We start from the raw sequence: 55,720 nt of genomic DNA on the forward strand, positions 1-55,720 counted from the left end.
GATCGCCACCAACACCTGCCTCACCGAGCTGAACCACCGCAGCCGCCGGGTGCTGCCCGCCGGGCTCGGGGCGCCGTCGGACGACCCCGGCACGCGCGTCTTCGCGGACGATTCGATCGCGTGGCTCGGGCCGCTGCCCGACGCCGTGCTCGGCGATCCGGAGGAGGTCGTCGTGCGGCGCGAGTCGGTCCGGCTCGCGCTGGTCGCCGCGCTGCAGCACCTGCCGCCCCGGCAGCGCGCGGCCTTCCTGCTGCGCGAAGTCCTGTCGTGGTCGGCCGCCGAAATCGCCGACGTCCTCGGCATCAGCGTGCCGGCGGTGAAGAGCCTCCTGCAGCGGGCCCGCGTCCGGCTCGACGAACTGGACCCGGACACCCGGGTGCCGGAACCGGACGAGCGGGCGCTGCTCGACCGCTACATCGCCGCCTTCGAGGCCGAGGACACCGCGGCGCTGCGCGCGGTGATCCAGGACGACTTCAGCCTCGAAGCCGTGCCGCACCCGGTCTGGTTCCGGGGCGTCGGCGTGTGCCTGCCGTTCCTGGAACGCGCGTTCTCCGCCCCCGGCGGGGCCGCCCGGCTGCTGCCCACTCGCGCGAACGGCCAGCCCGCCGCGGGCAGCTACCGCCTCGACGCATCCGGGGTCCGGCGCGCCGACGGGCTGTGGGTGTTCACGGTGACCGCCGGCCGCTTCTCCCGGGCGGTCAAGTTCCACGACCCGGCGCTCGTCACGGCGGCCGGGCTGCCTGCTTTGCTCCGGTGAGCGAGCCGCTAACCGGCCTTGCGCGCCTTGAGCCGCCGGACCACGAACAGTCCGATGGCGACGGTGACGGCCGCCAGGACGGCGTACTGGAAGAACCCGGCGTACCGCTCGACCAGCGGCCAGTTCTCGCCGAGCAGGTAGCCCGCGACGACGAAGGCGGTGTTCCAGATCAGGCTGCCCGCGGTGGTGAAGAGGAGAAACCGCCCGAACGGCATCCGTTCGACCCCGGCCGGAACGGAGACGAGGCTGCGGAAGACCGGGATCATCCGGCCGAAGAAGACCGCTTTGCCGCCGTGCCGGGCGAACCAGGCCGAAGTGCGGTCGAAGTCGGCGGTCCCGAGAAGCGGAATCCGGCCGGCCAGCCGGCGCATCCGGTCGTGCCCCAGCAGCGCGCCGGCGAGGTAGACGACCACGGCGCCGGCCACCGAGCCGCGCGTGGTCCAGAACAGGGCGGCACCGAGGCCGAACGTCCCGCGCCCGGCGGCGAACCCGGCGAGCGGGAGCACCAGTTCACTCGGCATCGGCGGGAAGAGGTTGTCGAGCCCGACGACCAGAGCGGCGCCGGGCCCGCCGAGGGACTCCATGAGCCCGACGGCCCACCCGGCCACCCCGGTGAGTTCCCCGGGTGACGCAATGGAGACGGTCATGAGGTCCTTCGCTGTGAGTGGTCTGCCGCGGCTCTCGTGAGTGAGAAACAGTGTTCTAACCCTGTTTCTCACTCACGAGGGGGCGGCGGCGGGTGACGGGGGAGTGGTCAGCCGGCGCAGGCCTGGGTCAGGGCCGTCACGTGGTCGGCCTTCTTCTTCAGCCAGTCCGCCGGCGTCTGCACCAGGTCGTCGACCGTCGTCTCGCGCAACGTCTTCGCCAGGCCGTTGATCGCGTCGGCCGCCGTGGTGTTCGCGGCTTTCGAGGCCAGGCCGGTCAGCTCGTCCGCGGCCGCGTGGGCCTTGTCGGCGGCCGCCTGCGGGTTGGTCAGGTCCGGGTTCGCCGTGGCGATCCGGACCGCGTCCGCGCAGACCGCGGCCGTCGAGGCGGCGTTGCTTACCTGCCCCGCCGTCTCGGCCACCCCGCAGCCGGTGAGGGCCAGCACGAGGCCTCCGGCGACGATCGTCGTTGTCAGGCGCATGGTCATTCCTTCCGGGAGACAGCCGAGGTGCGGAGCAGGCTGGCGGTGACCGCGGTCGCGAGGATCGCGCCGACCACGCCGAGGGAAAGGGCCGTCGGGATCTTCCAGACGTCCAGCAGCAGCATCTTCACGCCGACCCAGACCAGCACCGCGGCCAGGCCGAGCTTGAGGTAGACGAACCGGTGCATCAGGTCGGCGAGCAGGAAGTACATCGCCCGCAGGCCCAGGATCGCGAACGCGTTCGACGTGAACACGAGGAACGGCTCCTGCGTGACCGCGAAGATCGCCGGGATGGAGTCGACGGCGAACACGACGTCGGAGACCTCGATCAGCACGAGGACGGTGAGCAGCGGCGTGGCCACCCGGCGGCCGGCTTCGCGCACGAAGAACTTCTTGCCGTGGAACCGGTCGGTGGCCGGGACGAGCCGTCGGAACACCCGCAGCACCGCGTTGTTCTCGTAGTCGACGGTCTCGTCCCGGTGCAGCGCCATCCGGATCCCGGTGAGGACCAGGAAAGCGCCGAACACGTAGAGGATCCACGCGAAGCTCGCGATCAGGACCGAGCCCGCGGCGATGAACACCGCCCGGAACACCAGCGCGCCGAGCACGCCGTAGAACAGGACGCGGTGCTGGTACTCGCGGGGGACCGCGAAGTAGCCGAAGATGATCGCGAAGACGAAGACGTTGTCGACCGCGAGGGATTTCTCGATGACGTAGCCGGCGAAGTACTGGCCCGCGAACTCGGCGCCCCAGACCCACCAGATGACGGCGCCGAAGGCGAGCCCGAGCGCAACCCACACCGCGGACCATGCGAGGGCTTCGCGGACGCCGACGACGTGCGCCCGCCGGTGGGCGAGCAGGTCGACGGCGAGCATGAGCAGGATCACGCCGAGCACGGCGGCCCAGGCCCAGATCGGGACGGTCACGACAGACTCCTCTGGTTCGGTGGCGAACCAGAGGTCTCCCCGATCACCCGTAGGTGACGCCGGCACCGGGCTGCACGGGCAGCCGGACTGACGATGCCGGACCGGGCGGGTACTCCCCTCCGTGCCTCCAGAATGACGAACTGCACTTCGTCTGTCAAGTTCGGACGTCTACTGTGGCCGGTATGGCTTCGTGGACGTTCCTCAGCAACCACGCGCACGTTCTGCTCTGCGTGGCCGCGGATCCGGACCGGACGCTGCACGACATCGCCGAGCGGGTCGGGATCACCGAGCGCGGCGTGCAGCTCATCCTCGCCGACCTGATCGCCGAGGGCTACCTGGAGCGCGAGCGCGTCGGGCGGCGCAACCACTACAAGATCCACCCGGAAGGCCGGCTCCGGCACCCGCTGGAGGCGCACCACCGGGTGGCCGACCTGGTCGCCGCGCTCGGGGTGGAACCCGCGACCCCGGCCTGAAACCCGGTCCGGGCCTCAGGTCGCCGCGGACACCAGCCAGGCCGCGGCGTCGCCGGGCACGGCGCCGCGGGCGGGTCCGGTGCTGCCGAGCACGTCCTCTCCCCACTCCGCCGGCGGGGTGAACACCGAGGTCCCGGTGTTGACCACGCACACCAGTGCCCCGCGCCGGAACGCGAGGACGGCGTCCGCGCCGGTCTCCAGCCACTCCACCGGGCCCGGCGCGCCGAGCCCCAGCTCGCGGCGCGCCCGGATCGCGCGCCGGTACAGCTGCAGCGTCGACGTGCCGTCCTTCTCCTGGAGGTCGACCGCGTACCGGGCGAACCACTCCGGCTGCGGCAGCCACGGCACGCCCGTGCCGAACCCGAAGGCCGGCCCGTCCGCGGTCCACGGCAGCGGGACGCGGCAGCCGTCGCGACCCTTCTCGAGGCCGCCGGTCCGGTGGAACACGGGGTCCTGGCGGGCCTCGTCCGGGAGGTCCTGGACCTCCGGCAGGCCGAGTTCCTCGCCCTGGTACAGGAACACCGAGCCCGGCAACGCCAGCACCAGGAGCAGCGCCGCGCGGGCCCGCCGGTCGCCGAGTTCCGCGTCGACTTCGCCGCGGGGACGCATCAACGCCGCGAAGGCGTCGTTGCTCGCCGGGGCCGGTTCGGGGCGGACGATGCCGTAGCGCGTGACCGCCCGGTGGACGTCGTGGTTGGCCAGCGTCCACGCCGCCGGGGCGCCGTGGACCCGGGTGCGGGCGGTGGCCCGCTCGATCGCCCCGCGCAGGGCGCCCGCCTGCCACGGCTGCACCAGCAGGTCGAACGAGAACGCCTGGTGCAGCTCATCCGGGCGGAGGTAGCCGTCCAGGTCGGCCGGGTCCGGGACCCAGACCTCGCCGACCAGCAGCAGGTCGCGATCCGGGCCGTAGCCGTCGGCGAGGGAGCGCCAGCGGCGGAAGATGTCGTGCACCTCCGGCCGGTTCCAGCTGTAGGCGTTGTAGCTGCCGTCGGCCGGGTCCCAGTCGCGCAGGGCCGCGTCCTTGATCAGCCCGTGGCAGACGTCGATGCGGAAGCCGTCCACGCCGCGGTCGAACCAGAACCGCAGGACGTCGTCGAAGTAGGCCAGGACTTCCGGGTTGCGCCAGTCGAAGTCCGGCTGCTCGCGGGTGAACAGGTGCAGGTACCACTGCCCGGGCGTGCCGTCGGGTTCGGTGACCCGGGTCCACGCCGGCCCGCCGAAGACCGACTGCCAGTTGTTGGGCGGCTCGTCGCCCCGGCCGTCGCGGAAGACGAACCGCGCGCGCTCGGGCGAGCCGGGGGCGGCGGCCAGGGCGGCGGCGAACCACGGGTGCCGCTCCGAGCAGTGGTTGGGCACCAGGTCCATGAGGATCCGCAGGCCGCGGGCGTGCGCCTCGGCGACAAGGCGGTCGAACGTCTCGAGGGTGCCGTAGTCGGGGTTGACGCCGTGGTAGCCGGCGATGTCGTAGCCGTGGTCGGCCTGCGGTGACGGGTAGCAGGGGTTGAGCCAGATCGCGTCGGCGCCGAGCCCGGCGATGTGGCCGAGCCGCTCGATCACCCCGCCGAGGTCACCGATGCCGTCGCCGTCGCTGTCGGCGAAGGAGCGGACGTAGAGCTGGTAGACCACCGCGTCGTCCCAGAACGAGCGCGGGCGGGGTGAAGTGGAAGACACTCCCGGATCTTCGCACGCGCGGGTGGTTGACTGGGGGCATGCCGGTCGCTGTGCACGAGGTCGAGGTCTTCGAGAGCGCCAGGGCGAGGCTGGAGGCCATCGCCTACCGCCTGCTCGGCTCGGCCAGTGATGCCGAGGACGCGGTGCAGGACACCTTCCTGCGCTGGCAGTCCGCCGACCACGAGCTCATCGAGACGCCCGAGGCGTGGCTGACCAAGGTGCTCACCAACCTCTGCCTCAACCGGCTCACCTCGGCGCGGGCCCGGCGGGAGACCTATGTGGGCCAGTGGCTTCCGGAACCGGTCTTCGCCGGGGACCGGATGCTCGGCCCGTCCGACACGGCCGAGCAGCGGGAGTCGGTCTCGATCGCGATGCTCACGCTGATGGAACGGCTGACCGCCCGGGAACGGGTCGTCTACGTGCTGCGCGAGGCGTTCGGCTACTCGCACGGCGAGATCGCCGAGGTGCTCGACCTCACCGAGGCGAACTGCCAGCAGATCCACCGGCGGGCCAAGCAGCACCTGGCCGCCGACCGGCGCCGGGTCGAGGTCGACGCGGCGGCGGCCCGCCGGATCGTCGAGGAGTTCCTCGCCGCGGCGCTCAGCGGCCGGACCGACTCGCTGGTGAAGCTGCTGGCCGAGGACGTCGTCAGCATCGGCGACGGTGGTGGCGCGGTCTTCTCGGTGCCGCGGCCGATCACCGGTGCCCTGCGGGTGGCGCGGTTCTTGCGGACGCTGTTCACGCCGAGCGAGGCCAAGTGGGAGATGATCGGCGGCCGCCCCGACCTCTACGCCACGGTCGCCAACGGCGTTCCGGCGCTGGTCATGGTGGTCGGCGAGCGGGTCGCCGGCGTCTTCGCCCTCGACGTGACCGCCGACGGGATCGCGGGCGTGCACGCCCAGGCGAACCCCGCCAAGCTGGCCCGCGCGACGAGCCGGTGGGACGCCTCCGAGCACGGGGAACCGCTCGCCGGCACCTGGTGACCCAGCTCACAGCGCACTCCTGTCAGGTTTCGCGCCGCCGTCCGGTTCAAGGGGCACAGACCGAACCGGACAGGAGGCCAACCATGAAGCACCGCATCGTCGTTCTCGGGGCCGGGTACGCCGGAGCCAACGCCGCCGGGCGCCTCGCCAAGCGGCTGCACCGCGCCGACACCGAGATCACCCTCGTCAACGCCGACCCCGAGTTCGTCGAGCGCGTCCGCATGCACCAGCTGGCGACCGGCCAGGACCTGAAGCCCCGCCTGCTGACCGACGTCTTCGAGGGCACCGGCGTCCGGGTGCGGATCGGGCAGGTCACCGCCGTCGACGCCGAGCGCAGGATCGTCGCCCTCGCCGACGGCGACCGGATCGCCTACGACACGCTCGTCTACGCCCTCGGCAGCACGGCCGCCGCCGTGCCGGAGCACGCCCACAGCGTCGCGGGGAAGGCGTCCGCGCTGCGGTTGCGCGACCGGCTGGCCGACCTCGGCGCGGGCGGAACCGTGCTCGTCGTCGGGGGCGGCCTCACCGGCATCGAAGCCGCGACGGAGATCGCGGAAGCCCGGCCGGACCTCGAGGTCGCCCTCGCCGCCCGCGGGGGCCTCGGCGACTGGCTGAGCGAGAAGGGCCGCGACCACCTGCGGACGGCGTTCGACCGGCTCGGCATCACCGTGCACGAGAACACGGCCGTCACGAGCGTCGAGCCGGCCGCCGCGACCACCGCCGACGGCCGCACGCTCCCGGCGCAGGTGACCGTCTGGACGGCGGGGTTCGCCGTCCACCCGCTCGCCGCGGCCACCACCCTGACGGTCGCCGAGACGGGGCAGATCGTCGTCGACGAAACGATGCGGTCGGTGTCGCACCCGGACGTCTACGCCGTCGGCGATGCCGCGTACGCCCGGGGCGGGCAGGGCACGCTGCTGCGGATGTCCTGCGCTTCGGGGATTCCGTCGGCGCAGCTGGCGGCCGACGTCATCGCCGCCCGCCTGACCGGACGCCCGGTGCCCGAGAACAAGATCGGCTACTCGATCCAGTGCGTGAGCCTCGGCCGCCACGACGGGGTCATCCAGCAGGTGACGCCGGACGACCAGGTCAAGCCCTCCGCGATGACCGGGAAGACGGCCGCCCGGATCAAGGAACTGGTTTGCCGGTCGGCGGCCTGGAGCGTCGCGCACCCGACGATGCTCATGCCGTCGCGCCGCCGGCACACCGTCCCCGCCGGGGAACCGGTCGCGACGGCCGCCTGACCTCGTGAGTGGTAAGGCGGGTTCTAACCCGCCTTACCACTCACGAGGCACCTGCGGGAGGGTCCTCGGGAGGGGACGCGGGCAGGGAGACTTGCGCGGAGAGGCCGTCCGGCCAGGTCAGGGTGGCGTGGCGGCCGTCCGCGGCGATCGCCAGCGACGGATCGGCCTCTTCCGGGCCACCGCGATCCAGGACCACCACGGCGGCGTACACGGCTCCTGGCTGCGGCGGCGCCTCGACGTACGGGGTCGCGGTCCACTCGCCCAGGGGAGAGACGCCGGACTCGGCCACCACGTCCGCGGTGGTGAAACCACGCAGACTGCGCAGTGCCGAACGAAGCTCGGGGACCTCGGCCGTGGCCGACACCGCCGAACCCGGATTCCCCGTCGGCTCGGCGCAGGTGCGGGTCACCGGCCGGGTCTCACCCGCGACCGGCCACCCGCTCAGCCGCAACGCAGTGAATGACTCATTCCTTGCGTCCGACGCCAGGAATGAGTCATTCACTGCGTTCGGGGGCGTGCGGGCCGGATCGTCCAGGCGGGCGAGCCGCACCTCGACTCCGTTCCGCACCACGGACACGACGGTCAGCACCGGCCCTGCCACCACCGGGCCGCTGCGGCCGGAGCCGTGGTCGGGGGAGTCGTCGGCGGACGTGTCCACCCAGCGAACCCGGCCCTGGGACGCGGCCGCGAGCACCCCGCCCGGCAGCTGGATCGCGTAGCACGTCGAAAATCCCGACCGGTGGCTCGGCCGCCCGTCCGCGTCGAGGAGGTACACCGCGTTGTCCGGCAAGGAACCGAGCGGGGGCATCGTGGCCGTCGAGTACCCGAGCCGGGCGTAGAGCGGGGCGTCGGACCGCGGGTCGCCGGGGCGCGCGTGGTCCGTGCCGTGGTTGACCACCAGCGCGATGCCGTCGCGACGCCGTCCCGAAACCAGCCAGCCGGGCGCGGCGACGACGCGAGCGACGTCCCCGGTCTCGATCGGCAGCGGTTCCTCGACGTCCGTCCACACGGGATGGCCGGCGGGCAGCGCGAGACCCAGCAGGCCTTTCGCCGCCCAGTACGGCGACCCCGGTCCGGAGTACGCCTGGCGCATCGCGGGCCACGCGTGGTGCCAGCCGAGGGTGAGCAGGTCGCCGGACGCGCCGAAGTGCCGGACCATCCCGCCCGCCACCCGGCGCGTCAGGCCGGGGGAGAGGTGCGAGGTCCCGGTGAGCGCGCCGGCCCAGAACGGTGCCGCGGCCGCGAAGCGGTAGACCAGGCTGCGGCCCTGCCGCAGCGGCGAGCCGTCGCTGCCCACCAGCCGTACGGCGTCGTCGAGGTAGGCACGCAGGTCCGCGCCCCACCGGTGCCGGAGCGAGCCGGGGCACAGGGTGCCGGTGACGTCGAAGAAATGCGTCCACAGCAACGGGTACAGGTGCAGGGCCCAGCCCGTGTAGTGGTCGTAGGCGCGCTCGGCGCCGTCGCTGAGCCAGCCGCCCGGCCGCCGCAGCGACGCGTGCACGGCGAGGTCCTCCTCGACGTCGGCCGCCGACCACGGGCCGCCCGCCTCGCGCAGGAACGATTCCACGACGATCCGGAACCACACCCAGTTGATCGGCGGGTAGGGCTGCCCGATCACCGTCGCGAGCCAGGCGACGACCCGCTCGCGGACGGCGTCGTCCAGGCGGTCCCACAGCCACGGCCGGGTCAGCTGGAGCACCAGCGCGATCGACGCGGCCTCCACTTTGGACTGGCCCAGCTCGTCGGGCCGCGGCCACGCCTCGGGCGAGGCCGGATCGGTGCCGGCGGCCAGTCCGCGCGCGTAGTGCTCCAGCACCCCGCCCGGATCCGCGCCGCCCTCCCCGGCGACGCGGAAGCCGGCGATCAGGAACGTCCGGGCGAAGCCTTCCAGGCCGTCCGAGACGCGGCCGTTGCGGCTGGCCGGGCCGGGCAGGTCGATCCGGGCGCCCGCCGGGGACCGGTACTTCCCGGCCGCCGCGAGCAGCCGGTCCGCGTACGCCGCCCAATGCCCGCGGGTCCAGCCGGTGTACGGCGACAGCTGCCGGTCCTCGACGGCGGTCATGCCTGCACGGCCAGGGAATGCCGGGTCACCGGGGCCCGGGGCGGCAGGCCGGCGGCGTACCGTTCGAGTTCGCCGAGCGCCTCGGCGCTCATCCGGCGGGTCTCCGAACCCAGCGACCCCGCGATGTGCGGCGTCAGCACCACGTTGGGCAGGTCGTAGAGCGGGGAGCCGGCCGGCAACGGCTCCGGTTCGGTGACGTCGAGGACGGCGTGCAGGCCGTCGGCGGCGCAGGCCAGTTCGAGCGCCGCGGTGTCGACGAGCGCGCCCCGCGCGGTGTTGATCAGCACCGCGCCGGGCGGCAGGGCCGCCAGCTCGGCCGCACCGATCATGTGCCGCGTTTCCGGCAGCGACGGCGCGTGCAGGCTCAGCACGTCCGCTTGGGGCAGGGCTTCGGCCAGCGAAGCGGGCTCGGCGCCGGCCGCCCGGATCTCGCCCGGGTCGGCCACCGGGTCGACGACGAGCACCCGGGCCAGGTCCAGCAGCCGCAGCAGCGCGGCGACCCGCCGTCCGACGCGGGAGAAACCGACCAGCACCACCGTCCGGTCGCGGCCGGACAGCTCGCCCCGCTGCTCGCGGTAGCCCCAGTCCTCCCGGGACAGCCGGGCGTCGGCGGCCAGGAACGGCACCTTCTTGAACGCCCACAGGATCGCGCCCAGGGTGTACTGGGCGACCGGCTCGGCGTTGGCGTCGGCGGCCGTGGTGACCAGCAGGCCGCGGTCGAACACCGCCGCGCCGACGTGGTCGCGGACGCTGCCGGCCGCGTGCAGCACGGCCCGCAGGTGCGGCGCGGCCCGCAGGACCGCGTCGTCGAGCGGGGGACAGCCCCACGACGTGATCAGCACCTCCACCTCCGCCAGCCGCGCGCGCACCGGATCCGAGGCCAGCTCGTCGGTGCACAGCGGCTCGCCCAGCCGGGCCGTGGCGCGCAACCGGGCCAGTTCGGCGGGTCCGAACTGCAGCTCCATCGTGTCCCGCGCCATCACCAGCAGAGTCTCCGGGCGGCGCGTCACTTGACGCTGCCCGCCGCCAGCCCGGACCGCCATTGCCGGTGCAGCAGCACGAACGCGACGACCAGCGGCAGCACGGCCAGCAGGGAGCCGGTGATGACGAGCGGGTTGTACTGCGGGAACTGGGTCACGCGCGTGCTCCACTGGTACAGGCCGAGGCTCATCGGGAACAGCTTCGGATCGGTCAGCATCACCAACGGCAGGAAGAAGTTGTTCCAGATCCCGACGAACTGGAACAGGAAGACGGTCACCAGGCCGGGCCGCATCATCGGCAGCGCGATGGTGAAGAACGTCCGCAGCTCGCCTGCCCCGTCGGTCCGGGCGGCTTCGAGCACCTCGCCGGGCACCGCGGCCTCGGCGTAGACGCGGGCCAGGTAGACGCCGAAGGGGTTGGTGAGCAACGGGATGAACACTGCCCAGAACGTGCCGACCACCTCCAGCTGCGACGCCAGCAGGTACAGCGGCAGGGCCAGCGCGGTGGTCGGCACGAGGACCCCGGCCAGCGTCACCGCGAACAGCGCGCGGCGGCCCGGGAAGTCGAGCTTCGCGATCGCGTACCCGCAGGCGGCGCAGATCAGCGAGCCGAGCACCGCGCCGAGGCCGGCGTAGAGCAGCGAGTTGCGGATCCAGGCGAGGAAGACCCCGCCGTCCTGGCTGAACAGCGCGCTGAGGTTGGCGCCGAGGTTGAACTGTCCGAATTCGAACGCGCCGGTGGTGGAGAAGTCGCCGACGGACTTGGTGGCCGAGGTGACCAGCCAGACCAGCGGCAGCACCGCGTACAGCGCGGCGAGCACCAGCAGAACGTGGACGACCGTTCGAGACGTCCACCGTGAACCGGCAGAGGACAAGGCAGTCACCGGGACCTCCGGTTGGACAGGCGCATGACGAGGGCCGAGAGCAGGGCGGACACGAGGGCCAGCAACACCGACGCGGCGGCGGCGCGGCCGTAGTCGTTGGCGATGAACGCGGCTTCGTACACGTAGAGGCTCGGGGACCAGGTGCTCGTCACCGAGCCCGTGAACCCGCGCAGCACCAGGGGTTCGGTGAACAGCTGCAGCGACCCGATGATCGTGAACACCAGAGCGACGAACATGGTCGGCCGGATCATCGGGACCTTCACCGACCACGCCGTCCGGAAGCCCCCGGCGCCGTCGGTGCGGGCCGCTTCCAGCACGTCACGCGGGACGGCCTGCAGCGCGGTGTAGAAGATGATCATGTTGTAGCCGACCCACTGCCAGGTCGCGATGTTCACGATCGAGGGCAGGATGCCGGTCTTGCCCAGCGGGTCGAACGGCAGGAACGCGGTCAGCCCCGAATTGGGGCTGTAGAGGTAGGCCCAGATGAGCCCGGTGATCACCGTCGGCACCGCGTAGGGCAGGAACACCGACAGGGACCACAGGCGCTTGAGCCGCACGACGGCGGAGTCGATCAGCAGCGCCAGCACCAGGGCCAGGCCGAGCATGATCGGGATGTGCACCAGGACGAACAGCGCGACGTTGCCGAGGCCGGTGTGGAAGGCGCTGTCGGTGAGCACGTCGACGTAGTTGCCCAGCGCCACGAACGCCTGCGCCGGACCGGAGAAACCCAGGCCGGACAGGCGATCGGTGAACAGGCTGAGGTAGAGCGCGTACCCGATGGGCACGAGCACGGTGGCGGTCAGCAGGATCGCGAACGGACCGGCCAGCACGAGGCCGGCGCGCCCGCGGCCGCGCCGGCTCGGCGCCGGGGCACCGGAGCGGGCCGGCGCCGGCACGCGCGCGGCGCGTTCAGGAGTGAGGACGGTCATCAGGCTTTCCCTTCCAGCACGGTCAATCCCCGCTCCCGCAGCGCGGCGACGGCGTCGCCCTGCGTCTGGCGGACGGCGGCGGCCAGGGTCGTCCCGCCCGTCTTCACCCCGCTCATGCGGTCGACGACGGTGGAGAAGATCCGCAGGGCGTTGGGGCCCCACGTCCAGTCCGGCACGCGGCGGGCGGCCTCGTCGAGCACGTCGTACACCGGGTCGCCGAGGAAGTACCCGCCCTTGTACGCCTTCCGGGCGACGTCCCGGCTCGGCAGGTAGCCCGGGAAGGGGGTGGTGAAGGTGGTGCCGATCTTCGCGACCGCCGGGTCGGTGCTCAGCCAGCGCAGGAACTTCACGGCGGCCTCGGGCACCTTGCTTTCGGCGGAGACGGCGAACGCGCTGCCGCCCTGCACGCCGTTGGCGGGGGTGCCGTCCCACGTCGGCATCGTGGTGACCGCCCACCGGTCCTTGTCCTTGGGGATCGACTTCACCAGGGAGCCGACGCTCCAGGACGCGCCGAGCAGGCCCCACAGCCGCCCGGTGTGCATCGCCCCGATCCAGTCCTGGTCACCGGTCGGGGCGGTGGCGACCAGGCCGTCGCGGATCATGCCCTGCCAGTAGTCGGCGGTGCGCAAGGTTCCTTCGCCGCTGATGTCCACCCGCCACGAGCCGCCGTCGACGCGCCACCAGGGATCGCCCGCCTGCCAGCACATCCCGGCGAAGAACGAGCCGTCGTTGAGCGGGAACGTCGTCACCCGCGCGGCCGGGTCGGCCCGCTTCACCGCCTGCGCGGCGGCGCGGAACTCGTCCCACGTGCGCGGCACCGCGATGCCGTGGGAGTCGAAGAGGTCCTTGCGGTAGTAGAGGACCATCGGGGCGAGGTCCATCGGGACCGCCCAGGTGCGGCCGCCGGGCCGCACGCCCTGCCAGGCGGCGGGGGAGTAGCCGTGCTCGAGGTCCGCGAGGTCGCCGGTGAGGTCCCGCAGCCCGCCCGTGGTGAGCAGCTGCGGCAGGCCCTGGTACTCCGCGTGCAGGATGTCCGGGGCGTTGTGGGCGCGCAGGGCGTTGGTCTGCTGGGCGTAACCGCCCTTGAGGCCGGACGCGATCACGTTGAGCTCCACCGCGATGTCCGGGTGGGCGGCGTTGAACGCGGCGACGTACTTGTCCATGCCGGTGAGCCACGACCAGAGGGTCACCCGGGTGGCGCCGGACGCGGTGGTCGTCGACGCGCAGCCGCCGAGCAGCCCGCCGGCCGCGAGCCCGGCCGAGGCGGACAGGAAGGTCCTGCGGGTGAACCCCTGAAGCTTCATTGCTCCTCCGTCGAAGTGATGGCTGTCACTGTCGGCGTGTGCCATAGTGCGAGTCAACAATTCGGGTCAGAACCGATCACAACCGATCAGAATCGAAAGGGCGGCAATGAGGCTGCTCCCCGACGTGCGCGACCGGACGGTCTGGGACGCCGTGGACGGCGAGCCGATCCTCGCCGAAGCCGAGGCCGTGCTCGCGCGTCCGGCCCCGGTCCTGACCGCGACGGCGTGGGCCAGGACGTTCCGCGACGGCGTCCGGACCGACTACGAAGACGCGGCGCGCGCGTTGCGCGAACGCGTGACGCTGCTGGTGCTGGCCGCGGTGCTCACCGGCGAGGCGCCGCCGGGGCCGGTGCCGTTCCTGGACGGCGCCGTCGACGGCCTGGTCGCCCTCGCCGAGACGACCACCTGGTGCTGGGCGCCCCACGACCGGCACGCGGCCGCGCGCGGCGAAGTGCTGGCCGACCCCGGCGACCCCTTCCTCGACCTGGGCGCGGCCGAGGTCGCGTCCCTGTTCGCCTGGGCCGACCACGTCCTGGGCCCGCACCTCGACCTCCGCGCCCCCGGGTTGCGCAGACGTTTGCGGCGCGAGGCCGACGTCCGCGTCCTGACGCCGTTCGAGCGCGTCCGCGACTGGCACTGGCTCGGCCTCGACGGCGACGCGCACAACTGGAACCCGTGGATCCACAACGCCGTCCTCACCGCCGCGCTCCTGCTCGTGCCCGACGGCGAGCGCCGCCGTCGGCTGGTGCGGCTGGTGGCCGAAGGGCTCGGGCACTACGTCGCGGTCCTGCCCGACGACGGCGGCATCGACGAGGGCGTCGCCTACTGGTGGCACGGCGCCTGCCGCCTGCTGGAGTGCCTCGACCTGCTCGGCGGCGCGGAGGATCTTCCCGTGGTGGCCGAGCTGATCCGCTTCCCGCACCGGATGCACCTGGGCGGCGACGCCTACGTCAACGCCGGGGACGCCCCGGCCCGCCTGCCGCCGGCCCAGCCGTGGCACGTGCTGCACCGGTGGGGCGCGCGGCTCGGCGACGACGAGGTCCGGGCGCACGCGCTGAGCCGGGCGCGCGCGAGCGGGCGGCCGGTGTGGCCGCAAGCCGGGCTCGGCCGGGCCCTGGCCGCACTGGCCGACCCGGGCTGGCGCACGGCGTGGGCGGGGGAGCCGGAAGGCAACTGGCTGGCGCGCGAGGAATGGCTGCCGCGGGTGCAGGTGCTCGTGGCCCGGGAGAGGGCGGGTTCGCCGCGCGGGCTGACCGTGGCGGTCAAGGCCGGGCACAACGGTGAGCGGCACAACCACCTCGACGTCGGGTCCTACTGGGTGGCGGCCGACGGCGTGCCGGTGGTGGTCGACGCCGGCCAGCCGACCTACACCGCGGCCAGCTTCGGGCCGGACCGGTACCGGGCCTGGCCGGTGCGCAGCGAGTGGCACAACGTCCCGGAGCCGGGCGTCACGCAGCAACCCGGGGAAGCCTTCGGGGCGCGGGACGTCCGGGTCGAATTCTCGGAGTCCGAAGCCGTGCTGTCCGCGGACCTCGGCGGGGCCTACCCGGGGGTGCCGCGCTGGATCCGTTCGGTGCGGCTGGTCCGGGACACGCCCGCGCACGTCCTCGTGGAGGACGACGACAGCGGGCGGCCCGTGCGGCTGCGGCACGTCCTCGCCGGGGACGTCGAACTGGGGGAGGGCGAAGCGTTCGTGTCCCGGGACGGCCGGCGGGTGCTGCGGCTGAGCTGGGATTCCCGGGCGACCACCGCGGAGTTCGAGCGGCGGCCGCTGGACGACCCGCTGCTGCGGGCCTCCTGGGGGCCGCACCTCGGCCGGCTCACGCTGCTGGTGCGCGAGGGCCCGGCGCGGGTCCGGCTGGAGCAGGTCCGATGATGCTCGCTTCCGAACGGCACCAGCTGATCCTTTCGCTGGTGCGCGAACACGGCGCGATCCGGCTCACCGAGCTGGTGGACCGGCTGGGCGTCACCGCGGTCACCGTGCGGCGGGACGTCACCGAGCTCGCCGACCGCGGGCTGCTGACGCGCGTGCACGGCGGCGTCACGCTGACCCGGCCCCGCGGCGGTCACCCCGAGCCCGGGCGCGCCGTCTCGGCGTTCGGCCCGGCCGCGCACGGCGCGCTGGTCGGCATGGTCGCGCCGTCGGTCGAGTACTACTGGCCGACGGTGGTCCAAGGGGCGCAGTCCGCCGTGGCCGCCACCGGCGGCAGGCTCGTCCTGCGCGCGTCGAGCTACGACGCGGCCGAAGACCGCCGTCAGATCACCAAGCTCCTCGAACGCGGCGTGCAGACGCTGCTGGTCGCCCCGGCCACCCGCGGGCGCGGTGCGCTGGACCTGCTGCGCTGGCTGGGTTCGCTGAGCGTGCCGGTGGTGCTCGTCGAACGCCTGCCGCCGCCGGAGCTGCCGACCCTGGCCCTGGACGCCGCCACCACGGCGCACGCGCTCGGCGCGGGACTGGCCGTCCGGCACCTGGTTTCCCTCGGCCACCGCGGGGTCGGGCTGGTCACCTCGCGCTCCAGCCCGCACAGCCCCGCCGTGCGCACCGGCTGGCGCGAGACGATCGCGTCGCTGGGCCTGGACGCCGGTGCGGCACTGGACCTCGACGTCCCGGCCTACGGTTCCCGCGGCTGGGCGGAGGAGTACGACACGCTGCTGGACCGCTGCCGCCGGGCCGGCGTCCGCGCGCTGCTGGTGCACGCCGACCGCGAGGCCATCGGCCTGATCGAACGGGCCCGCGACGGCGGTGTCGCGGTGCCCGGCGAGCTGGCGGTGGTCTCCTACGACGACGAGGTCGCGGCGGCGTCCGACCCGCCGCTGACCGCGGTGTGCCCGCAGAAGCACCGGCTCGGCGCGGTGGCCGCCGAGCTCGCGCTGGCCCGGCTCGCCGACACGACCGAGCGGCCCGTGCACCGCCTCCAGCTCTGGCCGACGCTCGTGGTGCGCGAATCCTGCGGGAGCACACCGGAATCCCGGCTTGCGTGAAATCGTCGAATTCGCTGGCGGGTTACGGCAGAAGATATCCGTTCAGGAATTGATTGAGCGGATGCGCGGAAAAGCGCCCCAAGGCGGCCTTGGTTGCGTCTCACGCACCGAAGGCCGCCTTGGGGCGCTTGGGACCTCAGGAAGCCGTGAGGCGGCGCAGGGCCGCGTGGGTCGTCACCGCCGTGCCGAGGGCGACCACGAGGACCGTGCCCGTCACCAGGACGCGGGTGCGGGACCGCGCGGCCCGGGTCGGGATCGCCGCGAGGGGACGGGAAACCGCGAGGCCGGTGAGGATCCGCTCGGCCTCGGCCATCGACGGCCGGGCCACCGGTTCCGGGCACAGGAGATCCAGCAGCGCGTCGAGGACCGGTCCGCGGGTCTGCGGCGGGACGGCCGTGCCCGGCAGCCGCCCTTCGAGGGCGAAATACAGGGTGGCGCCCAGGGAATAGACGTCCGAGGGACGGCCCGGGCCCGCCCCGGCGGCCACCTCCGGGGCGGGGAACCCGCCGCCATCCAGCCCGAAGCCGGTGATCTTGGCCGTTCCGTCCGCGGTGACCAGCACCTTGTCCGGGCCGAAGCCGCGGTGGAGGATGCCTTCGGCGTGCGCGGCCGCCAGCGCCGACGCCAGCTGGGCGCCGAGTGCCGCGACGCGGTCCGGGGGAAGGCTCCCGCGCCGGTCGACCAGGTCGGCCAGGGTGCCGGCCGGCAGGTCCTCCGTCACCGCGTACGGCGTCAGGTCGTGCTCGAAGACGTCGTGCACGACGAGGACGTGGGGGTGGTGCAACCGGACGGCCACCCGGGCGTCGCGGATCGCCTTGGCCCGGACCCGGTCGGAATGGGCCGCGTCGAACGGGCAGCCCGGCGGCAGCTGTTCGACGACGACGAACCGGTCCAGCAATTCGTCCTTGGCCCGCCACGCCGTGCCGCCGGGACGGTGGCCCGTGGGTTCGAGCAGCCGGTACCGCCCGGCCAGTGCCCCTTTTTTCGCTGCCACCCGAATCCCCTGTCGACGTCGACGGCCCCTCGAACGGAAATACGGCCGCCACGCGATCCGGGTTCGGTTTCCGCGCCGATGGTCCGGGAATTTTCACCTCTCGCGCAACGTCGCCCCTTCGCGGACGGCGGGGGCGACCGCGGTGCTTTCCCCGGCGACGAACGCGGGGGACACCGCGTCGGGATCGGCGGCCGGTTCGCCGTCGAGCTGGCCCACCGCCCGCCGGACGGACAGAACCCCCAGTTCGGCGGCCGGGATCACCACCGCGGTGGGCCGGATCCGCTGCTGGCCCGCCACGGTGTCCGAGCAGACCGCGACGACGGAAACGTCGCCGGGGACCTGCCGCCCGCGTTGCCGGAGGGTGCCCATGACCAGCGGCAGCGCCGCTTCGTCGTGGACGACCAGCGCGGTCGGGCCGCCGTCGGCGAGCAGCTCGTCGAGGCTGCGGGCGACGTACTGTGCGGTCGGCGCGCAGGTCCGGGAAATCGCTTTCACGCCGCGCTCCCCGGCGGTCGCGCCGAAGCTGTCCACGAAACCCGCCAGGTACCGCAGCCGCGCGCCGGGCGGCGTGTCCGGCGGCGTGAGGTGGGCGACCGACCGGTGGCCGAGATCGGCGAGGTGGGTGAGGCAGGCCCGGCCGGCCGGCGCGAAGTCGAGCGTCACCGACGCCAGTCCGCGGTGCTCGCCCGGCGCGCCGACCAGCACCGCCGGGCGGCCGGAGGCCAGCAGCACGGGCACGCGCGGGTCGTCGGTCCCGGCGTCCAGCACGATCACCGCGTCGGCCAGTGCGGCCGACGTCACCCGGTGCAGCCCCGCGGTGCCTTCGTCGTCGGTGACCAGCAGCAGGTCGAAGCCGAGTTCGCGGGCCGCGCCCGCGGCCGCGGAGAAGAACTCCATCTCCATGCCCAGCTGCCGGTCGCCCAGCGGCGGCACCGCCACCGCGAGGACACCGGCGCGGGGCGACGGCGAGCCGCCGCGGCGCCGGTAGCCGAGGGCGCGGATGGTTTCCTCGACCCGGCGCCGGGTGGCGGGGGAGATCGTCCGCTTGCCGGTGATCACGTAGGACACCGTGCTCGCCGAGACACCGGCCGCGTTCGCCACGTCGGTGATCGTCACCGCGGCGCGGCTGCCACCGGCCGGCCCGTCCGCCACGTCGCGGAAATTCGTCATCTTGTGAGGACTTTCTCGAGAACCATTGTCCGATCCGTTGTCCGGCCGGAAGTTAGCGCTAACAGGAAGGAGCGGATGCTGACCATAATGCCGGTCAACGCCGCTGGTCAAGCCACCTTCGTCGGTTGATCGAAAATGTTCGGGGCGCCGATTATTCCCCGGGCAGGCAGTCGGTCACCGGCATCCCGCGGCTGCCGCCGCGGGCCAGGGCGATGAAGCCGAAGGTGGTCGATTCGCCCGGCTTCAGCGCCGCATTCCACTCGGCGTTCGCGATCACCGCGGTGGCGCCGGTCCGCATCAGCCTGCCGTTCCAGAGGTCGTCGATGCTCGTCCCGGCCGGGGTGGCCCATTTGACCGTCCACCCGGTGACCGCGGCGCGCCCGCTGTTGCGGACGGTCACCAGCCCCTTGAAGCCGCCGTTCCACGATTCCACCACCTGGTAGCGCGCGGCGCAGGCGGGCGGGCCGGTGGTCCGGGACGTGAGCGGCCCCGGGACGGCGGTCGAGGGCGTCGTGGAAGGCGCCGAAGCGAGCTGGGCGGCGGCACTCGCCGGCTCCCGGCCCGGCGGGATCGCCGTCGCCGCCACGACGGCGGCCGCCGTCAGCGCCAGCGCCGTCCCCGCGAAGGCCAGCCGAGAGCGGCGACGACGGCGGACCGGGGCGGGAGCGTTCTCCGCTGGGGCGGCCACCGAGACCACACCGGGTGCGGTGGCGCGGGTCAGCAGCCGCGCCGCCCCGGCCATCGCCGGACGGGCGGCCGGATCCCGGTGGAGCAGCCGGAGGACGGCGTCGGTGACCGGGCCGCTGGTGGCGGGCGGGGTGATGGCGCCGGCGCCGACACGCTTGAGCAGGGCCAGCTGGTTTTCGTCGGTGCCGAACGGTGGCCGCCCTTCGAGCGCGGTGTAGAGCGTCGCGCCGAGCGAGTACACGTCGGACGGGAAACCGGGTTCTTCGCCGTCCGCGACTTCCGGGGCGAGGTAGGCCGGCGTGCCGACGACCAGCCCGCGGCCGGTGGCGGTGCCCTCGCCGCGCGCGTGGGCCACGCCGAAGTCGGTGATCTTCGCGGTGCCGTCGGTGGTGACCAGCACGTTGTTGGGGCTGATGTCGCGGTGCACCACGCCTTCCGCGTGCGCCGCGGCCAGCGCGGAGGCGAGCTGCGCGCCCAGTTCGGCCACGTACTCCGGCACCAGCGGGCCCTGCTCCTCCAGCAGGTCGGTCAGCGTGCGGGACGGCAGGTACTCCATCGTGATGTAGGCCGCGGCGCCCTGTTCGACGACGTCGTACACGACGACCGCGTGCGGGTGGCGCAGCCGGGCGGTGACCCGGGCCTCCCGGATCGTCCGCTCGCGCGTGCGCTCGGCGGCCGCCGGATCCGCGGGGGAGTCGGGGAACAGCTGCTTGATCGCGACCAGGCGGTCGAGCCGCTCGTCCTTCGCCCGCCACACGGTTCCCATCGCGCCGTGACCCGCCCGGCCGAGCACCCGGTACCGGCCGGCGATCACTGCCCCTTCGCGCACGGGCACGCTCCCCTCTGTCGTCTCCGTCATCAGGGGACACGGCCGGTTCCGGTGCGCAGTTCGCCCCGTCGGCCCAATTCACTCACCTGGGTGGGGGCAGAAAAAAGCGTTCGACGTATTCGTTCCGGATGCCGGAAACGGCATCGGCCGCTACGGAAGAAATGGCGATCCGGTTGTGACGGAACGATAACGGTGTCAGTTCGACCGGCAGTCGAGGACCGGAACGGCCGGATGGCCGGACGTGACGTCCTGGTTGAGCCCGAACGAAGCCGAGCCGTCCGGCTCGACGAGGGCGTTCCAGCCCGCGTCGGTGACGGTCACCGCCGAGCCGACCTGGCTCAGGGTGCCGTTCCAGAGGTCCCGGATGCCGGCCCCGCCGGGCTGCACCCAGGTCACCGTCCAGCCGGTGAGCCGCCTCGGCCGGTCGTTGTGCACGGTCACCTGCACCTGGGAACCGCCCGGCCAGGCGTTCGTGATCTCGTAGCGCGCGGTGCACCCGGCGGTGGCCCCGAGCGGTTCGGGTGGTGCGGGCAGCGTGGAGCGCCGCGCCGATCCGTCGGACACGCGAGCCGACGCCGGCGCGGGTGCCGTGGTGGTGCTGCTGACCGTGTGCGAAGCGGTGATCGTCGTGGGCGGGTGCTCGACGGGGACCGCGGTGGTGGCCGCCGGCCGGTCGGCGAGGGCGAGACCGGCCGCCACGCTCACCGACGTCAGGCACGCGGCGGCCCCGATCACGGCGACCCGGCGGAGCCGGGACCGGCGGGGTGCCCCGGCCGTGGCGGGCCTGCCCACGGTGGCCAGCAGGTCCACCGCCTCCTGCATCGACGGACGCGCGGCGGGATCGCGTTCGAGCATCCGCATCAGCACGGGGGTCAGCGGGCCGCCGTGGCCCGGCGGGGTGAGCTGGTTTTCGGTGATCCGCCGCAGCAGCGTGATCGGGTCGTCGCTGGTGCCGAACGGCGGCGTTCCCTCCAGGGCGGTGTAGAGCGTGGCGCCGAGCGAATAGACGTCGGAGGGCAGGCCCGCTTCACCGCCCCGCGCGACTTCCGGAGCCAGGTAGGGGAGCGTGCCCACGACGACACCGTCGTCGGCGGCCGGGTGCTCGCCGAGCGCGCGGGACACGCCGAAGTCGGTGATCAGGGCGGTGCCGTCGTCGGCGACGAGCACGTTGTTGGGCGTGACGTCCCGGTGCAGGATCCAGTCGCCGTGCGCGGCGGCCAGCGCCGCGCCGATCTGCCGCCCGAGCCGCAGCACGTCGCACCGCGGCAGCGGCCCGCGCTCGACGAGCAGCTCGGTCAGCGACCGCGCGGGCACGTACTCCATGACCAGGTACATCGAGCCGGCGTCCTCGAACACGTCGTAGACCGCGACGGCGTGCGGGTGCCGCAGCCGCGAGGCCAGCCGCGCCTCCCGGATCGCCCGCTCGCAGACGTCGCCGCCGGTGCCCGGCTCGTGCAGGAACTGCTTGACGGCCACGACGCGGTCCAGCCGCTCGTCCTTGGCGCGCCACACCAGGCTCATCGCGCCGCGGCCGACGTGCCCCAGCAGCCGGTACCGCCCGTTGACGAGCTGTTCCTCGAAAGCCACCCACACCCCTGCGCCGGTCGACGAAACGATGCACTTTTTAGCAGAAGACGGGCGTTCGGTGGGGGTTCGGGACCGACTGGGTCTCCGACCGTTATCCGGATCACGCCGGCCCATTCCGGCAATTCGCCGCGGCGGAGTCCATTCGACGAATTCGGCCTCGGTGCGGAAGTCCCGGCCGCGGCGGCGTACGGTGGAGATCGCGGTTCAACCGGCAGCCGCCCACCAGCTCCCCCCTGCGTGTCCGTTCCCGTGGGTGGGCCGGGAGGCGGGGGTCGCCTTCCGGCCGTCCTTCGTTTCGAGGAGGCCTGTGTGCTCGACCAGATCGCCGCTCCGCAGTTCCGCGTCGACGTCCCGTCCGCGATGACGTGCACGGTGACCGCCACCGCGGAGGCGACGATCGTCGCGATCCGCGGCGAGATCGACCTGCCGGTGCTCGACCGGCTCCGCACGCGGCTCGGTGACGAGCTCGACCTCGCCCCGCGCGCGCTGGTCCTCGACCTGTCCGGGGTGTCCTTCTGCGGCGCGGGCGGGATCACGGAGCTGCTGGTGGCGGCCTCGGAGGCGCACGTGAGCGGCGTGCCGTTCGCGATCGCGGCGGCCGGCCGGGCGGTGCTGCGGCCGGTCCGGGTGCTGGGCCTGGAGCGGGCGCTGCCGATCCACGGGAGTGTCGGCGCGGCGCTGGACTGGCTGGCCGTGCTGCCCCGGCTGCGGGGGACCGGGCGGGGCTGACCCGCCGCCGTCAAGACCGGTTCGCGCGCTCCCGCTGGGGCACGACGACGTACTTGGGGTCCTTTGTGGACTCGACACCCGCTTCGAACACCCCGAACCGCTGCAGCGCGCTCCCGGCGAACAGCGCCGCCCCGGCCGCCACCGAGACCGCGCGGCTGCGGTGGCCGGCCAGCGCGCCGAGCAGGCCCGCCGCCGTCAGGCGTTCCGACCACCTGCGCAGCCGGTGCGCCTTGCCCGTCGTGTACGCCTCCGCCGTGAGGCCGAGCCGCCGCTCCAGCACCTTCGACGCCACCAGCTCCGTCGCCGCGCCGAAGACCGCCAGCGCCCGCGCCGGGCCCGCCTCCTCGACCGGGACCAGCGCCATCGCGAAGCCGCCGGAACTCGCCGCCGCCGAGCCGGTGAACACGAACGGCAGCTCGGCGTGGGCCTCGTGCCAGGCCGGGACCGCCGTCTGGGAGAGCAGCACGGCCGTGTAGGACGCGACGGCCGGGGCGACGACCGCCGACGACAGCCCGGCGGGCCGCGCGGCGGCGCTGACGATCTTCCCCGGCAGGCGGCGGCGCAGCCCGGCGGGCAGCACCTCGGCCGCCGCGGCCACCCCCATCCCGGGGCCGAACGCGGTCAGGATCCAGGTGCCCACGCTCATCGGCGACGTCGGTTTCGCGACGCGCAGCATGTGGTGGAAGCGTTCCGGCCGCCCGAGGTCGGCGACCAGCAGGTAGACACTGGCCAGCAGCGCCGCGAGCGAACCTGTGCGCCCGGCCCGGCGCAGCGACGGCCGCCCGGTCAGATCGGCCCCGGCGGCCAGCAGCGAGGTACCCGCGGCGAGCCCGCCGGTGAACAGGTACGCCGGTACTTTCCACTCCCACACGGGCGGCTTGAGCACCGGCCGCCCGTAGTACGACCGGAACTCGGCGCGGGGCACCATCAGCTCTTCCCCGGACCCACCCCGCTTGCGGCGCCGGCCCGGCCAGCGCGCCCGGGTGTCGGCGGCGCCGGCATCGCTGCGTGGTTCGCGGAGGAGGGGATCTTCGCTCATCGGCGGGGTGCTCCGATCGCGGTGGTGGCGGTTTGGGATTCGCGCGAGGTCACCGACGCCTCTTTCCGGATGCGGCGGGCGGCAGCTCTTTCCCGGCGGCCGGAGGCCCGCGGTGTGCCGCGGGGTTCGCGCGGGATCATCGGCGCCACCGGTCGAGCGATCTGGCGGCGGGCGGCAGCTCTTTCCGCGGGGCCGGAGGCCTGCGGTGTGCTGCGGGGTTCGCGCGGGATCATCGGCGCCGCCGACCGAGCGATGTGGCGGCGGGTGACAGCTCTTCCCCGGTGCCGGTGGCCTGCGGTGTGCTGCGTGGCGCGTGGGAGGTCACCGGCGCCGCCGTCCGAACGAGGCGACCGCCGCGGCGAGCAGGGCCGAGGCCGCCATTCCGGCGTACTTCCACATCGCGGGCAGCTCGCGGGTCGGCACCACCGGATCCGGCGGCAGCCCGTAGACCTCGGGTTCGTCCAGCAGAAGGAAGAACGCGCCGCCGCCGCCGACGCCGTCTTCCGGGTCGTGGCCGTAGAGCCGCGCTTCGGGCATGCCTCGCGAGTGGAGTTCCTCGACCCGGCGCGCGGCCCGCTCCCGCAGCTCGTCGAGTTCGCCGAACTGGATGGAGTCGGTCGGGCAGGCCTTGGCGCACGCCGGTTCGAGGCCGTCGTGGAGCCGGTCGTAGCAGAGCGTGCACTTCTGCGCCCGGCCGTCGCCCGGACGGCGGCCGATGACGCCGTACGGGCAGCCCGAAACGCAGTACCCGCAGCCGTTGCAGATGTCCTGCTGCACCACCACCGTGCCGAACTCGGTGCGGAACAGCGCGCCGGTCGGGCAGACGTCGAGGCAGCCGGCGTGGGTGCAGTGCTTGCACACGTCCGAGGCCATCAGCCACCGGAAGTCCGTCCGGCCCTCGGTCCCGGTCTTCGCGCCCGGCAGGTCGAACGAGGGCATGCCCAGGTCTTCGGGCTCCCGCGCCGGCCGTGGCTGCTCGACGAAGGCCACGTGCCGCCACGAGTCCGCGCCGAGGGACCCGGTGTTGTCGAACGACATCCCGAGCAGGTCGAGCCCGTCTTCGGGGACGTCGTTCCACTCCTTGCAGGCGACTTCGCAGGCCTTGCAGCCGATGCACACCGACGTGTCGGTGAAGAACCCGACGCGCGGCGGGTGCCCGGTGTGCCCGGCCTCGCCGGCGACGTCCGGCAGCGGCCCGGAGAGCCGGTTCTCGGTCGTCATCGTCGGTCCTCCGTCTCGTGGCCCGGCTCGACGTGCTCGGTGTCGAGCGCGGTGGCGACCCGGGTACCCGTTTCCGGCGTGATGCCCGCCCGCGCGCGGTACTCCGCGAGCAGGGCGAGCAGCTCGGCGCCGCGCGGCCGCCGTCCGGGCCGGACGTCGCAGGTGGCGACCTTGCTCTCCTGGATGAAGACGTTCGGGTCCAGCACCACGCCGAACAGGTCGTTCACGACGTCGCGCGACACGAGTCCCGAGCTGCCCCAGTGGTAGGGCATCCACACCTGGTGCACGACCCGGTCCTGCACCCGCAGCGGCGCCATCCGGTCGGTCACGAACACCCGCGCCTCCACGGCCGCCCGCGCCGTGACGACGTGCGCCCAGTCCAGGTGCGCGAGCCCGCGCAGCTTCGCGAGCTCGGGGGAGACCTCGACGAACAGGTCCGGCTGCAGCTCCGACAGGTACGGCAGCGTCCGGCTCATCCCGCCCGCGGTGTGGTGCTCGGTCAGCCGCGCGGCGGTGAACACGAACGGGAACACCTCGCCGCCGGACTCGGGCGGCGACGGATGCGACGGGTTGTCGCGACGGCCGTAGACCTTCCGCGCCGGATTGCCCTGCTGGGCGTAGAAGGGGTTCCGGAACGGCGATTCGTGCGGTTCGTAGTGCGCCGGCAGCGGGCCGTCGGCCAGCCCGGTGGGCGCGAACAGCCAGGCCTTGCCGTCCGCCTGCATGATGAACGGGTCGTCGCCGCGCAGCGCGGCCGGGCCGACGGCGTCCGGCGGCGGGACGTGGTCCGGCGGCTTGGTCTTCTCGAAGTCCGGGACGTCGTGACCGGTCCATTCGCCGGCGTCGGCGTCCCACCACACGAGGGCCTTGCGCTCGCTCCACGGGCGCCCGGCCGGGTCGGCGGACGCGCGGTTGTAGAGCACCCGCCGGTTCAGCGGCCACACCCAGCCCCATTCGCGGGCGTACAGGTCCTGCTCGAAGCGGGACTTGCGGCGCGCGGCCTGGTTGACGCCGTCGGCGTAGACGCCGCTGTAGATCCAGCAGCCGCAGGAGGTGCTGCCGTCGGCCTTGAGCTCGAGGTAGCCGCCGACCTCCTTGCCGGTGGTGAGGTCCTGGCCGCTGATCCGCCGCAGCACGTCCTCGGCGGACGGTTCGCCGCCGTGCACCTCGTAGTCCCAGGCGAGGTCGAGCACCGGCCGGTCGCGCTCGTCTGCCGAGCCGGCCAGCCGCTCCCGGACGAGCCGGCCCAGGTGGTAGAAGAACCACAGCTCCGAGCGCTGGTCCGCGGCCGGTTCGACGGCCTTTTCGCGCCACTGCAGCATGCGCTGGGTCTGGGTGAACGTGCCTTCCTTCTCGACGTGCGAGGCGGCCGGGAAGAAGAAGACCTCGGTGCGGCACTGCTCCGGCACGATCTCGCCGGTCTCGATCTCCGGCGCGTCCTTCCAGAAGGTGGCGCTTTCGATCATCGTCAGGTCCCGGACGACGAGCCAGTCGAGGTTGGCCATGCCGAGCCGCTGCAGCCGGCCGTGCGCCGACCCGACGGCCGGGTTCTGCCCGAGCAGGAAGTAGCCGGAGACCTTGCCCTCGACCATGTCCATGACCGTGCGGTAGGTGCCGTGGTCGCCGTTGATCCGCGGCAGGTAGTCGAAGCAGAAGTCGTTTTCGGCGGTAGCCTTTTCGCCCCAATACTCCTTCAGCAGCGACACGGTGTAGGCGTCGGCGTTGCGCCAGAAGCCCTTCTGCTTGTCGCCGCGGACGTCGTCCAGGTAGTCGGCCAGCGTGGCCTGCTCGGGCGTCGGCATCGGCAGGTAGCCGGGCAGCAGGTTGAACAGCGTCGGGATGTCGGTCGAGCCCTGGATGCTGGCGTGCCCGCGCAGCGCGAACACGCCGCCGCCGGGCCGTCCGATGTTGCCGAGCAGCAGCTGGATGATCGAGCCGGCGCGGATGTACTGGGCGCCGACGCTGTGCTGGGTCCAGCCGACGCTGTAGACGAGCGCGGCGGTGCGTTCCCGGCCGGAGTTGCGGGTCCAGGCGTCACAGACCCGCTGGAAGAGCTCCTTCGGCGTCCCGCAGGTGGCTTCGACCATCTCGGGGGTGTAGCGGGCGAAGTGGCGCTTGAGGATCTGGAACACGCAGCGGGGGTGCTGCAGCGTCGGATCGGCGGCGATCTCGTCGCTGCCGCCTTCGAGCACCGGGCCGCCCGAGCCGTGCTGGTCGGACGCCGAGGTCTCCTTGCCGTGCGCGGTGTCCCGCGGCGGCACGTTCTCGTAGTGCCAGGTCGAGGGGTCGTAGGCGGCCTTGGCCTCGTCATAGCCGCTGAACAGGCCGTCGAGGTCCTCGGTGTCGCGGAAGTCCTCGTGCACCAGGAAGGAGGCGTTGGTGTAGGCGACCACGTACTCGCGGAAGTCCAGGTCGTTGCTCAGGATGTGGTTGATCACCCCGCCCAGGAACGCGATGTCCGTGCCGGCCCGCAGCGGGACGTGGGCGTCGGCGAGCGCGCTCGTGCGGGTGAAGCGCGGGTCGATGTGGAACACCTCGGCGCCGCGGGCCTTCGCCTCCATCACCCACTGGAACCCGACCGGGTGCGCCTCGGCCATGTTCGAGCCCATGATGACGACGCAGTCGGCGTTCTGCAGGTCCTGCTGGTAGTCCGTCGCGCCACCGCGACCGAAGGAGGTCCCCAGACCGGGAACCGTGGCGGAGTGTCAAATCCGGGCCTGGTTTTCGATCTGGATCGCGCCCAGCGCGGTGAAGAGCTTCTTGATCAGGTAGTTCTCTTCGTTGTCCAGGGTGGCGCCGCCGAGGCTGGCCAGCCCCATGGTGCGGCGTAGCGGCTTGCCGTGGTCGTCGGCGTCCTGCCAGCCCTTCCGGCGGGCGTCGAGCACGCGGTCGGCGACCATGTCCATGGCGGTGCCGAGGTCGAGTTCGGTCCACTCGGTGGCGTAGGGCGCGCGGTAGCGGACCTTCTGTTCGCGTTGCGGGCCGGTGACCAGCTGCTTGCTGGCCGAGCCCTTGGGGCAGAGCCGGCCGCGCGAGATGGGGCTGTGCGGGTCGCCCTCGATCTGGACGACCTTTTCGTCCTTGACGAAGACCTGCTGCCCGCAGCCGACGGCGCAATAGGGGCAAATCGACTTGGCCACCCGGTCGGCGCTCGCGGTGCGGGGGGCGAGGGACTCGGAGTGCGGGGACTCGGCGGCCTTGCCCCGGCCGAGCGGGTCGGAGCCGGTGAGCTGGCGGTAGACGGGCCAGGACTCGAGCCACTTCCGTGGTCCCATGGCACCTCCCGCTCCTGTCACGCCCGGCTACCCGTGGCCTCCCGAGCCTAAACCGGTCCGGCGGGTCCGGCGCCTTGAATGACTCATTCCTGGCGTCCGACGCCAGGAATGAGTCATTCACTGCAATTGCCGGGGGTCGGCGGGTCAGGTGGAGAACGGCGAAGAGGCCCCCTCGGCGCGGGTGCGGCCCCGGCGGCCCGCGGCGGCGAGCGGCTGGGCGATGTCCTCCAGGGACTTGCCCTCCGCGTCCACCGCCAGGAACCGGGCCACCAGGCCGCCCGCGATCATCACCGCCGCGCCCAGCAGGTAGCCGATGAACAGCCGGACCGGGTGCTCGCCGGTGCCGATCAAGGCGCCGTAGATCACCGGGCCCAGCGCCCCGAAGCACTGCGCGATGGCGAAGAACACCGCGATCGCCTTGGCCCGCACCTCGAGGGGGAAGATCTCGCTCACCGTCAGGTAGCCCGCGCTCGCGCCGGCGGAGGCGAAGAAGAAGATCACGCACCACGCGATCGTCTGCGTGATCGCGTTGAGCGCACCCGCGTAGAACAGCACCGCGGTGATCGCCAGCAGCACCCCGGACACGACGTACGTCCCGGAGATCATCTTGCGCCGTCCGAGGGTGTCGAACAGGTGGCCGAGCGCGAACGGGCCGACCAGGTTGCCCACCGCGAACGCGATCAGGTAGATCGGCGTCGCCTCGGAGGAGACCCCGTAGAACTTGCCGAGCACCAGCGTGTAGGTGAAGAAGATCGCGTTGTACAGGAACGACTGGCTGATCATCAGCGACGCACCCAGCACGGCCCTCGACGGGTACTCGCGGAACAGCACCCTGGCCAGGGCCACGTACCCGATCCGCTCGGCCGGGGTCACCTCGATCGCCTTCTTCTCGTCGACCGGCGGCAGGCTGCGGCCGCCGTGCTCGACCTCTTCCTCGATCTGCTTGATCGACTCCTCGGCCGCGTCGGCCTTGCCGTGCATGATCTGCCACCGCGGGCTCTCCGGCAGGTGCCGCCGCACGAGCAGGATCACCAGCCCCAGCACCGGCCCGATGAGGAAGCCCAGCCGCCAGCCCAGGGACAGGTCCACGTGGTTGAGCAGGATGTACGTCCCGATCGTGCCCAGCACCGCGCCGGCCCAGTAGGTGCCGTTGACGGCGATGTCCACCCGGCCCCGGTACCGCGCCGGGATCAGCTCGTCGATCGCCGAGTTGATGGCCGCGTACTCGCCGCCGATGCCCATGCCGGCGACGAACCTCGTCGCGTAGAGGAAAACGACCCAGCCCGCGCCGTTGCCGAGGGTGAGCGCGGTCAGGCCGCTGCCCACCAGGTAGACGGCCAGCGTCAGCATGAACAGGTTCCGCCGGCCGAGCTTGTCGGAGAGGCTGCCGAAGAACAGCGCCCCGACCACCTCGCCGGCGAGGTAGATCGTCGCCAGGAGCCCGACGGCCGCCGACGACATGTGCAGCGTCTCCGGCTTGGTGAGGGTGTCGGCGACCGCGCTGGCCACCGTGATCTCCAGGCCGTCGAGGATCCAGGCCACCCCGAGGGCGACCACCATCCGGGTGTGGAACGGGGACCAGGGCAACCGGTCGATGCGTGCCGGGATGAGCGTGCGCACCCCGGTGGACGCCGGATCGGGTGTTGCCGCCATGACAACCTCCTTGAGAGCAGATCGCCTCGCGTGACTTCCCCCGGCTTCCCCCGGCGAAACACGATCGGGTCGACTCCCTTGGTCACGGCTTGTGATCATCCGAATACCGTCACTAGCCTGGTGCGCGAGCGGGTCGTGCAGGAGCCGCAGTGCTGGTTCGTGCCGGTCCGTTCCGAAGATGGGGTGTTTCGCGTGGCGTCCTCCGCTTTCCCGGCCGGGCGGTTGCGGGTCACGTGCTCGCGCGAGGAGCCGGTGCTCCTGGCGTTGAGCGGTGAGCTGGACGCCGGCACGGTCCTCGTCCTCGTGGGCGCGGTGGCCGCCGCGCTGGCCGGCCGCCCGGAACCCCGGGTGATCGTGCTGGACCTCGGAAACCTGCACTTCCTCGGCGCGGCAGGGGTTCGCGTGCTGAACGCGATGACCGACCACGCGGCCGCCCAGGACGCCCGGCTCCGCATCGTCACCGGCGGCAACCCGGTGGTGGCCCGCGCACTGCGGCTGACCGGAGCGGCCCGGGTGCTCGACGTCTACCCGGACCGCGACGCCGCGCTGAACGCCGGCGACGGCCGCGAGTTCCTCCGGCTGACCGCCCGGATGTGGAACGCCTGACCGTCCACATCGGACGGCGAGGGAGCATCAGCCGGTCACGGCACTGTTGACCGCGCCGAAGTCGAGACCGCCCTCCAACGTGGTGTAGGTGCCGCGCTCGAGCAGTTCGGCCGCGGCGCGCCGGGCGACGCCGTAGGCGGCCTGTGCGATCGCCGTGCCGACGCTGATCCGGCGGACGCCGACCGCGGCCAGCTCCGCGACGGCCGGTGCGCCCGGCCACACCATGACGTTGACCGGCAGCGGGCTCTCCTGCACAAGGGTCTTGAGCGTGTCCAGGTCGACCAGGCCAGGCACGAAGAGGCTGTCCGCGCCCGCGGCGGCGTACGCGCCCGCGCGGGTCAGGACGTCGTCCAGCCGGCCCTCGGGCGCGCCGATGCCGAACAGGTAGACGTCGGTGCGGATGTTGATCCACAGCTCGGGCAGGCCGGCCGCCGTCGCCGCTTCGCGGGCCGCGCCGATCCGCGCGCCCTGTGCCGGGGCGTCGTGAAGCGGGCCGCCGGGGGAGGTCGAGTCCTCCAGATTGATCCCGACCGCGCCGGCCTCGACGACCGCTCGCACGGTGGCCGCGACGTCGTCGTAGCCGCCCTCGATGTCGGCGGTCACCGGGACGTCGACGACCCGCACGATCCGCGCCACTTGGGCGGCCATCTCCTCGCGTGTCAGGCCGTGCCCGTCGGGGCGTCCCGCGGACCAGGCGACCCCGCCGCTGGTGGTGGCGATCGCCGGAGCGCCGGCCCGCGCGATGAGGGCGGCGCTGGCGGCGTCCCAGGCGTTCGGCAGCACCAGGGTGCCCTCGTGCAGGGCACGCAGTTTCTCGGCGAGCTCCCGCCGGTTCGTGGACATCCGTTCTCCTTTTTCGGGTTCAACCGGCCGATGTGGACACACCGGCGGCGATCAGGTGGGTGGCGGCGAAGGCGCGCCACGGGTGCCCGGCGGCGGGATCGAGTGCGCGCAACGTCGTTTCGAGCGTGCGTTCGGTGGCCGGAAAGGCGTCGGCGTGGCCCAGCCGCAGCGCGATTTCCTGAGCGGTACCGGGCTCGATGCCGGGCACCGCGGTCAGCGCCGCGGTGCAGTCGGCCAGGCTCGCGCCGGGGTCGAGCAGGTTCTCGTCGGCGGCCACCGCGGAGGCGAAGGCGCGCAGCGTCCGCTCGGTCGCCGTGGACAGCCCGGCCCGGGTCAGGTCCGCCTGGGCCAGGGTCGCGGCCGACGGGAACAGGTGGGTGAGGCCGTGTTCTAGGCCCGGCACCGGCCGTCCCGCCGCCTCGACCAGCCCGGCCAGCTGCCGCCGCACCCGCGCGCGGACGCCGTACTGGCTGAGCACGGCCGCCACGGCGATCTCGAAGGGCCCCCAGGCGCCGGGCACGCGCAGGCCGGGCCGGGCGCGCAGCAGCGGGCCGATCACCGGGTCGGCGGCCAGCCCGGCTTCGGCCGGTGCGGGGTCGGCGTCGACGCCGAACATCCGCCCCACGCGGTCGACGACGTGGATCAGGCCTTCCCAGAACGGCATGTGTGCGGTGAGCAGCAGGTGGTCGCCGCCGCCGCGCGTCACCTCGATGACGCCCGCCTCGCCGTCGAGGCTGATCGTGCGGCGGTAGACGCCGTCTCGTACCGACTCCACGCCGGGGACCGCACGCTCGGCCAGGAACGCGCTCAGTGCCTCCCAGTGCAGGGGCGGCGAGAACGGCAGCCGCAGCATCAGCCCGCCGTCCGCGGCGAGCCGGTCGGCTTTGCGGCGCCGGTTGCGCAGCTCGACCGGGGCGGCCCGGAAGACCAATTTCATGTCCCGGTTGAACTGGCGGAGGCTGCCGAACCCGGACGCGAACGCGATGTCGGCGACGGTCAGGTCGGAGTCGTCGAGCAGGCGGCGCGCGAAGTGCGCCCGCCGCGAGCGGGCCAGCCCGTCCGGCGTCACGCCGAGGTGGTCGCGGAAGAGCCGGCGCAGGTGGCGGGGCGACACCGCCAGCCGCGCGCCGAGGGCCGCCTCGGTCCCGGTGTCCAGCACCCCGGCGATGATCAGCTGCACCGCGCGGCAGACCAGCTCCGGCGCGTCGGCGGCGACCGGGCCGGCGACGCGGTACGGGCGGCAGCGCAGGCAGGCCCGGAACCCCGCCGCCTCGGCCCCGGCGGCCAGCTCGAACGTCTTCACGTTCTCCGCGAGCGGCTTCGCCCCGCACCCGGGACGACAGTAGATGCCCGTCGTGACCACGGCCGAGAAAGTCGTCATGCCCTCAGGTGTAGGCGATCCGCCCCGGCCGGCGCTAGCCGGATCCGGACATGACCGTGGGCAGGCGCGCACTCACCCGGCAGAGTGCTTTCCGATCCCCCTCAAGCCGGTCAAACAGGCCGAGGCCGAGCGGCTCGTACACGAGTTCGCGCCACGCGGCCCCGGACAGGAGGGAGGAACTCGCCGCCACTTCGGCGCGCCACGCCCGGGCATCACACCATCGGCTGATCACCGTCACCGAACCAGCGACAGCGGTCGTGGGCGGTGCTCGGCTGTGTTTCCTTGAAGCGGTGCCTCCGCTTCGTTTCGCTCATGCGTTGACCGGCTTGGCTGTGTCCGCGGGCGTCGTGACCCTCGCCTTCGCCGGTCCCGTCGGTCCGCTGGGCGCGCGGTCCGCCGCGCCCGCGTCCGCGACGCTGGTACAGCTGACGGAGTCACCGGTCGATGTGCTGGGTCTCGACGCCTACACCGGCCGGTACGGGGTGGCGGAGTCCGCCGGCGCCGGTGAGGCCGACAACGGCGACTTCAGCGACCCCGACGGGATGTTGCGCAGGATCGGCTTGGCCACGAGACAAGCCCGGACTGCCGCCGACCCGGCCAAGAACTGGGCGCAGGCGCAGCTGACGTCGCTCGAGGTGAAGATCGGGAGGAAGCCGTTCCTCAAGGTGGCCTCGCTCGATTCCTACGCCGAGTGCGTGCCGCCGCCGGTCGGGCCGTGGGCGCTGGCGTACAACCGCACCGACAGCGGCGTGATCCAGGTGCTCGGGCACCTCGTGCGTCCGGGTCGCACCGAGGTGAGCGTGACCGGCGCCGAGCTCGGTGCCGCCGGGATCGGCAAGAGCACTCTGTCGGTGGTGGTGACACCGTTCCAGGACCCGGCCGCGCAGAGCCGTCAGGGCTACGCCCGGGCCGGCTTGGACATCGTCGTCACCGCGGTGCTGAAGGACAAGGACGGCAAGCCGGTGTACGACGGTCCGGTGATGTCCCTGCGCCTCGGCGAAGTCGAGGCGCAGTGCACGTCCCGGCCGCCGACGTCCTCGACGACCTCGGCCACTTCGACGTCCTCGGTCACTTCGGCCACCTCGACGACCTCGGTAACTTCGGCCACCTCGACGGCGGGTTCTCCATCTTCCGCGACGATCTCGATGACGACCGGTTCTTCCGGCGCCACGACCACTCCGGCTGGTGCCGCGTCCTCGCCGCCCACTGGCCGGCCGGCCGGCCGGCTCCCGGGAACCGGCATCGGCGCACTGCCCGCCCAGGCGGTCGTGCTGCTGGTTCTGCTCGGAACCGGGCTGCTGTTGCTCGCTTCGGTGCGGAAACGGGACAGCCGCTGACCCCGGCCGTCGTAGCCGGTGGCGCCGGAGTACTTCTGCCTGCGAATGTCGGCGCAGTCGCCGAAGTCCAACGCCCGGCTGGCCCGCGAGGCCGGAGCGGCGTGAGCTCCGGCGGCTCCTCGTCGCGGTCGGCGAGGTGCGGCCCCGGCGGGGACCCGCGGCCTGAGGGCTTCAGTCTTAAGGATTCCCCAGGACGCCGGGCCGGAATGGCTCGACTCCGACCACATGGCGCACGCTTGTCGGCTCGACGAGGATCTTGACCCGCCGCTCGCCCGGGATGCGCCATGCGAAATGGTCCGTTCCGGCGTACTTCTTCGCCAGCCGGTCGATGCAGCGATCCGCCTCGTCGCCCTCGATGAATTCGACCGCCCGGCCACGGATCACCACTCGGTCGCCCTCGACGTCGACCCACATGGGCGACACGTGCGGCGAACCATCCCGGTTCACGGTGGCCAGGTGCCAGATGTTCGACGCCGCCACCCTCGCCCTGACTGCGGGATCCTCGTGCGCCAGCGCGGCTCAGCGACCGGTGCTGCCGTCGATCAGCTCACGGAGGATGTCGGCGTGCCCGGCGTGGCGGCCGGTCTCCTCGATCAGGTGGACCAGCGCCCAGCGCATCGAGGGTGCGGTGCGACCGGGGCGTGCCACCGGCCGGCTCAGGTCGGGGCAGGCGTCGATGACGGTGTTCGCCCGCTCGCACGCCGCGCGGTAGTCCGCCACGACCGAGGCGACGGTCTCGTCCGGGCGCGGCCGGAACGTGCCGGGCCAGTCGGCGACGTCCTCGCCGAGGAAGGTGAACCGTTCGACGTGCGCCAGGTGCCGGACCAGGCCCAGCAGCGACGTGCCGGACGGAACACCGGGCGTCCGGACTTCGGGTTCCGGGACGTCCTCGGCCTTGGCGGCGACCGCGGCCCGCAGGTGGTCGAGGAAACCGCGCAGCACGTCCTTTTCGGACGGTCCGGTGCGTGGGGGCGGGGTGTCCCGCCGCCGGGTTCGGGGCATCGTGGGTCCTCTCAGCGGGTGCGGCGGATCAGCAGCAGGTGGTCGACGACGTCGGCGGTCTGCCCGCCGGGTCCGGTGGCGCGGCGGGGGAGCGTGTCGGCGCGCTCCACGGTCCACCGCGCCGGATCGAGCGGCGGCACCGTCAAGGGCGGCGGGGCATCCTGGCTCCACGACCACGGGGCGACGGACCCGTGCTCGACAACCAGCAGCCGGCCGCCGGGGGCGAGCGCCGCCGCGGCCCGCCGCAGCAGGGCCTCGCGGGGGAGCGGGAAGGACGTGTGCAGGTAGTGCGCCGCGACGAGGTCGAACGGGCCCGCCGGGAACGTCGCGGCGAGGTCGTGCCGCTCGGTGGTGATCAGGTCCGCGAGCCCGGCCTCCCCGGCGCGGCGATCGAGGTGGGCGAGGGCGACCGCGGAGATGTCGGCGGCGGTGACGCGCCAGCCGCGCCGGGCCAGCCACAGCGCGTCCCCGCCGGCGCCGGACCCGAGGTCGAGCGCCCGTCCCGGGGGCAACCCGGAACCGACTTCGACGAGCCGGGCGTTGGCGCGCGGCGCACCGTCCGGGAGGTGGGCCGCGTGGTGACCGTCCCAGAATCGGGACGCTTCGGTGGTCGGTGTCGTCATGGGCCCACCCTGACCCGGCCCCGGCGAAGTCGGCACGCTTTCTTGCGGTTCCGGCAAGATGGCCGGGTGAGCGACGACTTCGAGGACGTGCTGCACGCGGTCGGTCCGCGGCTGCGGGCGCTGCGCCGGAACCGCGGGATGACGCTCGCCGAGGTGGCCGCCGCCACCGGGGTGTCGGAGAGCACGCTGTCCCGGCTGGAAAGCGGGCAGCGGCGGGCGAGCCTGGAACTGCTGCTGCCGCTGGCCCGCGCCTACGGCGTCCCGCTCGACGACCTCGTCGGCGCGCCCCCCACCGGCGACCCCCGCATCCACCTGACGCCGATCCACCGCCACGGCATGACGTTCGTGCCGCTGTCCCGGCGGTCCGGCGGCATGCAGGCCTACAAGATGATCATCCCCAGTGTGGACCCGCCGCCGCTCCCGGACCACCGGACCCACGAGGGGCACGAATGGCTGTACGTGCTCCACGGCCACCTGAGGCTGGTGCTCGGCGAGCACGACCTGGTGCTGCCGCCGGGCGAGGCGGCGGAGTTCGACACGACGATTCCGCACTGGCTCGGCAGCGCCGACGGGAAGGCCGTCGAACTGCTCATCCTGTTCGGCCGCCAAGGCGAACGCGCTCACCTGCGCGCTCGCGCACGCTGACGAACGCCTCGAGTCCCGGCACGCCCGGCGCCGGGGTTCTGTACATCCCAGCCGGGACCCCGGACAGTGTGATGCCATGACCGGAGAAGAGATCGTGCTCGGACCGCTCCCCAAGGGCATCACCCCGGCCGGGGAGGGGAAGGTGTGGAACGTGCTCGGCCACACCTACGCCATGAAGGCCGCCAGCGCGTCGAGCTTCGCCTTCGAAACCCTCGATCCGCCCGGGACCGGGGTGCCGCCGCACGTGCACCCCACCCAGGACGAGCACATCTACGTCCTGGAGGGCGTCTTCACCCTCTACCTCGACGGCGAGTGGACCACCGCCGGCCCCGGGGACACCGTGCGGATGCCGAAGAACCTCCCGCACGCCTACTACAACCGCAGCGAGGCCGTCACCCGGGCGCTGTTCTGGGTGAGTCCCGCCGGGCGGCTCGCGCAGCTGTTCGACCGGCTGCACGACCTGGCCGACCCGGCCGAGGTGGTGCGGCTTTCGGCGCTGCACGACGTCGACTTCCTGCCCCCGGGGTCGGTGGAAGGGGCCTGAGGTCAGCGGCAGAACGCCGTGTCCACCGCGGACACCACCGCCTGCGCCGCCTGGTCGGCGTCGCCGAAGGTGCCCGGCAGCGCCGTCACCGCCAGGCCGACCGAACGGCCGTCGTCGGTGGCTCCGCCGCGGGTTTCGAACCCGTGGATGTCGCCGCCGTGGCCCCAGTACACGCCGCCGCAGCTGAGGGGGACGCTGAACACGCCCAAGCCGTAACGCCAGCCCGGCAGCAGGGGTGCGTCGACCGTCTTGCGCATCTCGGCCAGCTGAGGTGCCGGCAGCAGCCGGCCGTCCAGCAGGGCACGGGAGAACTGCGCGAGGTCGCCGGGGGTCGAGATCAGCTGGCCCGCCGCCCAGCCCCACGACGGGTCCAGCTCGGTCACGTCGACCACGTCGCCGCCCGAGCGCGCGTAGCCGTGCGGGTGCGGGCCCCGGATGGTCTCGTCGCCGACCTGCGGCCAGTACGTGTCGTGCAGGCCTGCCTTCCGGATCACCCGCGCAGTGACCTGCTCCGCCACCGGACGCCCGGTCACCCGCTCGATCAGCAGGCCCGCCAGCACGTAGTTCGTGTTGCTGTACTCCCACTTCGTGCCGGGCGCGAACTTCGCCGGGTGGGCGAACGCGACGGCCAGCAGCTCGTGCGGCTGGAAATACCGGTGCCGCAGCTTCGCGATGTCCTCGAGTCCGAGGTACTCGGTGTAGTTCGGCAGCCCGCTGGTGTGCTGCAGCAGCTGCCGGACGGTGATCGCGGCGCCGCCGGGCACCAGGCCGGGCAGGTACCGCTCGATCGGCGCGTCCAGCGCCACCTTGCCCTCGGCCACCAGCTGCAGCACCACGACCGCGATGAACGTCTTCGTGTTGCTGCCCGCCCGGACCCGCCCGTCGACGGGCACCGGGACGCGGCCGCCGAGCCGCGCCGAGCCCGCGACCAGCGACTCCGTGCGGCCGCCGCGGCTCACCGAGGCCAGCGCCGCCGGGAACTGGCCCACCAGGGCGTCGAGCTGCTCCTGGAGGGCGTGGTTCCGCGGTTTCGCGTCGGCCGCCGCGGCCGTCCCGCACAGCAGTCCCGCCACGGTCACCATCGTCACGAGTGTGCGCATTTCCCTGCTCCTTCCACCGGAATCGGACATCGCCCACGATGCCGGGATCCGGCACGGAGATCAGGAGTGCAGGCCACCGAAGGCGGGGTAGCGCCAGCGCTCCCGTCGCCACTCCCGCGCCGACGCCCGCCCAGGCCAAGGGGCCGAGCGGGGTGCAGCCGAAGAACTGGCTCACCCCCGGCGTCTGGACGATCGCCGCCAGCGCGAGGGCCGAACCGACCGCCGTGCCGATCACCAGGGGGCTGCTGCGGCGGCCGCGCAGGGTCTGGGCCAGCTGGGTGCCGACCAGGCCGCACAGGGCCATCGTGCTCGTGCGGCGCACCGTTCCCGGGGTGAACCGCCCGATCAGCCACGCCGTCGTCGCGCCGACGCCCGTCGTCACGCCGCGGCTGGTGATCGCGCGGTTCAGGCCCGGGCCGAGGCCGCCTGGAGCACTGTCGTCGTCGGGGCGCGTCACCGCCACCGCCATCGCCGGGAACAGGTCGGTCAGCAGGTTGACCAGCAGCAGCTGGCGGGTGCCCAGCGGCGAGTCGCCCGACAGCAGCGTGCCCAGCACCGAGAAGCCGATCTCGCCCGCGTTGCCGCCGACCAGGATCACCACCGCGTCGGACACGCTGCGCCACAGCGCGCGGCCCTCCGCCACCGCCTCCAGCAGCACGGTCAGGTCCTCGTCGGTCAGCGCGACGTCGGCCGCGGTGCGGGCGGCGGTCGAGGCCCGGGCGCGCACGCCGATGCCGACGTCCGCGGCGCGGATGGCCGCCGCGTCGTTCGCGCCGTCGCCGACCATCGCCGTGACCCGCCCGGCCTCGCGCAGCGCCTCCACGACCTGCAGCTTCTGCTCGGGCGCGACGCGGGCGATCACGCCGGCGCCGGAGAGCAGCCGGGCCCGGCCGGCCCGGTCGAGGGCGGCCAGCTCGTCCCCGGTGACGACCGGGGCGTCGGACGGCCAGCCGAGCGAGGTCGCGATGGCCCGCGCGGTGTTCGGGTGGTCGCCGGTGAGCATCACGGGTGCCACGCCGGCTTCGCGCAGGCCGGTGATCAGCGGCCCGGCCGTCGGCCGCAGCGTGTCGGCCAGCCCGAGGAAGCCGAGGAACTCCAGGTCCGCCAGCACTTCTTCGTCGTCGAGCGACGGCGACGTCTTCCGGGACGCCACGGCCAGCACCCGCAATCCCTGGTCCGCCAGCGCTTCCGCGGCGCGAGCCAGCTCCTCCGCGCGGGCGCAGGCGGGCAGCACGACCTCCGGGGCGCCCTTGACGACCAGCGTCACCTCGCCGTCCCCCTCGCGGCCGACGGTCGCCGAGTAGCCCCGGTTCGCCTCGAACGGCTGCCCGGCCAGCTCGGTCCAGCCCGCGTCCGGGCCGGCGGCGTCCAGCACGGCGTGGTCGGTGGCGTGGGCCCGCACGTGGGGGTCGTCGAGCGTGCCCGGGCACGCCCGTGCGGCGGCCCGCAGCACGACGTCTTCGGGGCCCGGCTCTCGCGCTTCGCCGTCGGGTCCGGTCGTCGTCACCACGCGCAGCCGGTTTTCGGTCAGCGTGCCCGTCTTGTCGAAGCACACGACGTCCAGGCGCCCCAGCGCTTCCAGGGCCCGCGGTGCGCGGACGAGGATGCCGCGCGCGGACAGCCGCCGGGCCGCCGCCCGCTGGGCCACGGTGGCCACGAGCGGCAGGCCTTCGGGCACCGCCGCGACGGCGATCGCGACCCCGCCGGCCAGTGCCCGGCGCAACGGACGGCCGCGGATCGCCGAGAGGCCGGTGACGAGCGCGCCGCCGAGCATGGTCAGGGGGAGGGCGCGGCGGGTGAGGTCCTGCAGCCGCGCCTGGATGCCGGCCGCGGCGGCGGTGCGGGTGGCCAGCTCGACCGCCCGGCCGGCCACGGTCTCCGAGCCGACCGCGACGACCACCGCGGTGCCTTCGCCGCTGACCACCGTGGTGCCGGCGAAGACCAGGCAGCTGCGCTCGGCGATCGGCGCGCCCGGCACCGGGCGGAGCTGCTTGGCGACCGGCAGGGACTCGCCGGTCAGCGCGGACTCGTCCGTCTCGAGGTCGCCCGCGGTCAGCAGCCGGGCGTCGGCGGGAACGACGTCGCCGACGCGCAGTTCAATCCGGTCGCCCGGCTCGAGGGCCCGTGCGTCGACGACCTTGCCGCCTTCCCGCCGGGCCCGCTGCCGCTCGCCGTCCTGCAGCTTCGCCAGCGCGCGGCGGCCGCGGAACTGCTGGGCGCCGCCGACGAACGCGTTCAGGCCCATCGCCGCGGCCACCAGCAGCGCGTCCACCGGCGAGCCGACCACCGCGGACGCGACCGCGCCGAGGGCCAGCACCGGGGTCAGCGGGTCGTTCAGCTCGGCGACGACGTCGGCGGCGAGCCCGGTCCCGAACCGGACCGGTGCGGCGGCCGGGTGCCGGGCCACCGCACCCGCCGCCGCGCGCACCCGCCGGGTGGCCAGCTCCCAGTTCGTGGGTGCGGGTTCCGCGTCCGCGAGGCGCCGGAGGACCTCCTCGCCGGTCAGCTCGTGCCAGGCGATCCGGGTCCGGCCCGCCGGGGGCCGGGCGGCGGCCACCCGCACTGCGGCGAGCGTGCCCATCGCCAGCCCGGTCAGCCCGCCGAGCAGCACCGGGTCCAGCCGGGGCACCACCGGCACCAGCCCCCGGCGGCCGCGCGACACCAGCAGCAGGCCGCCGATCAGGCCGCCCGCGGTCGCCACCCGGGTGGCCCGCTTGCCGTTCACCCGCGCGGCACCCGCCGCCCGCAGGACCCGCCAGACGCCGGTCAGCCCCGGCCGGACGACGAGGTCGGCGCCCCACAGCACCGGCGCGTTCCGGTCGGCGAGGGCGACGCAGAGGTCGCCGGCGAGCAGGCCCGCCACCTCGTCGCAGTGCGGTGCGCACGCCGACGGCGGCCGCCCCACGGTGAGCACGACCCGGCCTTCGTCCTGCAGCCGCGTCACCAGCCCGAAGAACGGCTCTTCAGCGACGTCATCGGCGAGCGCGGCGAACTCGCCGAGCCGGTCGCGGGCGCCGTCGCCGGCGATGACCACCCGCGCCTCGGCCCGGCGGGCCGCGTCCAGCACGGCCTCGGCGTGCGGGTCGAGCCCGTCCTCGCCGTGCAGCGCGTCGGCGTGCAGTACGACGGTGTCCACAGTGTCCAGTGCCTTGAGCCGGTCCGGGTCGCGGACGAGCACGCCTTCGCGGGCGAACGCGGTGCCCATCGCGGTGTGGAACGCGGTGTCGGCGAACCGGGCGGGCATCGGCGACGCCGCGAGGAATGCTTCGGCGGCTTCGCGGAGGTTGCGGCGCACCAGCAGGTCGGCCAGCGCGGCGAGCAGGCCGCCGCCGACGGCGTTGCGGGCGTAGTCCTCCATGGGGATCCGGACCCGCCGCTCCGCCGGCGTCACGCCGAGGCTGGGCCGCTCCGGCGAGCAGAGGTCGTCGTGGTGGGCGTCGAACGCGGTGAGCCGGGCGATCGCCTCGGTCAGCTGCCCGGTGCGCAGGAGGGCGTCCAGCACCAGTTCGAGGGGGTCCTGGCTCAGCCCGCGCACGGCGGCGGACACGCCCGCGCGCGCCAGTTCGGCTGTGTACCAGCCGAACCGCTCGTCGAGCGCGGCACGGACGGCCGGGTGTTCGCGCGCCGCGGACACGGCGGCGCGCACGGCCGGGTGCAGCCGCGTCGTCCGGCTGCCGACCGACACGGCCAGGCCGGCGACGTCCATCGCGAGGGCGAGCGCGGCCGTTCGCACGCCGTAGGTGTCGCCGGGGTGGGCCGGGGCGGAGTCGCCGGGCTCGGCCGGGGTCAGCCCGTGCCGCCCGCAGCGGTCGGTGATCCGGTCGAGGACGCGGTCGGCGGCGGCCTCCTCGGCCAGGTGGAGGACGACGCTGCCGAGCCCGCCGTCCCAGTAGGCACCGGCGACGTCGGCGTGCGCGGCCAGCTCGGCGGCGAACGCGGCGCCGTCCGGGCGGTCTCCGGCCGGGCGCAGGGGAACGTGCAGCCGTCGTCCCGCGCGCCAGACGGCGGAGCGCGGACCCGCGGCGTTGCGCACGACCCGCACGGCCCGCACCGCGGTGCGGCTGCTCGTCCGCGCGGCTTCCGCCGCGGTCCCGGTGGCGCCCGCGGCCAGTTCCCCGGCGAGCGGCCCGATCGCCGAAGCCGCCTTCTTCGCTTGCCGCGTCACGAGAACGGGCCCGGCCATGGCCAGCGCCATCCCCGCCTTCGTCACCGCGAACACCCCACCGAGCACTCCGACCTCCGCCCGTCGATCCGGTCCGTTCGGCGTTCCCCGGTGGCCCGCGGCCAAACCGCCCGATCGCGCGACGCCCTTGAACCCCGGCGGAGCCCGCCCGTACCCTCGCGCGGGTGACGGGGTCGTTCTGGTGGGACCTGCTGATCGGCGTCGCGGCCGCGCTGGTGGTCGCGTGGGCCGCCCTCGTTGTCGCGCTCGTGATCGTCCGGCCGCGCGGTGGGCTGCTCCGGGAAGCGCTGCGGCTGCTGCCGGACGTACTGCGGCTCGTCCGCCGGCTGGCCTCGGACAAGTCGCTGCCGCGCGGGGTGCGGATCCGGCTCGGGCTGCTGCTGGCCTACCTCGCGCTGCCGATCGACCTGGTGCCGGACTTCATCCCGGTGCTCGGGTACGCCGACGACGCCATCATCGTCAGCGCCGTCCTGCGCTCGGTCGTGCGCCGCGCCGGGCTCGAGGCCGTGCGGGCGCACTGGCCCGGGACCGACGACGGGTTCGCCGCCCTCACCCGCCTCACGAGGTTGCCTTGACGTGCGCGTCAACCGTTAGCTTCCGGTGAGTGAAGTTCGGAATCAGTTACAGCACGCCCTTTTTCGGCTCCGACCCGGACGTGCTCGCCGGGTTCGCCCGCGACGCCGAGGAGTGCGGGTTCGAGTCGATTTATCTGCCGGAGCACATCGCGCTGTACCCGGGTGCGCAGATCGGGCCGATGGCGCTGCCGCCCTCCCTGCCGTACGCGGACCCCTTGGAGTGCCTCGGCTTCATCGCCGCCGTCACCAGCCGCATCCTGCTGGGCACCGGCGTCCTGCTGCTGCCGTACCACCACCCGGTGGTGCTCGCCAAGCGCCTGGCCACGGTCGACGTGCTGTCGGGCGGCCGCATGCGGCTGCTCACGGTCGGCGTCGGCGCGCTGCCCGGCGAGGCCCGGGCGGCCGGCGTCGATTTCGCCACCCGCGGCCGCCGGGCGGACGAGGCCATCGACGTCCTGCGGCTGCTATGGGCGGGTGGCGAAGAGGGAGTCGATCACCACGGCGAGTTCTTCTCCTTCGAGGGAGTCTGCAGCTACCCGAAACCGGTCGGGGTCCGCACGTTGCCGATCCACGTCGGCGGATCGAGCACGGCGGCAGCGCGCCGGGCCGGCCGGCGCGGTGACGGGTACTTCCCCGGCGGTGCGCTCACGGCGGACGAGCGCCGCCGTCAGTTCGAGCTGGTCCGGGCCACCGCGAGCGATCCGGAGAACATCGAGTACACGCGCTGGGGCACGCTCGACATGTCCACAGAGGACGTCGAGGAGCTGGCCCGGCAAGGGGTGACCCGCATCGTCGTGAGCCCAGGCGCGGCCGAGCCCGCGGAAAGACGGGCGGAGCTGGCCGGGTTCGCCGAGCGGTTCGGCCTCAGCTGACGTCGTCCACCAGGGACTCGATGCCCGGCGGGAGGCTCGCCCGCCGGGCCCGGTCGGCCACGAACCCCGCGATCGCCGCCCGCAGCGCGCGGACCGCCCGGGTGGGTTCGAGGTCGGCGCGGTGGGCCAGCTGCACCACGCGCGTCATCCCGGCGTCCGGGGTGAACCGGGTCATCCGGAACTCCTCGCCCGCCACCGTGCTCGGGACCACCGCCGCGCCGACGCCCGCGCGGACCAGCTCCAGCACCGCGTCCATCTCGCCGCCCTCGATCGCGAACGACGGCTCGAACCCGGCCGCGCGGCAGGCGTTGACCGTCGCCTCCCGGACGTCGTAGCCGCGGCGGAACATCACCAGCGGGACGTCGGCGAGCCCGGCGATGCCGAGGCGGTCACCCGCCACCGGCGCGTCCGGGGCGGAGATCACCACCAGCTCCTCGAGCAGCAGCGGGGTCGCGGCGAGGCCGGCGTCGGCGGTCGTCCGGGCGCCCGCGAGCAGGGCCAGGTCGAGCGCGCCTTCGGCCAGCCGCTGCCGCAGGTCGCCCGACCCGCTTTCGTGCAGTTCCAGCTGGATGCCCGGGTACCGGCGGCGGAAGGCCGCGAGCATCGCGGGCAGCAGGCCCGTGCACAGGCTCGGCGGCGCACCGAGCCGGACGCGGCCGCGGTCGAGCTCGGCCAGCTCCCGGATGGCCAGCCGGGCCGTTTCGGTGTCGGCGAGGATCCGGCGGGCGATCGGCAGCAGGGTTTCCCCGGCCTCGGTGAGGGAGACGTTGCCGCGGATCCGGTGGAACAGCGGCGCGCCCAGGTCGTGTTCGAGGGCGCGGATCTGCTGGGACAGCGACGGCTGGGCGACCCGCACCTGCTCGGCGGCGCGGGTGAAGTGCCGGTGCTCGGCGACGGCCACGAAGTAGGCGAGCTGCTGGAACTGCATAGCTCGAGCCTATCGAGAACAGAGCTATCATGTCTTTGACCTCTGGTCGAGGCGCTCCTACCGTCGATCGGGTGGTGAACACGCTCGCCCCGCACCGGCGCTCCGCCGTCCGGCGCTTCTGGGCTTCGACGATCGGCAAGAAGGCCGTCATGGCGGTCACCGGCCTGCTCCTGCTCGCCTTCGTGTTCGCGCACATGGTCGGCAACCTCAAGACGTTCCTCGGCCCCGGCGACCTCAACCACTACGCCGGCTGGTTGCGCACGATCGGCGAACCGGTGCTGCGCCGCGAATGGTTCCTCTGGCTCCAGCGCGCGGTCCTGCTCGCCGCGCTGGTCCTGCACGTCACCGCGGCGGTGCAGCTGGCCCGCCGCGACCGCCGCGCGCGGCCGGTCCGGTACGCCCACCGGCGGCCGTCGCACGGGACGTTCGCGGTGCGGACCATGCGCTGGGGCGGCGCGACGCTCGCGGTGTTCGTCGTCTGGCACATCCTCGACTTCACCGTCGGCGCGGTGAACCGGGACTTCGTCCCCGGAGACCCGTACCACAACCTCGTCGCGGACTTCCGGGTCTGGTGGGTGAACCTGATCTACCTGACCGCGCTGGCGATGCTGGGCCTGCACATCCATCACGGCTTCGCCAGCGCCGCGCGCACGCTGGGCGTCACCCGCCCGCGGCGGGAGCGCGCGATCAAGATCATCGGTAGCACGACGGCGGTCGTGGTCGCGGGCGGCTACGCCCTCGTCCCGGTCGCAATCATGACGGGACTGGTGCAATGAAACCTGAGTACCGCGTGGGCGACCCGATCGCCGACACCAAGGCCCCCGCCGTTCCGCTGGAAAACCGCTGGGACGAACGGAAGTTCGCGGCGAAGCTGGTGAACCCGGCGAACCGGCGGCGGCACCGGGTGATCGTCGTGGGCACCGGGCTGGCCGGCGGCTCGGCCGGGGCGACGCTGGCCGAGCAGGGCTACCACGTCGTGCAGTTCTGCTTCCAGGACTCCCCGCGCCGCGCGCACTCCGTCGCGGCACAGGGCGGCATCAACGCCGCGAAGAACTACCGCAACGACGGCGATTCGGTGTACCGGCTCTTCCACGACACGGTCAAGGGCGGCGACTTCCGGGCCCGCGAGTCCAATGTGTACCGGTTGGCGCAGGTCTCGGCGCAGATCATCGACCAGGCCGTGGCCCAGGGCGTGCCGTTCGCCCGCGAGTACGGCGGCCTGCTGGACACCCGGTCCTTCGGCGGCGTGCAGGTGCAGCGGACCTTCTACGCGCGCGGCCAGACCGGCCAGCAGCTGCTGATCGGGGCGTACCAGGCGCTGTCCCGGCAGATCGACGCCGGGAACGTCGAACTGCACGCGCGCACCGAGATGCTCGACCTGGTCGTCGCCGGCGGCCGGGCGCGCGGCATCGTCGCGCGCGACCTGATCACCGGCGAAATCACCACGCACCTCGCGGACGCCGTCGTGCTCGCCACCGGCGGGTACGGCAACGTCTTCTACCTCTCGACGAACGCGAAGGGCTCCAACGCGACCGCGATCTGGCGGGCGCACAAGCGCGGCGCCTACTTCGCGAACCCGTGCTTCACCCAGATCCACCCGACGTGCATCCCGCGCTCCGGCGAGCACCAGTCGAAGCTGACGCTGATGAGCGAGTCGCTGCGCAACGACGGCCGCATCTGGGTCCCGAAGCGGCCGGGCGACCCGCGGCCGCCGGGCGAGATCCCCGAGGACGAGCGCGACTACTACCTCGAACGCCTCTACCCGAGCTTCGGCAACCTCGTGCCGCGGGACATCGCTTCCCGGGCGGCGAAGAACGTGTGCGACGCCGGGTTCGGCGTCGGGCCCGGTGGCTTGGGCGTCTACCTCGACTTCGCCGACGCGATCGCGCGGCTGGGACGTCCGGCGATCGAAGCCCGCTACGGCAACCTCTTCGACATGTACCAGCGCATCACCGCGGAAGACCCGTACGCGGTGCCGATGCGGATCTACCCGGCCATCCACTACACGATGGGCGGGCTCTGGGTGGACTACGACCTGCAGAGCACGATCCCCGGGCTGTTCGTGATCGGCGAGGCCAACTTCTCCGACCACGGCGCCAACCGGCTCGGCGCGTCGGCGCTCATGCAGGGGCTCGCCGACGGCTACTTCGTGCTCCCCGCCACGGTGAACGACTACCTCGGCAGCACGCGGCTCGACGAGGTCCCCGCGGCCGCGGTCCGCGAGACCGAAACCGAAGTGCGCGAACGGATTTCCCGGCTGCTGGCGGTGCGGGGCACACGATCGGTCGACTCGTTCCACCGCGAACTGGGCCTGCTGATGTGGGACCACTGCGGGATGTCCCGCACCCGCGAAGGCCTGCGCAAGGCCCTCGACCGCGTGCCCGAACTGCGGGCGGAGTTCTGGCGGGACGTCCGGATCCCCGGGGGCGAGGAGTTCAACCAGGAACTCGAAAAGGCTCATCGCGTGGCCGACTTCCTCGAACTGGCCGAGCTCATGCTCGTCGACGCACTCGCCCGCGAGGAGTCGTGTGGCGGGCACTTCCGCGAAGAACACCAGACGGCATCGGGGGAGGCCTTGCGGGACGACGAGCACTTCGCCCACGTCGCCGCGTGGGAGTACGGCGCCGAGCCGGTGCTGCACCGCGAGGAACTGGTTTTCGAACACGTCCACCCGACCCAGCGGAGCTACACGTGAAACTCACCGTCCGCGTCTGGCGGCAGGCCGGACCGGCCGCCGAAGGCCGGCTCGTCGCCTACCCCGTCGACGGCATCAGCCCGGACATGTCGTTCCTGGAAATGCTGGACGTGCTGAACCAGCGGCTGATCGAGGACGGCGACGAACCGGTGGCGTTCGACCACGACTGCCGCGAGGGCATCTGCGGCTCGTGCGGCGTCGTGATCAACGGCCGGGCGCACGGCCCCGAGCGCACGACGTCCTGCCAGCTGCACATGCGCTCCTTCGCCGACGGCGACGTCGTCGACGTGGAACCGTGGCGGGCGGCGGGGTTCCCGATCGTCAAGGACCTGGTCGTCGACCGCTCGGCGCTCGACCGGATCGTCCAGGCGGGCGGGTACGTCAGCGCACCGACCGGCAGCGCGCCGGACGCCCACGCGACCCCGGTCCCCAAGCCGGACGCGGACCTGGCCTTCGACAACGCGACGTGCATCGGCTGCGGCGCCTGCGTGGCGGCGTGCCCGAACGGCTCGGCGACGCTGTTCACGGCGGCGAAGGTGACCCACCTGAGCCTGCTCCCGCAGGGCGGGCCGGAGCGCGCGAGCCGGGTCCTCGACATGGTGGACGCGATGGACGCCGAGGGCTTCGGCGGCTGCACCAACACCGGCGAATGCGTGGCGTCGTGCCCGAAGGGGATTCCGTTCGCGAGCATCGCGACGCTGAACCGCGAGTACCTGGCCGCGGCTCGGTCCGGGAGGTCAGAACCCCGGTAGCAGGACGGCGAACCGGCGGCGGCCGCGCGGGGTGATCCGCAGCTCGCGGTCTTCCGGGCCGCGGCGGACCAGACCGTCGGCCAGGAACGCCTCCAGCACTTCGTGGCCGAGGACGCCCCCGAGGTGGGGAACGCGGTGGGTCCGGTCGAGGCAGGCGGTGGCCGGCCGCCGCCGGCCGGGGTCGACCTCCGACGGCGAGACGCCGAGGTCTTGAAACGCCGAGAGGTCCTCACCCAGGGCCACGTCCGGTGTGGAACCGTCCGGCGGCCGCAGGGCTCCCCGGGCCACGAGCAGGGCGAACACCGACACGCCCAGGCGTCCCGCCGTGTGGTCGTAACACGTGTGCGCGAGGTCCGCGCCCGACTCGGCGCGATCCGGCGGCGCGATCTCCTCCTTGCCGGCGTAGTGGGCGAGCGCGGTGAGCACGCCGAGGAGGTCTTCGCGGCCGACGCGGTACACCGCGTGCCGCCCGGTGTGCTCGACCGTCACGAGCCCGGCCGCCCGGAGCCGGGCCAGGTGGTTGCCCAGCCGGGGCGCGGTGACGCCGAGCGCGTCGGCCAGCTGCACCATCGTGTGCGGGCCTTCCGCGGCCAGCACCTGCAATGCCGTGAGCCGCACCGGGTCGGCCAGTTCGCGCGTCAGCTCGACGATCGCGCCCTGGACGGCGTTGCCCGCATCGACCAGCCCGCCCATCACCGTTCCTTTCCGACGCGCGCGAGCCTAGCACGCTTCACGAGGACGTGAATGATGTTTGCGCGGGACCGGCCGCGGCCATACCATTCACGTCATCGTGAAGGGTGGATGTATGCGAAGTCTCCTCTGGGGCCGCGGGGTTTCCGCGCTCGGCGACGGGCTCTGGTTCACGATCTGGGCGCTGTACCTCACCCGGATCGCCGGGCTCCCGCCGGTCACCGTGGGCGCCGGACTGGCCGTGGCGAGCGCGGTGGGCATGGCCGCCGCGGTGCCGCTGGGCGCCTTCGCGGACCGGGCGGGCGCGCGGCCGGTGCTGGTCGTGCTCACCCTCGTGCGCGCCGTCGCGATGGCCGGCTACCTCGCGGTGGATGGCACCTGGTCGTTCCTGGCCGTGACCGTGCCGTTCACCGCCCTGGCGACCGGCGGGACCGCGGTGCGGACGGCGCTCGTCACCGGTCTCGTCACCGAGCCGGCCGAACGGGTGCGCGCGCTGGCGCAGCAGCGGGTGGCGCAGCACGTCGGGTACGCCGTCGGTGCCGGGCTCGGCGCCCTGGTGCTCACCGCCGACACGCGGTGGGCGTACACGCTGGCCATCGCGGGCAACGCCGTCAGCTTCCTGGTGCTCGCCGGCGCGACCCTGCTGGTGCCCACGCCCGCCCGGACGCCGGTGCCGACGACGACCCGGGTGGTGCTGAAGGACCGGCCGTACCTGTGCCTCACCGCCGCCACGGCCGTGCTTTCCCTGTGCTGGGCCATGTTGTCGGCCGGCCTGCCGCTGTGGCTGTCCGGCTGGACCCACCTCCCGCTCGGGTTGGGCGGGGTCGTGGTCGTCATCAGCTCGGTGGGCATCGCGGTGTTCCAGGTGCCGTTCGCCCGGTTCGTCCGCACGGCGCACCAAGCCGCGCGGACGGCGGTGGTGTCCGGGCTGGTCCTCGCGGCCAGTTGCGCACTGTTCGCCACGACGGCCGGCGGCTCGGGAGTGCTCGCGATCGGTGTCGTGGGCCTCGCCGCGGTGCTGCACGTCGTGGGGGAACTGGGGTACGTGGCCGCCAACTGGGGTCTGTCGGTACGGCTGATGCGTGAAGACGCCAAGGGTGCCTACCAGGGCGCGACCGAAGCCGCGACGGCCACCGTGCAGATGGTCGGGCCCGGCGTGTTCACCCTTGCGGTGGGCGGTCTCGGCGGCCCCGGATGGTTGCTGGTCGCGGTGGTGTTCCTCGCGGCCGTCGCGCCGGTGCCCGCACTGACCCGCTGGGCGATCCGGACGCGGCAGCCGGTGGCCGCCCGGTGAGCGACGCACGTCACCCTCCCGGCCCGGAACACCAGCGGGGCCACGACGTTGTACAGGGTGTCGGTACGGCGGTGCCCCCGGGCCTCACCCCCTGCCTTCACGGAATACCGGTAACGCTGGAGCCGTGTTGTGCCTTCCGCCGCGAGGCGGCCCCCGTACCGGCCTTGAACTCCCGTCTCCGCTCGCAGGTCGACCCCCCTCGGACCTCCGCTGAGCGGAGGCGGGCCTACTTCTTTCCCCGCTCCCACAACAACAGCACGGCGGTCACCAGCGCGTAGCCGAACAGGAAGTCCTCGACCGGGATGTCCCACGGGAACCGCCAGCCGGTGATGCCGTCCGGGGCGTACCGGACGATCGGCGCCGAAAGCTTCGTCAGCCACCCGTCCACCGGGATCTGGAAGGCGACGACGATCGCCATGGTGACCCAGTACGCCGGCCGCCGGAACAGCCCGGTGCGCAGGAAAAGCAGCTCCCACGCGACCACGGCGAGCACCGCGGCGACGGCGGGAACCGTGTAGCCCCACGGCATCACCGGCGCCCCCGCCGCAGCAGCCGCCCGGTCAGGCCGACCCCTTCGTAGGTGAGCACCCCGCACACCGGGATGACGACGAAGAAGAGGACTTCTTCCAGCGGGATCCCGAACGGCACCCGCAGGCCGGTGACGAACGCCGGGTCGAAGTGCCAGACGCCGGCCGCGATGGCCAAGGCGTCCCAGACGAGGAACACCGCGGCCACCGGCAGCACCGCGCGGACCAGCCGGCCCGGCCTGCGGTACACCCGCGCGCCTGCCAGCTCGATCGGCACCGTCGCCAGGACGCACGCGCCGAGGACGAGCAGGTATTCCGCGCGGCCCACGTCAGCGGGCTCCGGAGCGGAGTTGGCCGCACAGTCGGTCGAGCACACCGGGATTCTGCCCCGGATGCCGGAATCCCGCAGGCGACGTCCGCGCGTTTGCCGCACCGCGCGCCGGGTACACCGCGCCCGGCGGTGCCCACCCGGTGTTCGAGCTCAGTCCGTGGTCTCCACAGCCCCGGCAGCCGGGCGGGCCACCGCCGCCATCAGTGGGTGCCAGCGCGTCGCGTCGAAGATCAGGCTGATGGCCTCGATCTTCCCGTCGCGCAGGCGGAAGTGCTCCGCGGTGTGCTGCACGCCGACCGGGGTGGCGGTGTGGACGTCGTAGACCAGCGTGGCCTCGGTGTCGCCGTAGAGCTCGCTGATCAGCTCGACCCCGGTGACGATCCCGACGAATCCCGCCAGCCCGTCGAGGTGGCCGCGGGCGTCGGCCGACTCGATCAGCGGGCTGCGGAAGGTGAACGTACCGGCCAGCTGCGCGGCCGCGGCGGTCACGTCGCCGTCGAAGCGGGCGCGGTGGTAGGCCTGCACGGTTTGCCGGGTCTGTGCGGTCATCGGTCCTCCAGGTGTCGGGCGAGGTGGTGCTGGTTTTCGGCCAGCCGCAGGCACAGGTGCCGCAGCTGGGCCGTCTCGGCGGCGGTGAACCCCCGGAAGAGCGGGGCCATGGCCAGCTGCGACGGCCGCCGGAACTCCTCCAGCCAGGTCCGGCCGTCCGCGGTGATCCGGACCTGCACCGACCGCCGGTCACGGGTGTCAGGCACGCGCTCGGCGAGGCCGGCGCGTTCCAGGGTGTCGACCAGGCCCGTCACGTTCCGGGAGCTCACCCCGGCGGAGCCGGCGAGGTCCTTGATGTTCGCGGCGCCGCCGGCGAGCCGGATCAGGATGTCGAGGGCGCCGGGGCTGAGGCCGCGGCTGTCGGTGCCCCGCGACCGCAGCCCCTCGAGGCTGCGCGCTGCGGTGCGCACGGCGGCCGCGGCCTCCAGCACGCCGGTGTCTTCGCCGAGCGTGAACCCGGCCAGTGCGCCGCGGACCTCGGGGGAGTAGAGCCGGCCGTCCTCGTCCCGGGCGAAGTTGAGTACGTCATTCATAGTGAAGCACTACATTAGTACGTGCTTCCGTATCTTTGTCAACATCTCTGTCCGGGGTCTGTCCGCTCGCAGGCGTTAACCAGGCTTTCGCCCGGCGTTAGCCTCGGTCCCGGGACAGGTTCGCTTTTCGCCACCCATACTGACCCGGCTCGCCACCACGACACCCCGGAGTCCCCATGACGGACGTCAACCGACGACGTTTTCTGCAGCTGGCCGGCGGAACCGCCGCCCTTTCCGCGCTGTCCACCAGCATCGCCCGTGCCGCGGAGATCCCCGCGTTCCACCGGACCGGGACGCTGCGGGACGTCGAGCACATCGTGGTGCTGATGCAGGAGAACCGGTCGTTCGACCACTACTTCGGCACGCTGCGCGGGGTCCGCGGCTTCGGCGACCCGCGGCCGGTGACGCTGGCGAACGGCAAGTCCGTCTGGGCCCAGTCCGACGGCAAGCGCGACATCCTGCCGTTCCGCCCCGATGCGGACAACCTGGGCCTGCAGTTCATCCAGGACCTCCCGCACGGCTGGAACGACACGCACGCGGCGTGGAACGGCGGCCGGTACGACAAGTGGGTGCCCGCGAAGGGCTCGACCACCATGGCGTACCTGACCCGCGAGGACATCCCGTTCCACTACGCCCTCGCCGACTCGTTCACCATCTGCGACGCCTACCACTGCTCGTTCATGGGCTCGACCGACCCGAACCGCTACTACATGTGGACCGGGTACACGGGCAACGACGGCCAGGGCGGCGGCCCCGTCCTCGGCAACGACGAAAAGGGCTATTCCTGGACGACCTACCCCGAGCGCCTGGAGCAGGCCGGGGTGTCGTGGAAGATCTACCAAGACATCGGCGACGGCCTCGACGCCGCCGGCGGCTGGGGCTGGATCGAAGACGCCTACCGCGGCAACTACGGCGACAACTCGCTGCTGTACTTCAATTCCTACCGCACCGCGAAGCCCGGCGAGGCCCTGTACGAGAAGGCCCGCACCGGCACGAACGCCAAGGCGGGCGAGGGCTACTTCGACCGGCTGCGCGCCGACGTCAAGGCCGGTCGCCTGCCTCAGGTTTCCTGGATCACCGCGCCCGAAGCGTTCTGCGAGCACCCGAACTGGCCGGTGAACTACGGCGCCTGGTACATCGCGCAGGTCCTCGACGCGCTCACCGCGAACCCGGACGTGTGGAGCAAGACCGCGCTGTTCATCACCTACGACGAGAACGACGGCTTCTTCGACCACGTCGTCCCGCCGTACGCGACGGCCGGGCAGTCCACTGTGGACACCGCGGGCGAGATCTTCGCGGGCTCGGCGGCGAACCCGGCCGGCCCGTACGGGCTCGGCCAGCGCGTGCCGATGCTCGTGGTGTCGCCGTGGAGCAAGGGCGGCTACGTCTGCTCGGAGACGTTCGACCACACCTCGATCATCCGGTTCATCGAACGGCGCTTCGGCGTGCACGAGCCGAACATCACGGCCTGGCGCCGCTCGGTCTGCGGGGACCTGACCTCGGCGTTCGACTTCGCCCGGCCCGACGCGCGGGTGCCGGCCCTGCCGGACACCGCGGGGTACCTCCCGCCGGACCGCAACCGGCACCCGGACTACGTGCCCGCCGTCCCGGCGAAGGCCGTGCTGCCGAAGCAGGAGCCGGGGCTGCGGCCGGCGCGGGCGCTGCCGTACGACCTCGCCGCCGACGCCCGGGTGGGCGCCGCGCTGGACCTGACGTTCGTCAACCAGGGCCGCGCGGGCGCGACGTTCTACGTCACCTCTCCGGGTGGCGAGCCGCGGACGTACACCGCGGGCGCGGGCTGCTCGCTCGCCGCCACGCTGCCGGTCTCCGGGGGGTACGACTACACCGCGCACGGGCCGAACGGGTTCCTCCGGCAGTTCCGGGGCAGTTCGGCCGGGCCGGAGGTGAGCGCCCGGCCGGAGGGGCGCAGCGGCAACCTGGCGCTGGTCCTGACCAACAGCGACCCGGCCCCGGTGCGGCTCACGCTGACCGACGCGTACACCGGCCGGTCGACGTCGCGGCAGCTGAAGCCGGGCGCGCGGGTGGTCGAGGTGGTGGACACGCGGCGCAGCGGCCACTGGTACGACGTCTCGATCGTGTCGGACCGCGATCCGCGCTTCCTGCGCCGACTCGCGGGGCACGTCGAGACCGGGCGGCCGAGCACGAGCGACCCGAACACGCTCACCGGCTGAGCTCGATCGGGGGCGTTTGTCACCCGGCCGTGGTCGCGTCCGTTGCGGCTCCCGGTTCCGGGTGGGACGGTCGGGGAACCGACTGTTTTCCCACCACGGAACCAGGAGTGCGGATGACCACCACCGAAATGCCTGCCGTGCACGAGTGCACGGTCAGCGGCTGTTCCTACAACCACGACGGCTGCCACGCCTTCGCGATCACCGTCGGCGGCGGCAACGGGTCGGCGGACTGCGGCACGTTCGTCCCGCTGAACACGAAGGGCGGCTTGGACCGCGTCGTGGCCCAGGTCGGCGCGTGTTCGCGGACCGACTGCCGGCACAACTCGTCCCTGGAGTGCACGGCGGACAACATCCGCGTCGGCCCCGGCGACGGCGGCCACGCGGCCAACTGCCTCACGTACACGACGAGGTAGCACCAGCCACCCCGGCCGAGCTCTCTGCCGCGGCAGGTCGTGAGTGGTAAGGAGGGTTAGAACCCTCCTTACCACTCACGACGGGACCCGGGCAGGTGCCGGGTCAGTGGGTGCCGCGGCAGGTCGTGAGTGAGAAACAGTGTTCTAACACTGTTTCTCACTCACGAGCCCGGGTGCGGTAGGGGCGGTCAGGTGGGTGCGGGGGCTGTGCCGAACTCCAGGGCCGTGCGGCCCTCGGCCACCTCCGTCGTGTCGCGCAGGGCCAGGCCGCACTCCTGCGCCAGGGCGGTCAGCTCGGCCGCCGTTCGCTCGCGGCCGCCGAAGCACATCAGCATGAACAGGTCCATCGCCGTGCCCGCGGCCCGGCGCAGGGGCTCGATCACCACCACCGTGCCGTGCGCGCCCGCCGCGCGGCGGCAGCCGGTCAAGATGGTGCGGGCGTGCTCGTCGTCCCAGTCGTGGAGGATGTCGGACAGCACGTACGCGTCCGCTCCCGGTGGCAACGGATCGAAGAAGCTGCCGGCCACCGCGCTCGCCCGGTCGCCGAGCCCGTCCGCCGCGAACCGGGCCGCCGCTGCGGCCGCCGACGGGGCCAGGTCCAGCACCTCGCCGCGCACCGCCGGGTGCGCGCGCAGGATCTCCGCGAGCACGACGCCGTCCCCGCCGCCGACGTCGACGATCCGGGGAAACCGCCCCCAGCCGAACCGCGCGGCGATCTGCGGCGCCTGCACCCGGAACCGCCAGTTCATCTGGGCGTCGAACGTCCGCCGCAGCCGGGGTTCGGCGTCGATGTCGGCCCAGAAGTCCCGGCCGTACCGCTGCTCGTAGGCCGGCCTGCCGGTGGTGATCGTGCCCAGGAGGTCGGCGAACGCCAGCTCCGCGCGGCCGCCCGCGGCGTGGATGTCGAGCAGCAGCATGGCGCCGTCCGTGCGCAGCTGCGCGCCCAGCTCGGTGGGCCGGTAGCGGCCGGACTCCGCGTCGCACGCGAAGACCCCGGCCGTGACGAGGTGGTCCAGCAGACAGGTCAACGCCGGCGCGGACGCGCCCGTGGCGGCGGCGAGCTCGGCGGCCGTCGCTTCTCCGTGCTCCGCGAGACCGAGTGTCGCCGCCACCCGGACGGCCATGGGCGTGGCCAGGTCGGCCAGCGCGAGGATCGACTGCTTCACCCGGTCGAGATTAGCGAGAGCGTGGCATCATGGCGATCGGCAAACCGAACGAAAGGCGTCGCTGATGGACGCTTTACCGAACGATGACGGTGGTCCGTCGATCCGCGACATGCTGGCGGTCAACCTCCGCGCGGCGCGGGCGGCACGCGGCCTGTCGCTGTCCGAGCTGTCCCGGCGCTCGGGCATCGGCAAGGCGACGCTGTCGCAGCTCGAAGGCGGCACCGGCAACCCGACCATCGAGACCGTGTTCAGCCTGTCGCGGGTCCTCGAGGTCGCCATCTCCGACCTGCTCGACCACCGGCCGCGCGGAGGGCTGACCGTGGTGCGGGCCGCCGAGGTCGAAGTCCTCCGCGGCGAGGGCGTCGACCTGCGGCCCCTGCGCCGGATCGAAGCCGAGAACAGCGTCTTCGAGGTCTACGACCAGCTCGTCCGCG

The 55,720-nt window shown here is 73.3% G+C and carries 51 protein-coding genes and 1 pseudogene (2 of these 52 only partly in view); 20 read left to right on the forward strand and 32 right to left on the reverse strand.

What is annotated here, in order from left to right:
• A protein-coding gene (locus ACFPLC_RS31430) for an RNA polymerase subunit sigma-70 (RefSeq protein ID WP_378190287.1) crosses the window boundary here: on the forward strand, positions 1-757 show its 3' portion. The gene continues 206 nt to the left of window position 1, outside the view; only the last 757 of its 963 coding nucleotides appear in the window; the start codon falls outside the window, past its left edge; its stop codon occupies positions 755-757.
• A gap of 8 nt (positions 758-765) precedes the next feature.
• On the opposite strand, the gene ACFPLC_RS31435 is transcribed toward ACFPLC_RS31430, so the two are convergent.
• From ACFPLC_RS31435 to ACFPLC_RS31445, 3 genes are all read right to left on the reverse strand, one after another.
• Positions 766-1,404 (reverse strand): DedA family protein, encoded by a 639-nt coding sequence (locus tag ACFPLC_RS31435; protein ID WP_378190092.1) that lies wholly within the window; start codon positions 1,402-1,404, stop codon positions 766-768.
• A gap of 107 nt (positions 1,405-1,511) precedes the next feature.
• Positions 1,512-1,883, reverse strand: a complete 372-nt coding sequence (locus tag ACFPLC_RS31440; RefSeq protein WP_378190094.1) for a bacteriophage spanin2 family protein — start codon at positions 1,881-1,883, stop codon at positions 1,512-1,514.
• Positions 1,884-1,885: 2 nt separating this feature from the next.
• Positions 1,886-2,809 carry a TerC family protein gene (locus ACFPLC_RS31445; RefSeq protein WP_378190096.1) on the reverse strand — a complete coding sequence of 308 codons (924 nt, stop codon included), beginning with the start codon at positions 2,807-2,809 and terminating at the stop codon, positions 1,886-1,888.
• Positions 2,810-2,991: 182 nt separating this feature from the next.
• Here ACFPLC_RS31445 and ACFPLC_RS31450 point away from each other — a divergent pair, with 182 nt between their 5' ends.
• The gene (locus tag ACFPLC_RS31450; RefSeq protein WP_191316210.1) at positions 2,992-3,282 is read left to right on the forward strand and encodes a helix-turn-helix transcriptional regulator; all 291 of its coding nucleotides are present in this window, start codon (positions 2,992-2,994) and stop codon (positions 3,280-3,282) included.
• A gap of 15 nt (positions 3,283-3,297) precedes the next feature.
• On the opposite strand, the gene ACFPLC_RS31455 is transcribed toward ACFPLC_RS31450, so the two are convergent.
• Positions 3,298-4,953 (reverse strand): glycoside hydrolase family 13 protein, encoded by a 1,656-nt coding sequence (locus ACFPLC_RS31455; RefSeq protein WP_378190097.1) that lies wholly within the window; start codon positions 4,951-4,953, stop codon positions 3,298-3,300.
• Positions 4,954-4,991: 38 nt separating this feature from the next.
• Between ACFPLC_RS31455 and ACFPLC_RS31460 the strand changes: the two genes are divergently transcribed.
• The gene (locus tag ACFPLC_RS31460; RefSeq protein WP_378190098.1) at positions 4,992-5,936 is read left to right on the forward strand and encodes an RNA polymerase sigma-70 factor; all 945 of its coding nucleotides are present in this window, start codon (positions 4,992-4,994) and stop codon (positions 5,934-5,936) included.
• Between the two features lie 83 nt (positions 5,937-6,019).
• Positions 6,020-7,180 carry an NAD(P)/FAD-dependent oxidoreductase gene (locus tag ACFPLC_RS31465; RefSeq protein ID WP_378190100.1) on the forward strand — a complete coding sequence of 387 codons (1,161 nt, stop codon included), beginning with the start codon at positions 6,020-6,022 and terminating at the stop codon, positions 7,178-7,180.
• A gap of 40 nt (positions 7,181-7,220) precedes the next feature.
• Here ACFPLC_RS31465 and ACFPLC_RS31470 read toward each other — a convergent pair whose 3' ends face one another.
• From ACFPLC_RS31470 to ACFPLC_RS31490, 5 genes are read right to left on the reverse strand one after another with little or no spacing between them, the layout of a single operon-like run.
• The gene (locus ACFPLC_RS31470; RefSeq protein ID WP_378190101.1) at positions 7,221-9,242 is read right to left on the reverse strand and encodes a DUF2264 domain-containing protein; all 2,022 of its coding nucleotides are present in this window, start codon (positions 9,240-9,242) and stop codon (positions 7,221-7,223) included.
• Positions 9,239-10,252 carry a hydroxyacid dehydrogenase gene (locus ACFPLC_RS31475; RefSeq protein WP_378190103.1) on the reverse strand — a complete coding sequence of 338 codons (1,014 nt, stop codon included), beginning with the start codon at positions 10,250-10,252 and terminating at the stop codon, positions 9,239-9,241. Before ACFPLC_RS31475 ends, ACFPLC_RS31470 begins: the two co-directional genes overlap by 4 nt.
• Positions 10,249-11,106, reverse strand: a complete 858-nt coding sequence (locus tag ACFPLC_RS31480; protein ID WP_378235984.1) for a carbohydrate ABC transporter permease — start codon at positions 11,104-11,106, stop codon at positions 10,249-10,251. The genes ACFPLC_RS31475 and ACFPLC_RS31480 overlap by 4 nt, the downstream gene beginning before the upstream one ends.
• On the reverse strand, positions 11,103-12,035 hold the full coding sequence (locus ACFPLC_RS31485) for a carbohydrate ABC transporter permease (RefSeq protein WP_378190107.1): 933 nt from the start codon (positions 12,033-12,035) through the stop codon (positions 11,103-11,105). The genes ACFPLC_RS31480 and ACFPLC_RS31485 overlap by 4 nt, the downstream gene beginning before the upstream one ends.
• A complete protein-coding gene (locus ACFPLC_RS31490; protein WP_378190109.1) occupies positions 12,035-13,339 on the reverse strand; it encodes an ABC transporter substrate-binding protein in 1,305 nt (434 codons plus the stop codon). The genes ACFPLC_RS31485 and ACFPLC_RS31490 overlap by 1 nt, the downstream gene beginning before the upstream one ends.
• 106 nt (positions 13,340-13,445) lie before the next feature.
• On the opposite strand from ACFPLC_RS31490, the gene ACFPLC_RS31495 reads away from it, so the two are divergent.
• Together ACFPLC_RS31495 and ACFPLC_RS31500 are read left to right on the forward strand one after the other, a co-directional pair.
• Positions 13,446-15,215 (forward strand): heparinase, encoded by a 1,770-nt coding sequence (locus ACFPLC_RS31495; RefSeq protein ID WP_378190111.1) that lies wholly within the window; start codon positions 13,446-13,448, stop codon positions 15,213-15,215.
• A complete protein-coding gene (locus ACFPLC_RS31500; protein ID WP_378190113.1) occupies positions 15,212-16,321 on the forward strand; it encodes a substrate-binding domain-containing protein in 1,110 nt (369 codons plus the stop codon). Before ACFPLC_RS31495 ends, ACFPLC_RS31500 begins: the two co-directional genes overlap by 4 nt.
• 136 nt (positions 16,322-16,457) lie before the next feature.
• On the opposite strand, the gene ACFPLC_RS31505 is transcribed toward ACFPLC_RS31500, so the two are convergent.
• The 4 genes from ACFPLC_RS31505 to ACFPLC_RS31520 form a co-directional block, all read right to left on the reverse strand.
• Positions 16,458-17,315 (reverse strand): protein kinase domain-containing protein, encoded by an 858-nt coding sequence (locus ACFPLC_RS31505; RefSeq protein WP_378206572.1) that lies wholly within the window; start codon positions 17,313-17,315, stop codon positions 16,458-16,460.
• A gap of 93 nt (positions 17,316-17,408) precedes the next feature.
• Positions 17,409-18,485: a LacI family DNA-binding transcriptional regulator gene (locus ACFPLC_RS31510; protein WP_378206569.1), complete on the reverse strand. Its 1,077-nt coding sequence runs from the start codon at positions 18,483-18,485 to the stop codon at positions 17,409-17,411.
• A gap of 151 nt (positions 18,486-18,636) precedes the next feature.
• Entirely contained in the window at positions 18,637-20,031 is a 1,395-nt protein-coding gene (locus ACFPLC_RS31515) for a serine/threonine-protein kinase (RefSeq protein WP_378235985.1), read from the reverse strand.
• Positions 20,032-20,196: 165 nt separating this feature from the next.
• Positions 20,197-21,588, reverse strand: a complete 1,392-nt coding sequence (locus ACFPLC_RS31520) for a serine/threonine-protein kinase (RefSeq protein ID WP_378206563.1) — start codon at positions 21,586-21,588, stop codon at positions 20,197-20,199.
• Positions 21,589-21,897: 309 nt separating this feature from the next.
• On the opposite strand from ACFPLC_RS31520, the gene ACFPLC_RS31525 reads away from it, so the two are divergent.
• Positions 21,898-22,317: an STAS domain-containing protein gene (locus ACFPLC_RS31525; RefSeq protein ID WP_378206560.1), complete on the forward strand. Its 420-nt coding sequence runs from the start codon at positions 21,898-21,900 to the stop codon at positions 22,315-22,317.
• Between the two features lie 10 nt (positions 22,318-22,327).
• Here the strand turns inward: ACFPLC_RS31525 and nrfD are convergent, their stop codons facing one another.
• From nrfD to ACFPLC_RS31550, 5 genes are all read right to left on the reverse strand, one after another.
• Positions 22,328-23,356, reverse strand: a complete 1,029-nt coding sequence (nrfD, locus tag ACFPLC_RS31530) for an NrfD/PsrC family molybdoenzyme membrane anchor subunit (protein WP_378206557.1) — start codon at positions 23,354-23,356, stop codon at positions 22,328-22,330.
• On the reverse strand, positions 23,353-23,589 hold the full coding sequence (locus ACFPLC_RS31535) for a hypothetical protein (RefSeq protein ID WP_378235986.1): 237 nt from the start codon (positions 23,587-23,589) through the stop codon (positions 23,353-23,355). Before ACFPLC_RS31535 ends, nrfD begins: the two co-directional genes overlap by 4 nt.
• An 88-nt stretch (positions 23,590-23,677) precedes the next feature.
• On the reverse strand, positions 23,678-24,577 hold the full coding sequence (locus ACFPLC_RS31540) for a 4Fe-4S dicluster domain-containing protein (RefSeq protein ID WP_378206554.1): 900 nt from the start codon (positions 24,575-24,577) through the stop codon (positions 23,678-23,680).
• Positions 24,574-27,852: a formate dehydrogenase gene (fdh, locus tag ACFPLC_RS31545; RefSeq protein WP_378206551.1), complete on the reverse strand. Its 3,279-nt coding sequence runs from the start codon at positions 27,850-27,852 to the stop codon at positions 24,574-24,576. The genes ACFPLC_RS31540 and fdh overlap by 4 nt, the downstream gene beginning before the upstream one ends.
• 144 nt (positions 27,853-27,996) lie before the next feature.
• Entirely contained in the window at positions 27,997-29,505 is a 1,509-nt protein-coding gene (locus ACFPLC_RS31550; RefSeq protein WP_378206548.1) for an MFS transporter, read from the reverse strand.
• Positions 29,506-29,697: 192 nt separating this feature from the next.
• On the opposite strand from ACFPLC_RS31550, the gene ACFPLC_RS31555 reads away from it, so the two are divergent.
• Positions 29,698-30,111: an STAS domain-containing protein gene (locus ACFPLC_RS31555; RefSeq protein WP_378206545.1), complete on the forward strand. Its 414-nt coding sequence runs from the start codon at positions 29,698-29,700 to the stop codon at positions 30,109-30,111.
• A gap of 27 nt (positions 30,112-30,138) precedes the next feature.
• On the opposite strand, the gene ACFPLC_RS31560 is transcribed toward ACFPLC_RS31555, so the two are convergent.
• Positions 30,139-30,954, reverse strand: coding sequence for an isocitrate lyase/PEP mutase family protein (locus ACFPLC_RS31560; RefSeq protein ID WP_378206542.1), 816 nt, complete (start codon positions 30,952-30,954; stop codon positions 30,139-30,141).
• Positions 30,955-30,973: 19 nt separating this feature from the next.
• Positions 30,974-32,335, reverse strand: coding sequence for an AlkA N-terminal domain-containing protein (locus tag ACFPLC_RS31565; RefSeq protein ID WP_378206539.1), 1,362 nt, complete (start codon positions 32,333-32,335; stop codon positions 30,974-30,976).
• 317 nt (positions 32,336-32,652) lie between these two features.
• Between ACFPLC_RS31565 and ACFPLC_RS31570 the strand changes: the two genes are divergently transcribed.
• A complete protein-coding gene (locus tag ACFPLC_RS31570) occupies positions 32,653-33,672 on the forward strand; it encodes a hypothetical protein (RefSeq protein WP_378206536.1) in 1,020 nt (339 codons plus the stop codon).
• Positions 33,673-33,849: 177 nt separating this feature from the next.
• On the opposite strand, the gene ACFPLC_RS31575 is transcribed toward ACFPLC_RS31570, so the two are convergent.
• From ACFPLC_RS31575 to ACFPLC_RS31585, 3 genes are read right to left on the reverse strand one after another with little or no spacing between them, the layout of a single operon-like run.
• On the reverse strand, positions 33,850-34,152 hold the full coding sequence (locus tag ACFPLC_RS31575) for a pyridoxamine 5'-phosphate oxidase family protein (RefSeq protein WP_465251639.1): 303 nt from the start codon (positions 34,150-34,152) through the stop codon (positions 33,850-33,852).
• 39 nt (positions 34,153-34,191) lie between these two features.
• Positions 34,192-34,674: a DinB family protein gene (locus tag ACFPLC_RS31580; RefSeq protein ID WP_378206534.1), complete on the reverse strand. Its 483-nt coding sequence runs from the start codon at positions 34,672-34,674 to the stop codon at positions 34,192-34,194.
• A gap of 11 nt (positions 34,675-34,685) precedes the next feature.
• Positions 34,686-35,297 carry an SAM-dependent methyltransferase gene (locus ACFPLC_RS31585; RefSeq protein WP_378206531.1) on the reverse strand — a complete coding sequence of 204 codons (612 nt, stop codon included), beginning with the start codon at positions 35,295-35,297 and terminating at the stop codon, positions 34,686-34,688.
• 66 nt (positions 35,298-35,363) lie between these two features.
• On the opposite strand from ACFPLC_RS31585, the gene ACFPLC_RS31590 reads away from it, so the two are divergent.
• Together ACFPLC_RS31590 and ACFPLC_RS31595 are read left to right on the forward strand one after the other, a co-directional pair.
• Positions 35,364-35,942, forward strand: coding sequence for a helix-turn-helix domain-containing protein (locus ACFPLC_RS31590; protein WP_378206529.1), 579 nt, complete (start codon positions 35,364-35,366; stop codon positions 35,940-35,942).
• A gap of 172 nt (positions 35,943-36,114) precedes the next feature.
• Positions 36,115-36,486, forward strand: a complete 372-nt coding sequence (locus ACFPLC_RS31595) for a cupin domain-containing protein (protein WP_378236286.1) — start codon at positions 36,115-36,117, stop codon at positions 36,484-36,486.
• Between the two features lie 2 nt (positions 36,487-36,488).
• On the opposite strand, the gene ACFPLC_RS31600 is transcribed toward ACFPLC_RS31595, so the two are convergent.
• On the reverse strand, positions 36,489-37,586 hold the full coding sequence (locus tag ACFPLC_RS31600; RefSeq protein WP_378206575.1) for a serine hydrolase domain-containing protein: 1,098 nt from the start codon (positions 37,584-37,586) through the stop codon (positions 36,489-36,491).
• 121 nt (positions 37,587-37,707) lie between these two features.
• Positions 37,708-41,781: pseudogene (locus ACFPLC_RS31605) on the reverse strand (HAD-IC family P-type ATPase); the annotation flags it as partial.
• Between the two features lie 152 nt (positions 41,782-41,933).
• On the opposite strand from ACFPLC_RS31605, the gene ACFPLC_RS31610 reads away from it, so the two are divergent.
• Positions 41,934-42,344: a YkvA family protein gene (locus tag ACFPLC_RS31610; protein ID WP_378206526.1), complete on the forward strand. Its 411-nt coding sequence runs from the start codon at positions 41,934-41,936 to the stop codon at positions 42,342-42,344.
• 29 nt (positions 42,345-42,373) lie between these two features.
• Complete coding sequence (locus tag ACFPLC_RS31615) at positions 42,374-43,216, forward strand: TIGR03619 family F420-dependent LLM class oxidoreductase (RefSeq protein ID WP_378206523.1); 843 nt, start codon at positions 42,374-42,376, stop codon at positions 43,214-43,216.
• On the opposite strand, the gene ACFPLC_RS31620 is transcribed toward ACFPLC_RS31615, so the two are convergent.
• Complete coding sequence (locus tag ACFPLC_RS31620; RefSeq protein ID WP_378206520.1) at positions 43,209-44,144, reverse strand: LysR family transcriptional regulator; 936 nt, start codon at positions 44,142-44,144, stop codon at positions 43,209-43,211. The genes ACFPLC_RS31615 and ACFPLC_RS31620 overlap by 8 nt on opposite strands.
• 71 nt (positions 44,145-44,215) lie before the next feature.
• Here ACFPLC_RS31620 and ACFPLC_RS31625 point away from each other — a divergent pair, with 71 nt between their 5' ends.
• The 3 genes from ACFPLC_RS31625 to ACFPLC_RS31635 are packed head-to-tail and all read left to right on the forward strand — an operon-like array spanning position 44,216 to position 47,591.
• Positions 44,216-44,920: a succinate dehydrogenase cytochrome b subunit gene (locus tag ACFPLC_RS31625; RefSeq protein ID WP_378206517.1), complete on the forward strand. Its 705-nt coding sequence runs from the start codon at positions 44,216-44,218 to the stop codon at positions 44,918-44,920.
• Positions 44,917-46,839 (forward strand): fumarate reductase/succinate dehydrogenase flavoprotein subunit, encoded by a 1,923-nt coding sequence (locus tag ACFPLC_RS31630; protein WP_378206514.1) that lies wholly within the window; start codon positions 44,917-44,919, stop codon positions 46,837-46,839. The genes ACFPLC_RS31625 and ACFPLC_RS31630 overlap by 4 nt, the downstream gene beginning before the upstream one ends.
• Entirely contained in the window at positions 46,836-47,591 is a 756-nt protein-coding gene (locus tag ACFPLC_RS31635) for a succinate dehydrogenase/fumarate reductase iron-sulfur subunit (RefSeq protein ID WP_378206511.1), read from the forward strand. The genes ACFPLC_RS31630 and ACFPLC_RS31635 overlap by 4 nt, the downstream gene beginning before the upstream one ends.
• On the opposite strand, the gene ACFPLC_RS31640 is transcribed toward ACFPLC_RS31635, so the two are convergent.
• Complete coding sequence (locus ACFPLC_RS31640; protein ID WP_378206508.1) at positions 47,577-48,284, reverse strand: ArsR/SmtB family transcription factor; 708 nt, start codon at positions 48,282-48,284, stop codon at positions 47,577-47,579. The genes ACFPLC_RS31635 and ACFPLC_RS31640 overlap by 15 nt on opposite strands.
• 112 nt (positions 48,285-48,396) lie before the next feature.
• Between ACFPLC_RS31640 and ACFPLC_RS31645 the strand changes: the two genes are divergently transcribed.
• On the forward strand, positions 48,397-49,575 hold the full coding sequence (locus ACFPLC_RS31645; protein WP_378206505.1) for an MFS transporter: 1,179 nt from the start codon (positions 48,397-48,399) through the stop codon (positions 49,573-49,575).
• A 226-nt stretch (positions 49,576-49,801) separates the two neighbouring features.
• On the opposite strand, the gene ACFPLC_RS31650 is transcribed toward ACFPLC_RS31645, so the two are convergent.
• The 4 genes from ACFPLC_RS31650 to ACFPLC_RS31665 all read right to left on the reverse strand — a co-directional run bounded on the left by ACFPLC_RS31650 (position 49,802) and on the right by ACFPLC_RS31665 (position 51,515).
• Complete coding sequence (locus tag ACFPLC_RS31650; RefSeq protein ID WP_373309222.1) at positions 49,802-50,104, reverse strand: lycopene cyclase domain-containing protein; 303 nt, start codon at positions 50,102-50,104, stop codon at positions 49,802-49,804.
• The gene (locus ACFPLC_RS31655) at positions 50,104-50,430 is read right to left on the reverse strand and encodes a lycopene cyclase domain-containing protein (protein ID WP_378206502.1); all 327 of its coding nucleotides are present in this window, start codon (positions 50,428-50,430) and stop codon (positions 50,104-50,106) included. The genes ACFPLC_RS31650 and ACFPLC_RS31655 overlap by 1 nt, the downstream gene beginning before the upstream one ends.
• Before the next feature lie 153 nt (positions 50,431-50,583).
• Positions 50,584-50,982: a hypothetical protein gene (locus ACFPLC_RS31660; RefSeq protein WP_378206499.1), complete on the reverse strand. Its 399-nt coding sequence runs from the start codon at positions 50,980-50,982 to the stop codon at positions 50,584-50,586.
• The gene (locus ACFPLC_RS31665; RefSeq protein ID WP_378235987.1) at positions 50,979-51,515 is read right to left on the reverse strand and encodes a MarR family winged helix-turn-helix transcriptional regulator; all 537 of its coding nucleotides are present in this window, start codon (positions 51,513-51,515) and stop codon (positions 50,979-50,981) included. The genes ACFPLC_RS31660 and ACFPLC_RS31665 overlap by 4 nt, the downstream gene beginning before the upstream one ends.
• Positions 51,516-51,691: 176 nt before the next feature.
• Here ACFPLC_RS31665 and ACFPLC_RS31670 point away from each other — a divergent pair, with 176 nt between their 5' ends.
• Both ACFPLC_RS31670 and ACFPLC_RS31675 read left to right on the forward strand, forming a co-directional pair.
• Entirely contained in the window at positions 51,692-53,707 is a 2,016-nt protein-coding gene (locus ACFPLC_RS31670; protein WP_378206493.1) for a phosphocholine-specific phospholipase C, read from the forward strand.
• Positions 53,708-53,820: 113 nt separating this feature from the next.
• Positions 53,821-54,120 carry a DUF1540 domain-containing protein gene (locus tag ACFPLC_RS31675; protein ID WP_191316165.1) on the forward strand — a complete coding sequence of 100 codons (300 nt, stop codon included), beginning with the start codon at positions 53,821-53,823 and terminating at the stop codon, positions 54,118-54,120.
• A gap of 188 nt (positions 54,121-54,308) precedes the next feature.
• On the opposite strand, the gene ACFPLC_RS31680 is transcribed toward ACFPLC_RS31675, so the two are convergent.
• Complete coding sequence (locus tag ACFPLC_RS31680; protein ID WP_378206490.1) at positions 54,309-55,286, reverse strand: methyltransferase; 978 nt, start codon at positions 55,284-55,286, stop codon at positions 54,309-54,311.
• 64 nt (positions 55,287-55,350) lie between these two features.
• Here ACFPLC_RS31680 and ACFPLC_RS31685 point away from each other — a divergent pair, with 64 nt between their 5' ends.
• On the forward strand, positions 55,351-55,720 hold the 5' portion of the coding sequence (locus ACFPLC_RS31685; protein WP_378206487.1) for a helix-turn-helix domain-containing protein. Its footprint extends 245 nt past the window's final position; only the first 370 of its 615 coding nucleotides appear in the window; it begins with the start codon at positions 55,351-55,353; the stop codon falls past the right edge of the window.

It is taken from the genome of Amycolatopsis plumensis (genome assembly GCF_042652605.1).
GTDB classification, from domain to species: domain Bacteria; phylum Actinomycetota; class Actinomycetes; order Mycobacteriales; family Pseudonocardiaceae; genus Amycolatopsis; species Amycolatopsis plumensis.

What these genes read in the sequence shown, in the direction of transcription:
- ACFPLC_RS31650 (WP_373309222.1), bottom strand. Translation starts at nt 50,104, where the DNA reads ATGCCGTGGGGCTACACGGTTCCCGCCGTCGCCGCGGTGCTCGCCGTG.
- ACFPLC_RS31630 (WP_378206514.1), top strand. Translation starts at nt 44,917, where the DNA reads ATGAAACCTGAGTACCGCGTGGGCGACCCGATCGCCGACACCAAGGCC.
- ACFPLC_RS31670 (WP_378206493.1), top strand. Translation starts at nt 51,692, where the DNA reads ATGACGGACGTCAACCGACGACGTTTTCTGCAGCTGGCCGGCGGAACC.
- ACFPLC_RS31485 (WP_378190107.1), bottom strand. Translation starts at nt 12,035, where the DNA reads ATGACCGTCCTCACTCCTGAACGCGCCGCGCGCGTGCCGGCGCCGGCC.
- ACFPLC_RS31470 (WP_378190101.1), bottom strand. Translation starts at nt 9,242, where the DNA reads ATGACCGCCGTCGAGGACCGGCAGCTGTCGCCGTACACCGGCTGGACC.
- ACFPLC_RS31515 (WP_378235985.1), bottom strand. Translation starts at nt 20,031, where the DNA reads ATGACGGAGACGACAGAGGGGAGCGTGCCCGTGCGCGAAGGGGCAGTG.
- ACFPLC_RS31660 (WP_378206499.1), bottom strand. Translation starts at nt 50,982, where the DNA reads ATGACCGCACAGACCCGGCAAACCGTGCAGGCCTACCACCGCGCCCGC.
- ACFPLC_RS31595 (WP_378236286.1), top strand. Translation starts at nt 36,115, where the DNA reads ATGAAGGCCGCCAGCGCGTCGAGCTTCGCCTTCGAAACCCTCGATCCG.
- ACFPLC_RS31465 (WP_378190100.1), top strand. Translation starts at nt 6,020, where the DNA reads ATGAAGCACCGCATCGTCGTTCTCGGGGCCGGGTACGCCGGAGCCAAC.
- ACFPLC_RS31580 (WP_378206534.1), bottom strand. Translation starts at nt 34,674, where the DNA reads ATGCCCCGAACCCGGCGGCGGGACACCCCGCCCCCACGCACCGGACCG.
- ACFPLC_RS31600 (WP_378206575.1), bottom strand. Translation starts at nt 37,586, where the DNA reads ATGCGCACACTCGTGACGATGGTGACCGTGGCGGGACTGCTGTGCGGG.
- nrfD (WP_378206557.1), bottom strand. Translation starts at nt 23,356, where the DNA reads ATGAGCGAAGATCCCCTCCTCCGCGAACCACGCAGCGATGCCGGCGCC.
- ACFPLC_RS31550 (WP_378206548.1), bottom strand. Translation starts at nt 29,505, where the DNA reads ATGGCGGCAACACCCGATCCGGCGTCCACCGGGGTGCGCACGCTCATC.
- ACFPLC_RS31665 (WP_378235987.1), bottom strand. Translation starts at nt 51,515, where the DNA reads ATGAATGACGTACTCAACTTCGCCCGGGACGAGGACGGCCGGCTCTAC.
- ACFPLC_RS31435 (WP_378190092.1), bottom strand. Translation starts at nt 1,404, where the DNA reads ATGACCGTCTCCATTGCGTCACCCGGGGAACTCACCGGGGTGGCCGGG.
- ACFPLC_RS31510 (WP_378206569.1), bottom strand. Translation starts at nt 18,485, where the DNA reads ATGACGAATTTCCGCGACGTGGCGGACGGGCCGGCCGGTGGCAGCCGC.
- ACFPLC_RS31500 (WP_378190113.1), top strand. Translation starts at nt 15,212, where the DNA reads ATGATGCTCGCTTCCGAACGGCACCAGCTGATCCTTTCGCTGGTGCGC.
- ACFPLC_RS31450 (WP_191316210.1), top strand. Translation starts at nt 2,992, where the DNA reads ATGGCTTCGTGGACGTTCCTCAGCAACCACGCGCACGTTCTGCTCTGC.
- ACFPLC_RS31540 (WP_378206554.1), bottom strand. Translation starts at nt 24,577, where the DNA reads ATGACGACCGAGAACCGGCTCTCCGGGCCGCTGCCGGACGTCGCCGGC.
- ACFPLC_RS31640 (WP_378206508.1), bottom strand. Translation starts at nt 48,284, where the DNA reads ATGGGCGGGCTGGTCGATGCGGGCAACGCCGTCCAGGGCGCGATCGTC.
- ACFPLC_RS31620 (WP_378206520.1), bottom strand. Translation starts at nt 44,144, where the DNA reads ATGCAGTTCCAGCAGCTCGCCTACTTCGTGGCCGTCGCCGAGCACCGG.
- ACFPLC_RS31490 (WP_378190109.1), bottom strand. Translation starts at nt 13,339, where the DNA reads ATGAAGCTTCAGGGGTTCACCCGCAGGACCTTCCTGTCCGCCTCGGCC.
- ACFPLC_RS31645 (WP_378206505.1), top strand. Translation starts at nt 48,397, where the DNA reads ATGCGAAGTCTCCTCTGGGGCCGCGGGGTTTCCGCGCTCGGCGACGGG.
- ACFPLC_RS31585 (WP_378206531.1), bottom strand. Translation starts at nt 35,297, where the DNA reads ATGACGACACCGACCACCGAAGCGTCCCGATTCTGGGACGGTCACCAC.
- ACFPLC_RS31440 (WP_378190094.1), bottom strand. Translation starts at nt 1,883, where the DNA reads ATGCGCCTGACAACGACGATCGTCGCCGGAGGCCTCGTGCTGGCCCTC.
- ACFPLC_RS31460 (WP_378190098.1), top strand. Translation starts at nt 4,992, where the DNA reads ATGCCGGTCGCTGTGCACGAGGTCGAGGTCTTCGAGAGCGCCAGGGCG.
- ACFPLC_RS31535 (WP_378235986.1), bottom strand. Translation starts at nt 23,589, where the DNA reads ATGATCCCGCGCGAACCCCGCAGCACACCGCAGGCCTCCGGCCCCGCG.
- ACFPLC_RS31495 (WP_378190111.1), top strand. Translation starts at nt 13,446, where the DNA reads ATGAGGCTGCTCCCCGACGTGCGCGACCGGACGGTCTGGGACGCCGTG.
- ACFPLC_RS31565 (WP_378206539.1), bottom strand. Translation starts at nt 32,335, where the DNA reads ATGACGACTTTCTCGGCCGTGGTCACGACGGGCATCTACTGTCGTCCC.
- ACFPLC_RS31675 (WP_191316165.1), top strand. Translation starts at nt 53,821, where the DNA reads ATGACCACCACCGAAATGCCTGCCGTGCACGAGTGCACGGTCAGCGGC.
- ACFPLC_RS31560 (WP_378206542.1), bottom strand. Translation starts at nt 30,954, where the DNA reads ATGTCCACGAACCGGCGGGAGCTCGCCGAGAAACTGCGTGCCCTGCAC.